The organism is Listeria immobilis (assembly GCF_014322765.1).
GTDB lineage: Bacteria > Bacillota > Bacilli > Lactobacillales > Listeriaceae > Listeria > Listeria immobilis.
On the sequence record NZ_JAASTZ010000003.1, the window covers coordinates 115,343 to 173,013 of the forward strand.

57 protein-coding genes, 1 pseudogene and 1 riboswitch (2 of these 59 running past the window's edge) are annotated in these 57,671 nt (G+C 36.8%); of the genes and pseudogenes, 11 read left to right on the forward strand and 47 right to left on the reverse strand.

From position 1 onward, the window contains the following. Positions 1-831, forward strand: the 3' portion of a protein-coding gene (locus HCJ50_RS02975; RefSeq protein ID WP_185345461.1) for a YitT family protein. Its footprint begins 36 nt before the window's first position; 831 of the gene's 867 nt are visible here — the last part of the coding sequence; its start codon lies beyond the left edge, outside the window; it ends in the stop codon at positions 829-831. On the opposite strand, the gene HCJ50_RS02980 is transcribed toward HCJ50_RS02975, so the two are convergent. Further along, positions 821-1,927, reverse strand: coding sequence for an NAD(P)/FAD-dependent oxidoreductase (locus tag HCJ50_RS02980; RefSeq protein WP_185345249.1), 1,107 nt, complete (start codon positions 1,925-1,927; stop codon positions 821-823). The genes HCJ50_RS02975 and HCJ50_RS02980 overlap by 11 nt on opposite strands. Before the next feature lie 316 nt (positions 1,928-2,243). Here HCJ50_RS02980 and HCJ50_RS02985 point away from each other — a divergent pair. From HCJ50_RS02985 to pflB, 5 genes and pseudogenes are all read left to right on the forward strand, one after another. Then, positions 2,244-2,488: pseudogene (locus HCJ50_RS02985) on the forward strand (GGDEF domain-containing protein); the annotation flags it as partial. Continuing rightward, positions 2,471-3,118 (forward strand): EAL domain-containing protein, encoded by a 648-nt coding sequence (locus HCJ50_RS02990; protein WP_185345464.1) that lies wholly within the window; start codon positions 2,471-2,473, stop codon positions 3,116-3,118. The pseudogene HCJ50_RS02985 and the gene HCJ50_RS02990, both read left to right, overlap by 18 nt. Before the next feature lie 111 nt (positions 3,119-3,229). Beyond that, positions 3,230-4,873: an NAD-dependent malic enzyme gene (locus HCJ50_RS02995; protein ID WP_185345251.1), complete on the forward strand. Its 1,644-nt coding sequence runs from the start codon at positions 3,230-3,232 to the stop codon at positions 4,871-4,873. Positions 4,874-4,875: 2 nt separating this feature from the next. Further along, positions 4,876-5,877, forward strand: a complete 1,002-nt coding sequence (locus HCJ50_RS03000) for a serine hydrolase domain-containing protein (protein ID WP_185345253.1) — start codon at positions 4,876-4,878, stop codon at positions 5,875-5,877. A gap of 322 nt (positions 5,878-6,199) precedes the next feature. Further along, positions 6,200-8,479 (forward strand): formate C-acetyltransferase, encoded by a 2,280-nt coding sequence (gene pflB / locus HCJ50_RS03005; protein ID WP_185345255.1) that lies wholly within the window; start codon positions 6,200-6,202, stop codon positions 8,477-8,479. 159 nt (positions 8,480-8,638) lie between these two features. Here pflB and HCJ50_RS03010 read toward each other — a convergent pair whose 3' ends face one another. The 26 genes from HCJ50_RS03010 to HCJ50_RS03135 form a co-directional block, all read right to left on the reverse strand. After that, positions 8,639-9,895 carry a BaiN/RdsA family NAD(P)/FAD-dependent oxidoreductase gene (locus tag HCJ50_RS03010; protein ID WP_185345257.1) on the reverse strand — a complete coding sequence of 419 codons (1,257 nt, stop codon included), beginning with the start codon at positions 9,893-9,895 and terminating at the stop codon, positions 8,639-8,641. Positions 9,896-10,008: 113 nt separating this feature from the next. Further along, positions 10,009-10,692: a zinc metallopeptidase gene (locus HCJ50_RS03015; RefSeq protein ID WP_185345259.1), complete on the reverse strand. Its 684-nt coding sequence runs from the start codon at positions 10,690-10,692 to the stop codon at positions 10,009-10,011. A gap of 79 nt (positions 10,693-10,771) precedes the next feature. Continuing rightward, entirely contained in the window at positions 10,772-11,368 is a 597-nt protein-coding gene (locus HCJ50_RS03020) for a lipoprotein heptaprenylglyceryl N-acetyltransferase LhaT (RefSeq protein ID WP_185345261.1), read from the reverse strand. 80 nt (positions 11,369-11,448) lie between these two features. Continuing rightward, positions 11,449-11,994: a ReoY family proteolytic degradation factor gene (locus HCJ50_RS03025; RefSeq protein ID WP_185345263.1), complete on the reverse strand. Its 546-nt coding sequence runs from the start codon at positions 11,992-11,994 to the stop codon at positions 11,449-11,451. Between the two features lie 34 nt (positions 11,995-12,028). Next, on the reverse strand, positions 12,029-13,282 hold the full coding sequence (locus tag HCJ50_RS03030; RefSeq protein WP_185345265.1) for a tetratricopeptide repeat protein: 1,254 nt from the start codon (positions 13,280-13,282) through the stop codon (positions 12,029-12,031). Between the two features lie 128 nt (positions 13,283-13,410). Further along, entirely contained in the window at positions 13,411-14,697 is a 1,287-nt protein-coding gene (aroA, locus tag HCJ50_RS03035; RefSeq protein WP_185345267.1) for a 3-phosphoshikimate 1-carboxyvinyltransferase, read from the reverse strand. Positions 14,698-14,710: 13 nt separating this feature from the next. Continuing rightward, positions 14,711-15,814, reverse strand: a complete 1,104-nt coding sequence (locus HCJ50_RS03040) for a prephenate dehydrogenase (protein ID WP_185380806.1) — start codon at positions 15,812-15,814, stop codon at positions 14,711-14,713. Between the two features lie 20 nt (positions 15,815-15,834). After that, positions 15,835-16,917 carry a histidinol-phosphate transaminase gene (gene hisC, locus HCJ50_RS03045; RefSeq protein WP_185345271.1) on the reverse strand — a complete coding sequence of 361 codons (1,083 nt, stop codon included), beginning with the start codon at positions 16,915-16,917 and terminating at the stop codon, positions 15,835-15,837. Continuing rightward, on the reverse strand, positions 16,917-17,291 hold the full coding sequence (gene aroH, locus HCJ50_RS03050) for a chorismate mutase (protein WP_185345273.1): 375 nt from the start codon (positions 17,289-17,291) through the stop codon (positions 16,917-16,919). The genes hisC and aroH overlap by 1 nt, the downstream gene beginning before the upstream one ends. Further along, entirely contained in the window at positions 17,288-18,385 is a 1,098-nt protein-coding gene (gene aroB / locus HCJ50_RS03055) for a 3-dehydroquinate synthase (protein ID WP_185345275.1), read from the reverse strand. Before aroB ends, aroH begins: the two co-directional genes overlap by 4 nt. 2 nt (positions 18,386-18,387) lie before the next feature. Then, positions 18,388-19,554, reverse strand: a complete 1,167-nt coding sequence (aroC, locus tag HCJ50_RS03060; protein WP_185345277.1) for a chorismate synthase — start codon at positions 19,552-19,554, stop codon at positions 18,388-18,390. A gap of 203 nt (positions 19,555-19,757) precedes the next feature. Further along, positions 19,758-20,201, reverse strand: coding sequence for a nucleoside-diphosphate kinase (gene ndk / locus HCJ50_RS03065; protein WP_185345279.1), 444 nt, complete (start codon positions 20,199-20,201; stop codon positions 19,758-19,760). A gap of 19 nt (positions 20,202-20,220) precedes the next feature. Further along, positions 20,221-21,186: a heptaprenyl diphosphate synthase component II gene (gene hepT, locus HCJ50_RS03070; protein WP_185345281.1), complete on the reverse strand. Its 966-nt coding sequence runs from the start codon at positions 21,184-21,186 to the stop codon at positions 20,221-20,223. Positions 21,187-21,196: 10 nt separating this feature from the next. Then, a complete protein-coding gene (gene menG / locus HCJ50_RS03075) occupies positions 21,197-21,910 on the reverse strand; it encodes a demethylmenaquinone methyltransferase (protein WP_185345283.1) in 714 nt (237 codons plus the stop codon). A gap of 22 nt (positions 21,911-21,932) precedes the next feature. Next, entirely contained in the window at positions 21,933-22,700 is a 768-nt protein-coding gene (locus tag HCJ50_RS03080) for a heptaprenyl diphosphate synthase component 1 (RefSeq protein WP_185345285.1), read from the reverse strand. A 57-nt stretch (positions 22,701-22,757) separates the two neighbouring features. Then, positions 22,758-23,327 (reverse strand): GTP cyclohydrolase I FolE, encoded by a 570-nt coding sequence (folE, locus tag HCJ50_RS03085; protein WP_185345287.1) that lies wholly within the window; start codon positions 23,325-23,327, stop codon positions 22,758-22,760. Between the two features lie 227 nt (positions 23,328-23,554). Further along, complete coding sequence (locus HCJ50_RS03090) at positions 23,555-23,830, reverse strand: HU family DNA-binding protein (protein WP_003720260.1); 276 nt, start codon at positions 23,828-23,830, stop codon at positions 23,555-23,557. Between the two features lie 414 nt (positions 23,831-24,244). Continuing rightward, positions 24,245-25,225, reverse strand: a complete 981-nt coding sequence (locus HCJ50_RS03095) for a tyrosine-protein phosphatase (protein WP_185345289.1) — start codon at positions 25,223-25,225, stop codon at positions 24,245-24,247. A gap of 103 nt (positions 25,226-25,328) precedes the next feature. Next, positions 25,329-26,345 (reverse strand): NAD(P)H-dependent glycerol-3-phosphate dehydrogenase, encoded by a 1,017-nt coding sequence (locus HCJ50_RS03100; RefSeq protein WP_185345291.1) that lies wholly within the window; start codon positions 26,343-26,345, stop codon positions 25,329-25,331. A 21-nt stretch (positions 26,346-26,366) separates the two neighbouring features. Then, positions 26,367-27,677 carry a ribosome biogenesis GTPase Der gene (gene der, locus HCJ50_RS03105; RefSeq protein WP_185345293.1) on the reverse strand — a complete coding sequence of 437 codons (1,311 nt, stop codon included), beginning with the start codon at positions 27,675-27,677 and terminating at the stop codon, positions 26,367-26,369. A gap of 143 nt (positions 27,678-27,820) precedes the next feature. Then, entirely contained in the window at positions 27,821-28,966 is a 1,146-nt protein-coding gene (gene rpsA, locus HCJ50_RS03110; RefSeq protein ID WP_185345294.1) for a 30S ribosomal protein S1, read from the reverse strand. 361 nt (positions 28,967-29,327) lie between these two features. Then, positions 29,328-30,002 (reverse strand): (d)CMP kinase, encoded by a 675-nt coding sequence (gene cmk, locus HCJ50_RS03115; RefSeq protein ID WP_185345296.1) that lies wholly within the window; start codon positions 30,000-30,002, stop codon positions 29,328-29,330. Between the two features lie 15 nt (positions 30,003-30,017). Further along, positions 30,018-30,980: an asparaginase gene (locus HCJ50_RS03120; protein ID WP_185345298.1), complete on the reverse strand. Its 963-nt coding sequence runs from the start codon at positions 30,978-30,980 to the stop codon at positions 30,018-30,020. An 82-nt stretch (positions 30,981-31,062) separates the two neighbouring features. Then, entirely contained in the window at positions 31,063-31,782 is a 720-nt protein-coding gene (locus tag HCJ50_RS03125; protein WP_185345300.1) for a LysM peptidoglycan-binding domain-containing protein, read from the reverse strand. 320 nt (positions 31,783-32,102) lie between these two features. Then, positions 32,103-33,509, reverse strand: a complete 1,407-nt coding sequence (locus HCJ50_RS03130; RefSeq protein ID WP_185345302.1) for a RecQ family ATP-dependent DNA helicase — start codon at positions 33,507-33,509, stop codon at positions 32,103-32,105. Then, positions 33,506-34,513, reverse strand: coding sequence for a helix-turn-helix domain-containing protein (locus tag HCJ50_RS03135; protein WP_185345304.1), 1,008 nt, complete (start codon positions 34,511-34,513; stop codon positions 33,506-33,508). The genes HCJ50_RS03130 and HCJ50_RS03135 overlap by 4 nt, the downstream gene beginning before the upstream one ends. Positions 34,514-34,664: 151 nt before the next feature. Here HCJ50_RS03135 and HCJ50_RS03140 point away from each other — a divergent pair, with 151 nt between their 5' ends. After that, positions 34,665-34,889, forward strand: a complete 225-nt coding sequence (locus HCJ50_RS03140; protein WP_185345306.1) for a ferredoxin — start codon at positions 34,665-34,667, stop codon at positions 34,887-34,889. A 40-nt stretch (positions 34,890-34,929) separates the two neighbouring features. Here the strand turns inward: HCJ50_RS03140 and HCJ50_RS03145 are convergent, their stop codons facing one another. From HCJ50_RS03145 to HCJ50_RS03215, 15 genes are all read right to left on the reverse strand, one after another. Further along, complete coding sequence (locus HCJ50_RS03145; protein WP_185345308.1) at positions 34,930-35,541, reverse strand: ECF transporter S component; 612 nt, start codon at positions 35,539-35,541, stop codon at positions 34,930-34,932. A gap of 190 nt (positions 35,542-35,731) precedes the next feature. Further along, a riboswitch (FMN riboswitch) is annotated at positions 35,732-35,854 on the reverse strand. A gap of 91 nt (positions 35,855-35,945) precedes the next feature. Beyond that, a complete protein-coding gene (locus HCJ50_RS03150) occupies positions 35,946-36,464 on the reverse strand; it encodes an acyl-CoA thioesterase (RefSeq protein WP_185345310.1) in 519 nt (172 codons plus the stop codon). A 19-nt stretch (positions 36,465-36,483) separates the two neighbouring features. Then, complete coding sequence (locus tag HCJ50_RS03155; RefSeq protein ID WP_185345312.1) at positions 36,484-38,271, reverse strand: ATP-binding protein; 1,788 nt, start codon at positions 38,269-38,271, stop codon at positions 36,484-36,486. 93 nt (positions 38,272-38,364) lie between these two features. Then, positions 38,365-39,081 carry a response regulator transcription factor gene (locus HCJ50_RS03160; protein WP_185345321.1) on the reverse strand — a complete coding sequence of 239 codons (717 nt, stop codon included), beginning with the start codon at positions 39,079-39,081 and terminating at the stop codon, positions 38,365-38,367. 201 nt (positions 39,082-39,282) lie between these two features. Next, positions 39,283-40,014, reverse strand: coding sequence for a pseudouridine synthase (locus tag HCJ50_RS03165; protein WP_185345323.1), 732 nt, complete (start codon positions 40,012-40,014; stop codon positions 39,283-39,285). 2 nt (positions 40,015-40,016) lie between these two features. Next, entirely contained in the window at positions 40,017-40,613 is a 597-nt protein-coding gene (gene scpB, locus HCJ50_RS03170) for an SMC-Scp complex subunit ScpB (RefSeq protein WP_185345325.1), read from the reverse strand. Further along, positions 40,610-41,359, reverse strand: a complete 750-nt coding sequence (locus HCJ50_RS03175; RefSeq protein WP_185395468.1) for a segregation/condensation protein A — start codon at positions 41,357-41,359, stop codon at positions 40,610-40,612. The genes scpB and HCJ50_RS03175 overlap by 4 nt, the downstream gene beginning before the upstream one ends. A gap of 15 nt (positions 41,360-41,374) precedes the next feature. After that, entirely contained in the window at positions 41,375-42,685 is a 1,311-nt protein-coding gene (gene lysA / locus HCJ50_RS03180) for a diaminopimelate decarboxylase (RefSeq protein WP_185345328.1), read from the reverse strand. 181 nt (positions 42,686-42,866) lie between these two features. Further along, entirely contained in the window at positions 42,867-43,685 is an 819-nt protein-coding gene (locus HCJ50_RS03185; protein WP_185345330.1) for a purine-nucleoside phosphorylase, read from the reverse strand. An 18-nt stretch (positions 43,686-43,703) separates the two neighbouring features. Beyond that, positions 43,704-44,888, reverse strand: coding sequence for a phosphopentomutase (deoB, locus tag HCJ50_RS03190; protein WP_185345332.1), 1,185 nt, complete (start codon positions 44,886-44,888; stop codon positions 43,704-43,706). 27 nt (positions 44,889-44,915) lie between these two features. Next, positions 44,916-45,809 carry a site-specific tyrosine recombinase XerD gene (gene xerD / locus HCJ50_RS03195; RefSeq protein WP_185345334.1) on the reverse strand — a complete coding sequence of 298 codons (894 nt, stop codon included), beginning with the start codon at positions 45,807-45,809 and terminating at the stop codon, positions 44,916-44,918. A gap of 146 nt (positions 45,810-45,955) precedes the next feature. Continuing rightward, a complete protein-coding gene (gene fur, locus HCJ50_RS03200; protein ID WP_185345336.1) occupies positions 45,956-46,414 on the reverse strand; it encodes a ferric iron uptake transcriptional regulator in 459 nt (152 codons plus the stop codon). 242 nt (positions 46,415-46,656) lie between these two features. Next, entirely contained in the window at positions 46,657-47,679 is a 1,023-nt protein-coding gene (locus HCJ50_RS03205; protein ID WP_185345338.1) for a FecCD family ABC transporter permease, read from the reverse strand. Continuing rightward, positions 47,679-48,704, reverse strand: a complete 1,026-nt coding sequence (locus tag HCJ50_RS03210) for a FecCD family ABC transporter permease (RefSeq protein WP_185345341.1) — start codon at positions 48,702-48,704, stop codon at positions 47,679-47,681. Before HCJ50_RS03210 ends, HCJ50_RS03205 begins: the two co-directional genes overlap by 1 nt. A 101-nt stretch (positions 48,705-48,805) precedes the next feature. Continuing rightward, positions 48,806-49,747 carry an iron-hydroxamate ABC transporter substrate-binding protein gene (locus HCJ50_RS03215; protein WP_185345344.1) on the reverse strand — a complete coding sequence of 314 codons (942 nt, stop codon included), beginning with the start codon at positions 49,745-49,747 and terminating at the stop codon, positions 48,806-48,808. A gap of 163 nt (positions 49,748-49,910) precedes the next feature. Between HCJ50_RS03215 and HCJ50_RS03220 the strand changes: the two genes are divergently transcribed. From HCJ50_RS03220 to HCJ50_RS03235, 4 genes are all read left to right on the forward strand, one after another. Continuing rightward, a complete protein-coding gene (locus tag HCJ50_RS03220; RefSeq protein ID WP_185345347.1) occupies positions 49,911-50,735 on the forward strand; it encodes an ABC transporter ATP-binding protein in 825 nt (274 codons plus the stop codon). Next, entirely contained in the window at positions 50,725-51,723 is a 999-nt protein-coding gene (locus HCJ50_RS03225) for an NAD(P)/FAD-dependent oxidoreductase (RefSeq protein WP_185345350.1), read from the forward strand. The genes HCJ50_RS03220 and HCJ50_RS03225 overlap by 11 nt, the downstream gene beginning before the upstream one ends. Before the next feature lie 356 nt (positions 51,724-52,079). Then, complete coding sequence (locus HCJ50_RS03230) at positions 52,080-52,739, forward strand: 5-bromo-4-chloroindolyl phosphate hydrolysis family protein (RefSeq protein WP_185345352.1); 660 nt, start codon at positions 52,080-52,082, stop codon at positions 52,737-52,739. Continuing rightward, on the forward strand, positions 52,717-53,916 hold the full coding sequence (locus HCJ50_RS03235) for a toxic anion resistance protein (protein WP_185345355.1): 1,200 nt from the start codon (positions 52,717-52,719) through the stop codon (positions 53,914-53,916). Before HCJ50_RS03230 ends, HCJ50_RS03235 begins: the two co-directional genes overlap by 23 nt. Before the next feature lie 51 nt (positions 53,917-53,967). Here HCJ50_RS03235 and HCJ50_RS03240 read toward each other — a convergent pair whose 3' ends face one another. The 5 genes in view from HCJ50_RS03240 to HCJ50_RS03260 are tightly spaced (at most 23 nt apart) and all read right to left on the reverse strand, a layout consistent with a single transcriptional unit that may run on beyond the window. Further along, the gene (locus HCJ50_RS03240) at positions 53,968-54,711 is read right to left on the reverse strand and encodes a creatininase family protein (RefSeq protein ID WP_185345358.1); all 744 of its coding nucleotides are present in this window, start codon (positions 54,709-54,711) and stop codon (positions 53,968-53,970) included. A gap of 12 nt (positions 54,712-54,723) precedes the next feature. Further along, positions 54,724-55,323, reverse strand: coding sequence for a bifunctional 4-hydroxy-2-oxoglutarate aldolase/2-dehydro-3-deoxy-phosphogluconate aldolase (locus HCJ50_RS03245; RefSeq protein WP_311769000.1), 600 nt, complete (start codon positions 55,321-55,323; stop codon positions 54,724-54,726). Between the two features lie 23 nt (positions 55,324-55,346). After that, entirely contained in the window at positions 55,347-56,264 is a 918-nt protein-coding gene (locus tag HCJ50_RS03250; protein ID WP_185345364.1) for a phosphotriesterase family protein, read from the reverse strand. A 23-nt stretch (positions 56,265-56,287) separates the two neighbouring features. Continuing rightward, positions 56,288-57,556: a PTS ascorbate transporter subunit IIC gene (locus tag HCJ50_RS03255; protein ID WP_185345367.1), complete on the reverse strand. Its 1,269-nt coding sequence runs from the start codon at positions 57,554-57,556 to the stop codon at positions 56,288-56,290. Between the two features lie 15 nt (positions 57,557-57,571). Next, on the reverse strand, positions 57,572-57,671 hold the end of the coding sequence (locus tag HCJ50_RS03260; protein WP_185345370.1) for a PTS sugar transporter subunit IIB. Its footprint extends 182 nt past the window's final position; only the last 100 of its 282 coding nucleotides appear in the window; its start codon lies off the right edge, out of view; its stop codon occupies positions 57,572-57,574.

Genomic DNA, 57,671 nt, shown 5'->3' on the forward strand with positions numbered 1-57,671 from the left:
ATTATGCTTGGAACAGCGATTTATGCATTTGGTCTTGTAAACTTTAATATCGCCAACGATTTAGGTGAAGGTGGCCTTGCTGGTGTGACACTTTTCTTACTACATTTTTTTCAAATTGATCCAGCATACTCAAATTTAGTTCTAAATATTCCATTATTCATTTTAGGGTGGCGCGTATTAGGAAATCGCTCCCTTATCTATACTGGTATTGGAACGGTCAGCTTATCGCTATTTTTATGGATTTTCCAGCGCATCCCTTATACATTAGATTTACATAATGATTTACTTTTAGTGGCACTTTTTGCTGGTGGTTTCAGTGGTGTTGGATTAGGTTTAGTGTTTCGATATGGTGGCACAACTGGTGGCAGTGATATTATCGCCAAATTACTAAATCATACAAAGGGCATTAGCATGGGACGAACACTGTTTGCAATTGATGCGATTGTTTTGCTTGCCTCTCTTTCTTATTTGGATATTCGTCAAGTAATGTATACGCTCGTTGCTGTTTTTATCGGTTCACGTGTCATTGATTTTGTTCAAGAAGGCGCCTACGCTGCTCGCGGTGTATTAATTATTTCTAAAAATAATGACCTAATTGCTTCTCATGTGCTGCTTTCAATGAATCGTGGTGTGACTATTTTAGAAGGGCGAGGTGCTTTTTCTAAAAATGAACAAGATGTCCTCTATATCGTTGTCGCTAAAAATGAAATAATCCAGTTAAAAAATATCGTTCAAGCAGTTGATCCTCATGCATTTGTGTCCGTTAGTGTTGTTCATGATGTTATGGGAGAAGGATTTACATTAGATGAAAATAAAAATCCTATTTACTAATATATTTGCTTGGTAAATAATTTTCTAATGGTAACTCACTTGGTCGACCAAGCGCTAGATCCGCCAGAATTTCCCCAACATATGGACCGGTTGTTAACCCTGAAGCTCCAAGTCCATTTGCAAGAAATATGGAATCAAAACCCGGAAGCGAACCGATTAATGGTGCAAAATCTGGCGTATAAGCTCTTGTTCCAACTGTTATATTGGTTATCTTATCAGAAGAAAGCTGCTTCATAAATTTTGTTCCTTCTTCTAAAATTTCTGCTTGTCCTTCTGCTGTTGGCTCGATATTATAGCCAGCAGTTTTTTCGTGGGTAGCACCAATAATAATTCGACCATTTTCAAAAGGAACAATTGATTTAGCACTGGGGGGTAAGATAACTGGCCAATCAGCTGTTTCTGTGTTCTCAAATTTTAATTCAAGCAACTGTCCTTTTTGTGCTAACACTTCTGTTTTATATCCAGCTTCTTCTAGAAAACTCGCTAACCATGCTCCTGTGGCGATAATTAATTGGTCATAATGTATCTTTTGTTCTGCAACAGATACTTCACCGGTTGAAGAAAAAGCAGCTTTTCCCGCGATGACTTTCACACCATTTTCTTTTGCTGCTTCTAATAACGTTTGGCAAAAACGACCGCCATTCACTCTAGCCGCTCCACTTACATATATTGAATGAAAACCTTCTTTAACTAAAGGGAATTTCTTTTCTGTTTCACTTTCTGTTAATTTATCAATTGTCCCCATCGCTGGCGCTTCTAATCGTCTGCTTTTTGCTAGTTCAAAAAGCTGCTCGACTTTTTCCTCTGTTGACCTAAGTGCAAGAACACCTACTTGCTTATAACCTGTTTCTTTTCCTGTATCATCACTAAGCATCTGAGCTATCTTTGGGTAAAATGCAGCACTATTTTTTGCTAATTCATACCAATATTTATTTCGTCTTTTCGAAAGCCACGGACAAATAATTCCAGCAGCAGCTCTACTTGCTTGTCCCTTCTCATTGGAATCAATTAATGTTACTTCTACATCCTCTTTCGATAACAAATAAGCGGCACTTGCCCCAACAATTCCTGCACCAATAACTAAAATTTTTTGCATCTTGACACCTCTCCCTATCTAATTGTGACACAAGTTGACTTTTTCCATACTCTTTGTAATAATATGTGAAAATAGTTAAGTTTACAAACAACTTATAATCCTCGACTTCAATCAATCCATTGTACTAAAAATCCGACTTTAATTACACAAGGCAGATTTTGGCTTACCTCACTGTCATTACCTTTTCTCCTCCTAGAGTGCAATTCATCTTAACAATGGGTATTTGCACTGCATTTCAGCTAAAAACCCATTTTTATATTCTGCCTACATTAACTTTTCAGCCGAATTATTTCGCTGAGATATGGGAGATATTTTTGTGCTAAATATTCTTGAATCATTATGGAGTAGCATGGGCCTTTTTTTATCAGCGCTTTTTTTCACGTAATGGCACTGCGAACGCTTCGAGAGAAAAAGCCTGCTTGGTTTCAAAATAAATTTGCCTATGAAATTATTAATTACTCATTAGGTATTTATTATGGCCTTTTTGGGATATACTTTATTTTTCGTGGACTACCAGGAACTGACTCCGGTATTTACACAGATATGTTACTCAATATTTTATATGAACCAATTGTCATTGTGGAAAATACACAAATTTTCGGCTATGAATCACTCACCCGCCTACAAACAAATCATTGGAATGCTATAAGTGACTTTATCCAAGAAGCGGAACAGGAAGGTTTGCAAAAAGCATTTGAATTACTAACACTTCAAAATGCCGTTAAATGCTTTCACAAACACGACGATACCCCATTATTTATCAATATTTCCTACGATACTTTTTTAGATAACCAACAAAAACTTCAAGATACACTTCTTGATAACGGGAAAATAGTTTTTGAATTTTTGGAAACATCCAAGCTACCACAACAGCGAATGAGTGACTTAGATAAACAACTTCTTTTATTCCAAAAAAATCATGATACTAAATTTGCTATTGATGACTTTGGTTCGGGATACGCCGATTTACATCGTGTATTTGCCCACCATTCTGATTTTGTAAAAACCGACCACTTATTATTACGAGATTTATTTCAAAGTGATGGTAAAAAAATCTTCTTTGGGCAGCTAAAAAAGTATGTTAAAAAACATCATAAAGCTTTAATAGTGGAAGGTGTCGAAACAAAAGAGCAACTAACCTTTTTGCAAGATATTGGAATACCCTATGCGCAAGGTTATTATTTCCACTAAGCTAATATAAAGAAAATCTGAACTTTTTCAGATTTTCTTTTATTTTGAATAAGTTGTTATTCTTGTTTTCCCCATGTAAAATAGAATTGAAAACGAAAGGAGCACTTAAAAATGACTTTGAAAACAGGTTTGGATTGTTTAAATGATCCGCTTTTGAATAAAGGTACCGCTTTTTCAACAGAAGAACGAATTCAATATCAATTAGAAGGCCTTATACCACCAATTATCGAAACAATAGAACAACAAGCTGCGCGCATAGAGCACCAAATAAGCAGCTTACCATCAGCAATACATAAGCACCAATTATTAACCAATCTGTATAATGAAAACCGAACACTTTATTATTATATGGTAACTAAAAACGTGACGGAATATTTACCCATTATCTATACACCAACAATTGGCGATGCGGTAATGAGCTATCACACAGACTATACAGCGCCTGATGATGCATTATTTATTGATGCGTTTGCTCCTGAACAACTGACTACTACTTTGCAAAACTATGCTAATAATCACACCAATATTGATATGATTATAGTTACAGATGGAGAAGGTGTACTCGGCATTGGAGATTGGGGAGTTAATGGAGTGAAAATCGCCATTGGGAAGCTTGCTGTTTATACAGTTGCTGCTGGTCTTGCTCCTGAACGAGTATTACCGATTATTATTGATGCCGGTACTAATAATGAGGTGCTCCTAAATGATCCTCGTTATTTAGGCCACAAACGTCCACGCTTATCCGAAACAGCATATGATAACTTTATCGCTTCATTTGTGGATGCAATAAAAACCACTTTCCCAAATGCTATTCTTCACTGGGAAGATTTTGGTAGAGCAAATGCTAGTCGAATTTTGCAAAATTATCGTCATAAAATTTGTACTTTTAATGATGATATTCAGGGTACTGGCGCAATGGTTGTTGCTGCTGCTCTTGCTACGATAAATGTTTCCAAAATCCCTTTAAGTAAACAAAAAATAATTATTTTTGGAGCTGGAACTGCTGGAATTGGCATTGCCGATCAACTAAGTGGAGAGTTAATGCGTGAAACTGGACTTTCTTTTGAAGAAGCCAAAAAGCAGTTTTATCTTGTTGATCGTGCTGGGTTAGTTTTGGATAATATGAGTGATTTAACAATTGGGCAAACAAAATATGCGCATTCTCCTGCTGACTGGGAAGGCACATCAACAAAAACGTTAGAACAGTTAGTAGAGCTTATTCAACCAACCATGCTGATTGGCTGTTCAGGTGTTGCTGGGGCTTTTACAGAGCATCTCATTCGAAAAATGGCTGCACATACTGAACGACCGGCGATTTTGCCGCTCTCTAACCCTACAAAATTAGCAGAAGCCACCGCAGAAGATTTAATTAATTGGACTGATGGGAAAGCGCTTATTGTTACAGGAAGTCCCTCAAAACCTGTTGTATTTCAAGATACGACTTACGAAATTGGTCAAGCGAACAATGCGTTACTTTATCCAGGGTTAGGTCTTGGAGCAGTTGTTACCCGCTCTAAATATATTACAGATGGAATGTTAGCCGCTGCCTCAAAAGCTGTTGCCAACCAAATTTCTGCTGTTAAACCTGGTGCTGCTCTTTTGCCTCACGTTAGTACGCTTAGAGAAACATCCCGCCAAGTAGCCATCGCCGTTGCTAACCAAGCTATTTCTGAAAAGCTACATCAAGTGGAAATGGATAATGTGACAACCGCTGTTGAACTTGAAATGTGGCAACCAACTTACAAAGGAGTTTAGTTATGTTCTATAAAACAAAGCAATTACTAGATCAACTAGTCCAAAATGGCTCTACTCCTGGAATCAGCTACCAGATTAAAACAACAGATTTTGAAGAAACTAACATACTCGGGTTAAAAGCTGTTTTTCCAGAAGCAGAGTTATTACCAAGAACAAAAGATAATATTTATGATATTGCCTCTTTGACAAAAGTAATTGCAACTACTACTCGTGTCTTACAACTCATTGAACAGCAAAAATTCCAACTACATGACAAAATCCAAACCTATTTACCTGATTTTCAATATTCTAATGTAACTATTCTACATTTACTGACTCATAGCTCTGGTCTCGCAAAAAATATTCCTAATTTCGAAATGCGCTCAGCAACAGATGTTATGCGTTATGTATATGCCACACCACAAGAATACTTACCGGGAACAAATGTCACCTATGCAGATGCAAACTTTCTTTTATTGGGATATTTAATTACTATGTTCGATGGAAATTATGAAGAAGCCATTCAGAAAAATATTCTTGAACCGCTCCAAATGAGACACTCAAGCTTCCATCCAGCGCATAAAAAACAAGTTATTCCGACAGAACTTGATCAAGTGCGAGGGTTAATTCAAGGAGACGTACATGATTTTAAAGCATGGACAGCAAAATCTGGAACTGGACATGCTGGACTTTTTAGCACGCTAGATGATTTAGCCAAATTTCGTGATGCTCTTTTATTTCATCATGGAGCACCTATATTATCTGAACATATGCTCCAGCAAATGAGAATTAATCACACAACAGGACTTAATCGGTCACGAGGACTTGGTTGGGATTTACTTGGAGATTCTGTTTTATATCATACTGGATTTACCGGAACATTTATGATACTTGATTTAAAACAACAAGCTAGTCTAATTGTTTTATCAAACCGAGTGCACCCTAGTCGAGCCAATCCAAATTTTGTATTAAAAAGAGACGATATTGCTGCTAAGTTTTTAGAAGAAGTTACTACCCAAAAATAACCCTAGTCACTTATTAAGATTAATTCATACTTTAGAAAACCGGAAATTCTCCACATTAAATATTGGAGAATTTCCGGTTTTCTATCTCTATGTAGCTTACAAAAAAGCATCCATCCAACTCCCTACCCTATTTCCCCCAAAAAAACTGTATTAACACAGTGTATGAAAGCCTTTTCTAGTTATATAAAAGAAATTTATTTTCTTTGCTATTTTATATTGTTTTCGTTTTCACAAAGGAGTATGCTTTTTAAGTAAAGAAAGATTCGTGAGTTAGGAATCTGCTTTTAAGTGAAAGATAGCACAATTAAAGGAGGAAATTATAATGACAAAAGCATGGGATGGTTTTAAAGGAACCACTTGGCAAGAAAACATCAGTGTAGGTGATTTCGTTCAAAACAACTACACTCCTTATGATGGCGATGAAAGTTTCTTAGAAAAGAGCACACCAAGAACAACAAAACTAAATGAAAAAATTAATAAATTAGTAGAAGAAATGGATGCAAAAGGTGGCGTTCTTGATATGGATAACGCCATTGTATCGAATGTCGCTTCTCATAAAGCTGGCTATGTTGATCAAGAAAATGAAGTTGTTGTTGGTTTACAAACAGATAAACCTTTCAAATTAGCTTTCATGCCAAACGGTGGTCTTAGAACTGCGGAACAATGTTTAACAGACAATGGCTATTCTATCGACCAAGAATTACATGACTTTTACGTAAAAAATCGTTCTACAGCAAATGACGGTATTTTTAGAGCTTATACAGATGATATTAAACGTGCGCGTCACTCTCATATCGTTAGTGGTCTTCCAGATGCATACTCACGCGGAAGAATTATCGGCTTATATCAAAAACCTGCACTATATGGTGTAGATCGTTTAATCGCTGAAAAACAACAAGACTTGAAAAAAATTGCAATTTCATCTGATGAAAATATCCGTTTACGTGAAGAAATCTGGTTGCAAATCAAAGCGCTTAAAGACTTAATCGTTTTAGGTAACGAATATGGTCTAGAACTTGGCCGTCCAGCAGAAAACGCAACAGAGGCTGTACAATGGACTTACATGGGGTACCTTGCTTCTATTAAACAAGCAAACGGTGCTGCAAGCTCATTTGGTCGTATTCCTATTTTCCTTGATATCTACATCCAACGTGATTTAGAAAGAGGAATTATCACTGAATTCGATGCTCAAGAATTAATCGAACAACTAACTTTAAAATTAAGAATGGTACGTTTTGCAAGAACAGATGGCTATAATGAACTTTACGCTTCCAACCCAACTTTTGTAACAACTTCTATGGCTGGTATGGGTGCAGATGGTCGTCATCGTGTTACTAAAACAGACTATCGTTTCTTACATTGCTTAGATAATCTTGGAAACTCTGCTGAACCAAACTTAACTGTCCTTTGGGATGCTCGTTTGCCTGAAAGCTTTAAAGAATATTGCATGAAAATGAGTGTAAAACATTCTTCTATTCAATATGAAAATGATAAATTAATGCAAGATGAAGGCTACGGCGATATGCAATGTATTAGCTGTTGTGTTAGCCCGCTTAATCCAGAAGCAGACAAAGATAAAGGCGAAACACATAACCTGCAATATTTTGGTGCTCGTGTTAACGTGCTTAAATGTCTCCTTGGTGCAATCAATGGTGGTAAAGATGATCTTCATAAAAACCAAGTATTCGACGTTGTAGAACCAATTACAACTGAATACCTTGAATACGACGAAGTACTAGATAAATTTGATAAATCAATGGACTGGTTAACTGACACTTATGTGGATGCAATGAACATCATTCACTTTATGACAGATAAATACAACTATGAAAGTATGCAAATGGCATTCTTACCTTCTAAAGTAACAGCTAACATGGGCTTCGGAATTTGCGGATTCGCGAATGTAGTCGATAGCTTAAGTGCCATTAAACATGCGAAAGTAAAAACCATTCGTGATGAAGATGGATTTGTTTATGACTATGAAGTAGAAGGCGACTTCCCTCGTTACGGTGAAAACGATGATCGTGCTGACGATATTGCCGTTATGGTTCTAAAAATGTTTAAAGACAAATTAGACTCTCACAAACTTTACAAAGATAGTGAAGCAACTGTTTCTGTTTTAACAATCACTTCTAACGTTGCTTATTCTAAACAATGTGGTAACTCCCCAGTGCATAAAGGACCTGTATTCGATGAAAATGGAAAAATCATCAAAGAACCAGAATTCTTCAGCCCAGGAGCTAACCCATCTAATAAAGCAAAAGGTGGTTTCTTAGATAACTTAGCTAGTCTTTCTAAACTACCTTTCCACTATGCTAATGATGGAATTTCCTTAACCATCCAAGGCGCACCAAAAATGTTTGGTAAAACAACCGAAGAACAACATCATAACCTAGTTGGTATTTTAGATGGTTACTTCACAAAAGGTGGTCAACACATTAACTTAAATGTCTTAAATCACGAAGAAGTTATTGAAAAAATCAAAGCTGGTATCCCTGTTATCTTACGTATTAGTGGTTACTGCTTGAATACTAAAGACTTAAACGAAGAACAAAAAATGGAACTTTGCCAAAGAATGTTCCACGAAAAATTAATTGGTTAATAAAGCATTAGTGATTTAAACACTTAAAAACAGAAAATGGATTTGGTTATTCTCCTAAGGGAAAATGACCAAATCCATTTTTTATATGTTGCTTACACTACCATGTAACTATGTTAGTCCGCTAGCCTTCTTAATTAAAGAATGATGGGTACACTTTGCTTAAACATCTGCTGCATAAGCTCCTGCTGTATGTCCGGTTACCAAAGCACAGGTAATATTATACCCACCAGTGTAACCATTAATATCCAATATTTCACCGCAGAAAAATAATCCTTCCATTAGCTTAGATTCCATCTCTTTTGGTTTAATTTCCTTTACAGAAACACCCCCACCAGTGACAAATGCTTTTTCAAAATCAAGTGTGCCATTCACTTCAAAAGTAAAATCTTTTAATAGATGAATAAACTGCTCCATTTTTTTCGGACTTACTTGTTTATATTCTGCTGTTTCGTCCAATTGGGCTTTATCTAGCAAGAATAGTAGCATTTTTTCTTGTAAGAGCGAGCTAAGAGCATTTTTAAGCGCTTTTTTCGGATTGGCTTCTAATAACTTATTAACATCTTTTGCAAGTTCTCCTGCTGATATATTGGGAAATAAATCAAGACGCATTTTTACAGTCTCTGCTCCAGTTTTCTTTAGCTCTCGAAGTACAAACATGCTACATCTAAGGGCAGCTGGACCTGATACACCAAAATGCGTGAAAATCATATCCATTTGATGGGTAATAATTGGCTTTCCTTTTGCATTTAAAACAGATAACGATACATCCCGTAGCGACGTTCCTTGCAACACTTTTTGTTTAATAAAAGGTTCTGCCGATGTGATAGGAACTTCTGTAGGATAAAGCTCTGTAATTGTATGTCCTGCTTTTTTTGCCCAAGCATAGCCATCGCCTGTTGAGCCTGTCCGAGGAACAGATTTACCGCCAACTGCAACAATTACTGCACTCGCTGAAATTTCTTGACCATCTTTTAACGTAACACCTTTTACATGTCCGTCCTCATAATCAACTTGCTTCACAGCCGTTTGCATATAAATTTTCACACCTAGTTTTTCCATACGCTGAATCATTGCCTCAGCAACAGAACGTGCGCTATTGGAAACAGGAAACATTCTACCATGATCTTCCTCTTTTAGCGCCACGCCTAGTCTTTCAAAAAAGCGAATAATGTCCTCGTTATCAAATGCATGAAACGCGCTATATAAAAAGCGACCATTGCCTGGAATATGTTTAATAATTTCGTCTGCTGGTCGTCTGTTTGTTACATTACAACGTCCACCACCAGACATAATTAATTTACGACCTAATTTTGGTCCTTTTTCGATTAATAATACTCGTTTATTCTTTTCTGCTGCACTAATGGCCGCCATTAATCCAGACGGTCCACCGCCAATTACTATTACATCAAAATCCATTGTCCCGCTCCTTTATTTTATCCGAACTTAAGTATAGCAAGCATTCCTTTCACTGCCAAGCCTTTTTAACCAAACAAAAACCTGAGAAAAGACTCAGGTTTATTGAAAGTATTCTAATTTCGATTCATATTTGTAAAAATTAGTAGTAATCTTAGAAGTTCAAGTACTGCGACGGCCATTGCTGCAACATAAGTCATTGCGGCTGCACTAAGTACTTTCTTCGCTTGTGGAAGTTCAGATGATGATACAAGTCCGCCGCCTTCTAATTGAACGAGTGCACGCTTACTTGCGTCAAATTCGACAGGTAAGGTAATTAGTTGGAACAATACACCAATTCCCATCAAAACAATTCCAAGTAGCATAAAACCAGGTGCACTAGCTAGCATCCCGATAATTAAGAACACCCATGAAATATTGGAGCTAAACATTGTAACTGGTACAAGTGCTGAACGAAAACGCATAAAGGAGTAATCCTGTTGATCTTGTATTGCGTGCCCTACTTCATGAGCCGCAACCGCTGCCCCTGCAATAGAACGTCCACGGAAATTAGCTTCTGAAAGGAACACTGCTTTCTTTCTAGGATCATAGTGGTCACTTAACACTCCCTTTGTTTCATGTACAGGAACGTTCGTTAATCCATTTGTATCCAAAATTTGACGAGCAACTTCAGCACCAGTCAAACCATTAGCTACAGCAACTTTGGAATATTGGGCATAGGTTGTTTTAACACGAAATTGTGCCCAAAGCGGAATTGCTGCAACGATAATAAAATAAATAATATATTGACTAAATGTCATTTAATCATCTTCCTCCTACTACTTTTTATCAATTGATTACTTTAAGTATAAATTAACCAAGGCCAAGACTCAACCTCTTTCACTCATCATGAGGAAATTCTAATGTACGATGCCCTTTTTTTATGGTTTTATCATATACCATCCATAAAACGATAATAGTTAACCAAAAAGTAGCATAACCAATTTCAGGTAAAAAACTTTCCAGTCCCATATAAATTGGCATTTGTCCAAATAAATAGTCAATCACATCATTATGTAAAACCCAAACAGCTGCTATCATGAAATGGCCTATTCGAAAGCGAAAAAAAGGAGCATATAGAATACCTTCTACTGCCATAAATCCATGTGTGAAAATTAACATCACAGCAGTCCATATTATCATTCCCTGATCCAACATATAAAAAATATTCATGCCAACTGCCCATAAACCATATTTTACTAAACAAACAAAAGCTAGTGCCTCCATTAATGGCCAATGCTTCTTCCCAAGAAAAGCCACAAGTACTAATGTGAAAAATAATATGGCAGTTGGGCTGTCTGGTACAAAAGCCCAAAAACGAGGTTCTGTAATTTGTAATTGTGGTATATACCATATGTATCCGTAAATTGCCCCTAGTAAATTCCCAAAAAACAATAATCGAATAAAAGCTCGATTTGCGAGTAAACTATTTAACAATCCATCCCACTCCCTAAAAAATCCTAGCATAGCGACTAATGAAACCCCACTTCATTAATTCACTAACTAGGATTCATTCCTTATTCTTTTCCATTATCCATTTGCTGTAAAATTTGAACTAATTGCTGAAAAGTAGCTTCATCACGTTCATCAAGTGCTATATCAATTTTCTCAAGCAACTTTGCTCTTGAAAATTGATGAACAGATTGATAGATAAGTGCATCTGCCATTTCTTTTTCTGCATCTGCTAATTTCACTTTGGTAAACGGATTATCTTCTCGAACGAGCGCATACTCTGGTGAAACAATCGCATCTTCAAAATGAAGTTCGATATACAACTCTTCGTCCCAGTTTAACCGAATATCATGAAATGCTTTTTCTGGGTCAGTTGTCATAATGTTTCCTTTAAAAAATAGGAATGGCTCAGATTCGACACCATGAGCACTAAGCGAAAGCCCTCGTGCACATCCTTCCAAATTATCAACAAAATGAACATATTTTACAATTTGATCATGACCAGCAATATAATTTAAAACCCACATTGCTTCTCTAGTTTTCATCTGGTGTTTATTTAAAAGCCAACGAATAAAATCTTTCTTCTCATCTATTGAAATGGATGCTTTCACCTTTCCTCAGTCCTTTCCCAGTCTTTTTTATTTATTAATCTACTAGTGATAAAATTTCTGTGTCTTCTGGTTCAAGTTCTAAATAATTACGCAATATTTGTTGTGATTTCTCGTGTTCGCCTTCTTCTCTTAAAAACAAACCATATTCCTTTAAGAATGTTGGGTTATTTGTAAAATGCGGATAAGCTACTTCATAATTTGCTTTTGCTTTATTATATTGTTCTGTTTCCTGATATGCAACACTTACGTCCCAGAAAATTTGTGGTTCAGAAATGACTTCTTCTCCGAGACCTTCCACTAGTTCAATAACACCCTCATAGTTTTCACGAGCAAGTAGTAATTTATTAAGTTGAATAATTGCTTCTGAATACTCTTCATCAAGAACAATTGCTTGCCTAAAAAATTCCTCTGCTTCTTCTGGCAAGCGAAGTGTTACTGCAAGTTTCCCTGCCTCTAAAAACAGCTCTTTATTAAATTCATCCTGACTTAAGCCATCTTTTAAAACCTCGATTGCTTTTTCAGGCTCGCCGTTTTCCTCATAGCTTTTTGCCAAATAAGAATAAAGAGTTGAATATGCCGGATCATGCTCTCGTAAATGTTCAAGGGCATGGATAGCTTTTGTATAATCCTTCGCTTGAAATGCCGTTAGCCCCATACCAAACAAGGTATCAACGGATTCTTTATCTTCCAAAGCGCGTTCATAATAAGGTAGTGCTTCTTCAAAAGCTCCACTTGCAGCAAAAGCTTCTGCAATTCGTTCATATACAGAAACCACTCCATTAGCAATAATTGTTAAACCTGCTTCCACCGCTGTTTGATACGACTGAACAGCAGAGGCAAATCTTGCTTGAGATAAATAATACTCACCTAAAGCAAAATCAATAATCGGCTCATTAGCAGCAATTTGTTTTGCTTCGATTAGTTTTTGCTCACTTACCTCAAATAAACCTTGCATTTGATAAAGATCTGCTAGTACCAATAAACTTTCCACATATGCTTCATCTTTTTTATTCACTTTTTCTAAATAATCTTGTGCAGAATCCAGATCATCTTTTTCGAGTGCTACTTCTGCTGCACGAACAAGTAACTCTCCTTCATCCTTATATTTAGCTAAAAGTAATTCATATAAATCTTCCGTTTCATCTAAAAATCCTAATGCAAATAATTCTTCTGCTAAAAAAAACTGTTCTTCATCTGTTCCCGCTTGTACTACTTCATCAAAATACTTCTTCGCAAGCGCCATATCTTCATGCTCTAACGCATGTAGCATTTTATTAGCTAATTCCATTTCTGCACCTTCTTTAATAATAAGTCGTTTTTCTATTATACCATTACTTTCTCAATAAGAAAAAGTGATTGCCTCACCTAAAAAATACCAGTACTGATATATCTAGCGATCAGCACTGGTAGTCATTATTATTTTAAAAGTGAACGAATATCTTCAAAAAAGGTCGGATACGAAACAGAAACTGCTTCTGCACGCTCTAATTCCACATCTCCCTCTTCAACAAGAAGTGCAGCGATTTGAAGCATCATTCCGATACGATGATCGCCGTAACTTGTCACATTGGCTGCATGAAGTGGCGTTTTTCCGCGAATAATTAAGCCATCTTCAGTTGGAGTAATATCTGCTCCCATTTTGTTTAGTTCATTGGCCACTGCGTCAATTCGATTAGTTTCTTTTACTTTCAATTCAGCAGCATCTTTTATGATAGTTGTTCCTTCTGCTTGTGTTGCTAAAAGAGCGATAACAGGAATTTCGTCAATTAGACGAGGAATAATATCGCCACCAATTTCTGTTCCTTTTAGCTTGCTAGATTTCACCACAACAGTGCCTGCTAACTTCCCAGTACTTCTGCTGGAATCTTTTACAATTAAACTCCCGCCCATTTGTTCTACCACATCAAAAATCCCTGTTCTAGTCGGATTTAAACCAACATGAGTTAGTTCAATTTCACTGTTTGGTGCAATTAAGCCTGCCACAATAAAGAAAGCGGCAGAAGAAACATCTCCTGGGACAGTCATTTCCTGCCCAATAAATCGTTGACCGCCTTTAACACGAATGGTTAGACCATCCATTTCAATTTCACCGCCAAATTGACGAATCATGTGTTCTGTATGATCACGTGTTTTTTCTTTTTCATGGATAATCGTTTCACCTTCTGCTTGCAATGCTGCAAAAATAATTGCACTTTTTACTTGTGCACTAGCAACTGGCATATGATATTCCATTCGTTTCAATGATTGGTTACCTGTAATTGTTATTGGAGCAAATTCAGAACCATCTTTACCATGCATTTTTGCACCCATTTGTTGTAGTGGTAACATAACACGGTTCATCGGACGTTTTGCAATGGACTCGTCGCCCAAAATAACAGTATCAAAAGCTCGTCCAGCTAAAATCCCCATCATCAAACGAATGGTTGTTCCGGAGTTACCAATATCAAGAGCGCCATCTGCTTGTTTTAAACCATCAAATCCAGCACCATGAACAATAATTTCTTCCTCGGTTTCTTCAATTTTCACACCTAATGATTTAAAAGCCTTAATAGTTCCAAGGCAATCATCGGCACGTAAGAAATGACGAATGACCGTTTTTCCTTCTGCAATTGCCCCAAACATAATGCTGCGATGGGACATTGATTTATCTCCAGGAACTGTAATTTCACCAACCAGCCCTTGTTTATTTGTAATTAATTTCATCGTCATTTCTCTCCTATTCGTAATGGCATGTATAGTTACTTCTAGTTTCAATACAACGCTTCGCTCGGTCTCTGTCTTCGTCTGATTGGAAAGTAATTTGTAACACACCAAAAATATCTTCCCGAGTTTCCAAAATCTTGATATTGGTTAAACTAATTTCTTCTTCGCCTAAATATCTTGTCACCTCAGAGATAACCCCTGGATAATCTGGTACATCGACAAATAAATCGTAAAAAGATGGTATCGCGCCACCTTGATGAACGGGAAGCGAATCTCGAAATTCTTTTGCTCCATCAAAAAAAGCATAAATCGAATGACTATCTTCACTTTCGAGCATTTCCAGGGCTTGATTCATGCTATCTCGCCAAATCGTCAGCTGTTTTATTAATGTTTTTTGGTTACTGATAGAAATATCTGTCCACATTCTTGGATCTGAAGAAGCGACCCGGGTAATATCACGAAACCCACCTGCTGCTAGTCGGAATGCAGCAGGATGTTCTTCAGTAAAACGTTGCGTTTGATTAACTAAAGCTGCCGCAACAATATGGGGTAAATGACTTAGCATTCCTGTAATTTCATCATGTTCGTTTGGCGATAATACTAAAAATTTAGCATTCGTTCCTGAAAGCCAATTTTTTAGATTAATCACTTTATCCTCTGGCACGTCATTCGTTGGTGTTAACAAATAATAAGCATTTTCAAATAAAAGTTCTTTTGCCGCTCGGACACCGCTTTTATGTGAACCTGCCATTGGATGCCCACCGATAAATGTTATTCCACTTTCCCTAAGTACGGCTGATGCTTCCATTATGGTTCCTTTTGTACTTCCTGTATCCGTTACAATAACATTTTTCTTTAAACGAAGCCCTGGTAATCGTGTTAATAATTGTTCCGTTTCTTTTACCGGGCAACAAAAAATAAGTAAATCTGCTTTTGGTCCATCTATTAAAATACTTTCGCCAATTTCATCTATGACTCCTAGAGACTTTCCAACTTCTAACGTATGATAGGAAACGTCTATTCCAATGATATGCGCTTCTGGATGTTTGGCTTTAATCGCAAGGGCAATAGAACCGCCAATTAACCCAAGACCAACAATAACTACCGTCCCCTTCATTCAAAAACGCCTCCAAATACTTACAATAATTTTTCTAAAAGGGCAATAACTGCACTATTTTCTTCTTCTGTTCCAATCGTAATTCGAACAGCTTCTTTGAAACCAAGCGCTGCACCAGAACGTGTAATATAGCCATTTTTTTCTAAATAGCTAAAAATAGCTCCTGCATCAATTCCTAAATCTATTAAAACAAAATTCCCATTTGCCGGATATAATTTCACCTTTTCAAAACGTTTAGCAAAGGCTTCGTATTGTTTAATTCCTTTTGCATTAGAAATTCGACATGCTTCAATAAAAGCTTGATCCTTTATTGCTTCGATTGCTAATTTTTGTCCCATACTTGTTGTATTAAATGGTGGGCGGACAATGTTCAGTTGGTTGATGATTTCTTTATCTGCAATACCATAACCAACACGTGCACTTGCCAAACCATAAATTTTACTAAAAGTTCGAGTAATGATTAAATTTTTATAAGTACGAATCCATTGTTCATGTTTTTCAGGTTGAGGAGTTACGTATTCAATATACGCTTCATCCAAAACAACCAGCACATCGCTAGGTACTTTAGCTAAAAATGCTTGTAAATCCGTTAATTCAATATAATTGCCTGTGGGATTATTGGGATTACAAACCCAGACAATGGTTGTTTTTTCATCAATTGCAGCTAGCATACCTTCTAAATTATGTGCGCCATCCGCAAGAAGGGGAATTTCCCTTACTTCGGCTCCTTCAATGAAAGCATTTTGGCGATACTGCACAAAGGTTGGTGCTGCCATAACTGTATTGGTTGTATTATCAAGCAAAACCCGCGTTAACAATTCAATTAATTCATCTACCCCAGCTGTAAAAATTAATTCCTCTTCTTCTAATTGATAAAAATCTGCTACTTCTTTTCGTAAGTTAGCAGCCCAACCATCTGGATAAATTTCTGTTTCCACATTGGAATTTGCTTGCAAAGCTGCCACTTTTGGCGAAGTACCTAGTGGATTTTCATTGGAAGATAGTTTGGTTATTTTTGTTAAACCAAGTTCTGCCATCACTTCTTCTTCACGTTTCCCAGGTTTATAAGAAGATAGACCTGTAAGTGATTTTTTCCATTTCATTACGCATCCTCCTCTTTCACTAAATCTGGGCGCAATACTTTTGCTCCACGTAAATACACATGATTGATTGCTTCAAGTGGCTTATGTAAATCTGTAAATACCATAAAGCGAATACACATTGGAAGCGAACCCGGCACTGGAATTTCTTGCATCCCCATAACTGGAACAAATTCAAAACCAGGTGTTTCACGTACTGCCTTCGCTGGAAAAGCCGTAAAAATATCTTCAGTTACTGTAATAATAACCGAAGTAAGTTGCTCACTATCCACTATTCCATTTTGAGTTAAAATTTCTGCAAATAATTGTTTTGTTGCTGTATAAATTTCTTCCGGCGTATTGTTTTCTATTGTTGTTGCACCACGAATCGCTCTCAAAATTTATCCCCTCCATTTCGCATCACGTTTTTGTATGTTTTAAAAATCAACTCATCTTCTGCTTTATAAATAACTGGTTTTCCAATTTCTGCTAGTAAAACCATGCTTATTTCATTAAAAGTAGTTTTCTTATCATGACGCATATTTTCCAATATTTTACTAAAAGGGACCGTTGCATCAAAAACAGTATCATAACCCAAATTTGCTAACCAGCTTTTAAATTCTGCTAAATCAAAATCCAGTCCGTAAACTGTCTCACTCATCGTTAATGCATAAATCATCCCATAAGTAATCGCCTCACCGTGAAGCCATTTGCCAAAGTTACCATAAGCTTCTAAGGCATGACCAAACGTGTGACCAAAATTCAAATAAGCGCGTACTCCTTGCTCCGTCTCATCTTGAGCAACAATATTCGCTTTAATTTCAATTCCGCGCTGTAAAAATGGCGTTAAATCTTTCGTATAAAAGTCTTTTGGTTCTGTAAAAGTATCCATTAATGTGCGAAGTAATGTATGGTCGCTAATAAGGGCATGTTTTATCATTTCAGCAAAACCAGATCGCATTTCTCGTTCAGGTAAAGTAGCAAAAAACTGCGTATCATAAATAACAGCTTCTGGTTGGTAAAAGTTGCCAATCATATTTTTGCCCAATGGATGATTAATCGCAACTTTGCCACCAACCGCACTATCATGAGCAAGAACCGTTGTAGGAACTTGATAAAATGGAATGCCTCTCATATATGTAGCAGCAACAAAACCACCTAAATCACCAATTACTCCCCCTCCAAAAGCAATTAAAACCGCCTTACGATCAAGGCCAGTTTCAATCATTTTTGTCATGACGTCTTCATAAACAGCAAATGTCTTCGCTTCTTCCCCATTTGGCGTCACATAATACGTCACTTCCGGCAAATCAGCAAGCACTTTGTCAAGTTTCGCTTTATGAAGTTTTGACACGTGTTCATCTGTTAAGACAAACACGTGAGAATACTTCGCTAGACTTTGTGACCATTTTTCTTGCACATCAAGTAAGGCAGATTCATTAATATATACTGGGTATGTTTTACTTTTAGCACGGACTGTAATTTCTGGCATGATTAAAACTCCTTCGTTAAGTTTCGATGTTCCTCCACATGTTTTTTAAGTGTGTCAAAACGGTCACCATCAAATTTTTCTAACACAGCCACTGCTACTTCCCAAGCAACAACAGCCTCGGCTACTACGCTTGCTGCAGGTACTGCACAACTATCCGAACGCTCCACACTTGCATTAAAGGTTTCTTTTGAATCGATATCCACACTTTGAAGTGGTTTATATAAAGTTGGAATTGGCTTCATTACGCCGCGAACAACGATTGGCATACCGTTTGTCATTCCGCCTTCAAAACCTCCCAGATTATTTGTCCGTCTTGTATAACCCTCTTCTTTACTCCATAAAATTTCATCCATTACTTCGCTTCCGGGTTTTCTCGCAGCTTCAAAACCAACACCGAATTCAGCGCCTTTAAAAGCATTTATACTTACAATCGCACGGGCAATTTTCGCATCTAATTTTTTATCCCATTGTACATAGCTACCAAGGCCAGCAGGTACGCCGCCAACAACTACTTCGACAATTCCGCCAATGGTATCGCCATTTTTCTTTGCATCATCAATTTTTTGCATCATTTCTGCTGCTGCTTCCTCGTCTAAACAACGAACGGGTGACGCCTCTGAAGTGTCTTGAATTTCTGTAACGGAATAGTCACGAGTCAAATTCGCTCTAGTTCCACCAATTTCAAGAACATGACCTGCAACTTCAATTCCAAGTTCATGTAATAGTTTTTTAGCAACTGCTCCTGCTGCAACGCGGACAGTTGTTTCTCGTGCACTAGAACGTTCCAACACATTACGCATATCATTATGACCATATTTCATGCCACCAACTAAATCCGCATGTCCAGGACGAGGACGAGATACGCGACGAGATTTTTCATTTTTTTCTGGAACTGGTTCAATGCTCATAACTGTTTCCCAATGTTTCCAGTCTTTATTTTCAACAAACATTGCTACAGGAGCGCCTAGCGTTTTACCATGACGAATGCCCGCTGTAATTTGTACTTGGTCTTTTTCAATACGCATACGAGCCCCGCGACCATGACCACCTTGCCGTCTTTTTAGTTCTTTATTTATATCTTCTGCAAGTAGGGGCATCCCTGCTGGCAATCCTTCAATAATAGTTGTAAGCCCTGGTCCATGTGATTCTCCTGCCGTTAAGTATCTCATTTCAACAACTCTCCTTTTTCTATTTAAGCTAGGTATTCTAGCGTTAATATTTTAGCGCTTTAAAGTATATGTGTAATATCTTAACATATGCCTAGCAAGAACACAATACTTTAATCTCATTCTATTATCATATCAAAAAAACGCGCCAAATGGTAATTTCTCTATAAAAAAAGAGCCTAGGTTTCCCTAAACTCTTGTTAATTTTAAATCCAAGTATCTACTGCCTTTTCATAGCTTAAAATTTCATTTGGTGCAAAAAACAGCTGAATTTCTCGTTTTGCACTTTCTGGGCTATCAGAACCGTGAATTACATTTCTATTCGTATGTATCGCATAATCCGCGCGAATCGTTCCAGGGTCTGCTTCTGATGGATTGGTTTTCCCCATCATTCGTCGCGCTATTTTAATGACATCATCCCCTTCTAAAACCATCGCAAATACTGGTCCAGAAGTGATAAATCCAATTAAATCTTCAAAAAAAGGCTTTCCAATATGTTCAGCATAATGCTGTTCTGCTAAATTTCGGTCGATTTGAATTAATTTTGCAGCTACTAATTTTATTCCTTTTTTTTCTATCTTTGCTACAATTTCTCCAATAAGTCCTCGTTCCACACCATCCGGTTTAACCATTACATAAGTTTGTTCCATTATAGAATCCTCCCTCACGTTAATAATTTCTTTTATCTAAAACACGAACGATTTGCTTCAGTGGTTTTAACTCAGGAACTTGTGGTAAAGAATCCAGTGTTGCGACAGCTTTTTTTAAGTAGGCTGTAGCGACATCTTCTGCTTTTTTTGCTCCTGATTTTTTTACTTCTTCTACTAAAGCGGCAATTTCTTCTGCTGGTGTTTCCTCGGTTACTTGGCTAATTCGTTTTTTAAGAAAAGGATCTTCCATTGCAAAAAATACAGGTAACGTCACATTTCCTTGTCTCAAATCTTCTCCAGCTGGTTTACCAAGTTCTTTTTCTGTGCCAACAAAATCAAGTACATCATCCGTAATTTGAAACGCCATTCCAACATAGTAACCAAACTGATATAGTTTTTGGTAGTCGGTTTTGGATTGCCCTGAAACAATACCGCCAAGACCGCAACTAGCTGCTATCAAAAGCGCTGTCTTCCGTTTAATACGCCGTAAATAATTTCGCACACTTTGATCAAAATTATATTTATCTTTTAGTTGTTCAATCTCACCAGTGGATAGCTCTACAGTAACATGTGATAACATTTTATGAGCAGCCACATCTTTAATTTCCGTCATATATTCTAATGATTTAGCAAAAAGAAAATCACCAGTATACATTGCGATATGGTTTCCCCACTTAGATTTAATTGTTTCACGTCCACGTCTTAAGTCCGCATCATCCACGACATCATCATGAACAATCGAAGCCATATGAATCAATTCAATCGCTACACTAGCATCTCTAACCAATTCAAAATCTGCATTTGTCGCAAGTCGTGCGGATAGGCAGACAAACATCGGTCTAATCCGTTTGCCTCCAGCTTCTAACAAATGTAGTGCTGCATCAGAAGTCGTTTCAGCAGCTGCACCAGAAAGAGCTTTTTTTAGTTCCTTTTCCACTATATCAATGTCTTTTTGCATATTTGTGTATAAAAAGTTAAGTTTCATGCTTGCCACCTTATTGTTCCTTCTTTTTAAATCCAAAGTGAGTTGCACTTGCTCCGCCACTATGTGAAATATACCTTACATAAGAAAATCCAGCTTCTTGAAACATTTCTGCAAGCTTTGCCATTCCTGGAAATTCTCGTGTTGACTCTTGTAACCAGCTATATTCTTTATAACTTTTCGCAAAAAACTTTCCAAAAACAGGCATTACATAGCGAAAATATGCATTAAATACTTGTTTCCAGCCTGGGATATTCGGCTGTGATGTATCAATACACGCCAGCTGTCCGCCAGGTTTTAAAACTCGGTACATCTCACGGAGAACCTGCATATAATCTGGTACATTTCGTAGCCCAAATCCGATAGTTACATAATCAAAACTATTATCTGGAAATGGTAAACTCATTGCATTTCCATGAATTAGTTCGACATTATACAAATCTGCTTCTTGCACTTTTTCACGTCCAACAGCGAGCATATTCTCACTAAAATCAAGGCCAGTAACATGACCTTCTGAACCGATTTCCTCTGCCATCATAATCGACCAGTCTGCTGTCCCACAACAAACATCCAAGACATTTGCCCCTTTTTGAACGCGCATTAGTTTCATTGTTTCTTTGCGCCATTTCACATGAAGTTTAAAACTAATGACACTATTCATTCGGTCATAACTTGGAGAAATTTTCTCAAATACTTTATGTACTTTTTCTTCTTTCGTTTCCGTCATATCCCGAATCTCCTTTTATTTATCAGTCGTTTAAAACCTCGACAATTCGTTTTTCTAATATATTCGAAAGTGGTTCAGCGCGTTCTTTCAAGCTTTCCACTTCTTGTTTCACATCATTAATAATTTCCTCTAACCAGCTTTCAAAATTACTAACTGCTTTTTTGGCAAAATAACCATGTTCAAATGCCCGTTTAAGTCTAGATACTCCAGTTTCTTTATATAAATTAAGTTCCATTTGTAATCTTTTAAGTAAGAAAAACTGACAACCGAGTGAAATAAACGTTTGCTCTTTCATAAAGTATTTCGCAAATTTAGAAAAAATAGCTGCGTTTGTTAAAGCTAGCTGAGTAAGATATTCTTCATCTGTCGCAACATGCAATTGATAAATATTCGTTTTAGCTGTATTGGTTTCTTGCACTCCACTTTGCAATGCGCGTAGCAAAGGAATCATTTCAAGTTCAGCAAGTGTTCGGTAGTAAAGCGCGCTATAAAAATCACCGGCAAGAACCGTTAACTCTTGCTCTTTACGCGTCATCTGAACTACATCATCTGGTTCATCAATTTTTTCATGGGTGTCATGTGCTAAAATCATGTAAAGCGTTGCACTAACTACCCGATATGCAGAAACATCAGTCAAATCGGAGCCGGAAATTGCTTCATGAAGAAAAAGCATTTGATCTTTATCCATTTGTCCGCCTTCATTATTCTCTTGTAAATACTGATAGACTGCCTGTTCATGCACCAATTGTTCCACTTCCTTTAGCCCAGCCTTCTTTGCCTGATAAGTCATCTAAAAATCCCCTTTAAATCTCCTTATTAGTAAAATAAATTATACCATAAAGGATGCTTAATTATGCTTAATTAAAGCCAAAACTTCACTTCTAAGCTTATCGTCATTTCTAAAAGCACCTCGTACTGCGCTTGTTATCGTTTTTGTTCCTGGTTTATTTACACCACGAATTGTCATACACATATGTTCTGCTTCCATAATCACCATGACTCCTAGTGGTTTTAATTTGTCCATCATAATTTCTGCTACAGTAGTTGTAATACGCTCTTGAAGTTGCGGACGTTTACTAACATCATCTACAACACGAGCTAACTTACTTAATCCAGCAACTCGTCCTTTTTGCGGTAAATAAGCTACATGAGCTACGCCAAAAAAAGGAACAAGATGATGCTCACACATAGAGGAAAAACGAATATCTTTTACAAGTACTAATTCTTCATGTTGCTCTTCAAAAATAGTATTAAAATGAACAGATGGATCTTTTTTTAGTCCAGCAAAAACTTCTTCATACATCCGCGCAACTCGCATTGGTGTATCTTTTAAGCCTTCACGTTCAGGATTCTCTCCCACTGCTTCTAAAATAACTTTCACTGCATCTGCAATCTTTTGTTTGTCTATTTGCTCCATCCTTAATTCCCCTATCTTTTTAGCATTTATATACCTTGTATATCTTAACACAGCCGAACTTCAAGGTAAATTTAATTTGCTTAAATTTGTGATTTTCATAGGGGTTTTATTCGTTTTGTTAACTATATTCCCTATTTTACAAGCAGAAAAACGCATAAAAAAAACTAGCCTAGCTTAATTATAAAATTAAGGCCAGACTAGAGTTATGCTTAAAAAGTCTATGTAACTTATTTAACAGCTTCTTTAAGCGCTTTACCAGGTTTGAACGCTGGTACTTTACTTGCAGGGATGTCGATTTCTTCTTTAGTACGAGGGTTACGGCCTTTACGGGCAGCACGTTCACGTACTTCAAAGTTACCAAATCCGATTAATTGAACTTTTTCACCTTTAGATAAAGAAGTTTGAATAGTTTCGAATACAGCTTCAACTGCTTTCGCTGCGTCTTTTTTAGAAAGATCAGCTAATTCAGCAACACTGTTTACTAAATCAGTTTTATTTGCCATTGTGTTTTTCACCTCCTTCACAGAATTCTACAAAATAAGCAGGTCCATATGGATGCCTGTATTTCTCTTTTTTTTCCGAAAACAAAATGTGATTTTGGAATTTCAGGAGAATAATGACTGAAATGGCTTAAATACAAGCCTTAACAGTAATTCTGATAAAAGATTATCACATAATCCCAGTAACTGCAAGGGATAATGCCAAACTGACACTGTTTCTTAACATTTCCAGCTAGTTATCTTTTCTCTCATAGCTTGAAAACGTGATAGTATCAACCTGTTATCCATTATACTAACTGGGAAATCACAGAATAGCAAGCGATACCACCATAAAATACTAAAATAGTTCTTTTTTCATAAAATTATGCGTAAATTAGTTGCTATTACCTGACAACTATGGGTTTCTACGCCTAGTTTTCACTCTAATAATATTTGTTGAAGCTTTGCCTTTTCTTCTGCGGTAATTCCAATTCCAATCTCTAAATAATTTTCCACAGAGCCAAACTGCTTTTTCATTTCATCAAAAGCAATTTCTAAGTATGCTGGACGAGCTTCTGCCATAGGTCGAAATGTTTCTAAATCAATTTTTTCTGTAGAATTAGAAAATAGCGACACTATACCTCCCATTTCTTCTAAAATAGCATCTTGATAGCGATTAGTGATAGCATAGTCTGCGAAAATTGTTTTTTCAGGCACATCTAGCAATGTTAACAATAATGCCCCTAAAACGCCTGTACGGTCCTTTCCTGCTGTACAATGAAAGACAAACGGCAAACCAGCTTTGGTGTCATTTAAAATTTCATTAAAAATCTCTTTAAAACCATCAACTGACTGAACAAAAACACGATAACTCTCTCCCATTAAAGGTTCATAGATAGTTTTATCTGCCAATTCCGGTATTTCCGTCTGTTCGTTTTTGGCAGTTCCAATTGGAATATGTTTGTTTAGCACACCGGCAATTTCAGGAGTTGGCTGTGCTGCTACTTCCGAACTGCTCCGTAAATCACAAATCCATTTAATATGTAATTTTTGAATTAAGTCTATATCCGTCTTATTAATATTTACTAAATTGGCAGAGCGATATAGCTGCCCCCAGCGAACATGTTTACCATTTTTGGATTGATAGCCACCCATATCACGAAAGTTAAAAACACTTTCAGTCGGTAAAATTCGCTCTGAAATTACTTTTTTCAGCCCATTTGGTTGCTGTAAAAAGAAATAAACTGGCACATTTTTTGTTGTATATGTATAATGGTTTATACTATCTGTTACTTTCAAAACAGGCTTTGCATCATCGTTTAAGATAGGACTATCGCTAACAAAAATCAATGTGTCTTTGCTTATTTCTTCTTGCTTCCAATTCAGTGTAATAGAATTATTCCCACGATTAATTTCCATATTTCCACCCCTATTTTTGTACTAATTCTTTCTTCTTGTTCATTTTAGCACAACTAATAAAAAAAGAACTAAAATAAGCAAATACCTATTTTAGCTCTCTCGTTTAAAACGATTCTTTTTCGATTTTCTTTTTGCGACCCATTAATAAATCTACTGCTTCACGCGCATCTTTATTTTCAAATAATATCGCATAAATGGATTCTGTAATCGGCATATCAATCTCTAGTTTCCCAGCCCAGCCATGTACTGCTTTGGCGGTTCGAACACCTTCAACGACCATACCCATTTTTTCTAATACTTCCTCTAAGTTCTCACCTTTACCAAGCATATTACCAGCACGCCAGTTACGTGAATGCACACTCGTACAAGTAACGATTAAATCACCAATTCCAGTTAATCCATAAAAAGTTTGGGGATTAGAGCCCACAGCAACGCCGAGACGAGTGATTTCTGCCATCCCTCTTGTCATTAGGGCTGCCTTCGCATTATCGCCGTAGCCAAGCCCATCAGAGATCCCAGCGCCCAGTGCGATAATGTTTTTAAGTGCGCCACCAATTTCTGCACCGATAACATCATCATTTGTATAAATTCGTAAATTATTATTAATAAAACGATCCTGTACAATTTCTGCTGCTGTTAAATCTTTACAACTTGCACAGAGCGTTGTTGGATGACGTAGCGCAACTTCTTCCGCGTGACTTGGCCCCGAAAGAACAACTAGTGCTTTTCGCTTAGCTGCATCTACTTCTTCTTCAATTACTTCAGACATCCGTAAATTAGTATCTGGTTCAATACCTTTACTTACATGTACTAAAATAGTTGGTTCTTTAAGCGCTTCGTTTAGTTGCTTACAAACCACACGCATTGCATTTGTTGGAATAGCGATAACGACTATTTCAGCACCGTCTATTGCTTCATCTAGTGATAAAGTCGCTTTAACTTCTGTTGGTAAAATAATATCTGGTAAATAGTGACTATTCGTGTGCGATTCATTAATTTCATTCACAATTTTATCTAAGTTTCCCCAAATAACAGGTTGATGATGATTATCAGCAAGGACAAGCGCAAGGCCAGTTCCCCAGCTTCCAGCGCCGAGAATAGCTACTTTTTTAGGTGTCATTTATTTTTCCTCCCGAAAACTTTACTTACGCTTACGAGCAATTACTCGTATTGGCGTACCATCAAATGGAAATGCGTCTCTTATTCGATTTTCTAAGAATCGTTCATAAGAGAAATGCATTAATTCTGGGTCATTAACAAATACAACAAAGGTTGGTGGTTTCACAGCCACTTGTGTCGTATAGAAAATCTTAAGTCGTTTCCCTTTATCCATTGGTGACGGGTTCATAGCAACCGCATCGCTAATAACATCATTTAGCATACTTGATTGTACACGTAACGAATGATTATCACTTACTTGGTTGATAAGTGGGAATAAGTTATTTAAGCGTTGTTTTGTTTTAGCAGATACAAAGACAATTGGTGCATAGCTTAAGAATTGGAACTGCTCCCGAATATCTTCTGTCCACACATTAATTGTTTTTTCATCCTTATTAATTGCATCCCATTTATTCACGACGATAATGATCGCACGTCCAGCATCATGTGCATATCCAGCAATTCGCTTATCTTGCTCACGAATACCTTCTTCCGCGTTGATAACGACAAGAACAACATCAGAACGTTCAATTGCTCTCATTGCACGTAAAACACTATATTTTTCTGTGCTTTCATACACTTTCCCGCGTTTTCTCATTCCGGCTGTATCAATCATTACATAATCTTGTCCATCAAATGTGTAAGTGGTATCAATTGCATCGCGTGTTGTTCCTGCAATGTCCGAAACAATAACACGATCCTCCCCAAGAAGTGCATTTAGGATAGATGATTTACCAACATTTGGTCGACCAATCAAGCTAAATTTCACTGTATCATCAGGATATTCTTCCTCTTCTTCTTTTGGAAAATGAGCGCGAACAGCATCTAGCATATCGCCAAGCCCAAGTCCATGAGAACCGGAAATTGGATACGGTTCTCCAAATCCAAGAGAATAAAAGTCATAGATTTGGTCACGCATTTCTGGATTATCTACTTTATTAATCGCTAAAACAATTGGTTTATTAGACCGGTAAAGAATTTTTGCTACTTGTTCGTCCGCATCAGTTACACCTTCACGACCATTAGTAATAAAAATAATTACGTCTGCTTCATCAATTGCAATTTCTGCTTGAGCGCGAATTTGTTCTAAAAATGGTTCATCGGAAAGATCAATTCCACCTGTATCAATAATGTTAAATTCTTTGCCGAGCCATTCCGCAGAGTTATATATGCGGTCACGTGTCACACCAGGAACATCTTCCACAATGGAAACACGTTCACCAACGATTCTGTTAAAAATAGTCGATTTGCCGACGTTTGGACGTCCGACAATCGCTACAACTGGTTTTGCCATTATTTCACCTTCTTTTTTCTCGAATCCTATTTATCAAACTTTCTTTAGTTTATCAGTAAAACACCATACTGGCAATGAAAAGTTCCATTTCAAAAAGAAAAAGAGCCTATGGGAACATTCTCCCTAGGCTCTGTTAGCTTTGATTATTTATCGTCGTTTTTTAGACCTTTTAATTTGTCACCAATTAAATCGCTCATTTGGAATCCAGTACTTTCTTCTGGAAGTTCATAATCAGCTTCTTCTACAGGTGCATCTTGTAAGTCTTTAATGCTTAGAGATAAACGCTTATCTGCTTCGTTTACTTCTAGTACTTTTACTTCGATAGTTTGCCCTTCAGAAAGTACTTCTTGTGGAGTCCCAATATGTTGATGAGAGATTTGCGAAATATGAACCAAACCTTCTACTCCTGGGAAAATTTCCACAAACGCACCAAAAGTGACTAAACGAACCACTTTACCTTCTAAAACAGAACCAACTGGTGCTTTTTCAGCAATACCATCCCAAGGTCCCGGTAGATTGGCTTTAATAGAAAGTGAGATACGCTCATTTTCAGGATCAATACCAATTACTTTCACAGTAACTTTTTGCCCTTCTTCTAACACTTCTTGTGGGGTTGCAATATGTTGATAAGAAATTTGCGAAATATGAACTAAACCATCTACACCGCCAATATCAACAAATGCACCAAAGTTAGCCAATCGTTGAACAGTGCCCTCGATTACATCGCCTTCTTTGATTTCATGTAATAAAGCTTGTTTTTGGCTTGCTTTTTCATTTTCGACAACAGCACGGTGACTTAAAATCACGCGGTTATTTTCTGGTTCGAATTCTACCACTTTGAAAGTTAAAGTGGTTCCTTTATAATCTGCAAAGTCTTCTACAAAATGGTCTTCTACTAATGAAGCTGGAACAAATGCACGAACACCTAAGTCCACTACTAAGCCACCTTTTACAACGTCGCTTACTACTGCTTCAAATACTTCACCAGACTCAAATTTCGCTTTAATATCATCAGATGCTTTTTCTGCATCCACTTTTCTTTTGGATAATACTAGAACGTCATCTTCTACTTTTGTAACAATTAAATCTAGTGTGTCGCCTACGCTTACAACGTCAGAAGCTGTCTCCACATGTATATTGGAAAGTTCACTTATTGGAACGACACCATCAAGTTTACTATCAGGAATCCCGACATAAACTTGTTTATCTTCCACACTCGTAACCGTGCCAGTGACTTTGTCTCCTTCTTCAAAATTTCTAACTTCCACATCAAATAAATCTTCAGACATGAGTAGCCCTCCATTCGTTAGTCGAATTTTTAGAACTTCCTAGTTTAAAAGCAACCTATTTTGCTCACTCCATCTGCTTGACTAGTTTCCCAGATAGGTAAATTTTCCGATTAAAAAAAGAAAAATAGCAAATACACCTTTAGTCAAACTGATTTTCCAGCTAGAAAATCCTTGCAAGATACTTTTCACAAAGTAAAAAATCTCTCTTATAACATCCTACAAATCCAGACATTTGTCAAGCTCTTTTCAAATGCGAAATTCACCATAATAGCTTACAAACGCTTATTTTGTTTAGACTTTCACGGTTAAATTAAAAAACTGCTACATTTCCATTTTGTTAGGAAAATGTAGCAGTTTTTATTTAATCATTGATTTTTTGTTCTGCTAAAAAGAGGATTTTGTTAGCTACGTCATCAATAGACATGGAAGTTGTATCCACTTCCACTGCATCTTCTGCTTTTTTTAGTGGCGAATGTTCTCTTGTATAATCTAAATGATCGCGTTCTTCTATTTCTTTTTTTAGTTGATTTAAATCTCCTGCAAAGCCTTTTGCTGCATTTTCTTTAAAGCGGCGTTCAGCTCTTTCTTCTACACTTGCTAATAGGAAGATTTTTAGTTCTGCATTTGGAAGTACCGCAGTTCCAATATCACGTCCGTCCATTACAATGCCGCCTTCTTTTGCAAATCCTTGTTGCCTTTCCTGCAAAGCTTCTCGAACAGTAGGGTGAGCTGCAACGATAGATACATGATTAGTCACTTCTAAAGAACGAATCACTTCTGTTACGTTTTCTTCATTTATAAATACTTGCTGCACTTCTCCAGGTTCGAACCTAATAACGGTTTTCGCTAGTAGTTCTGCAATAGCTTTTTCGTTTTTATAATCCATTTTGTTTTTATACGCCATATAAGTAACAGCACGATACATAGCTCCCGTATCAATATAGACAAAACGTAATTTTTTTGCGACTATTTTTGCTACTGTACTTTTCCCTGCTGCTGCTGGTCCGTCAATTGCAATACAAATTTTCTTTGTCATAAAATATAACTCCCTTTATCTGAAATTAGTTTGATTTATCTCTTCTTGAGATGCTAAAAGTACCATTAACTTCATACGAGCTTTTTTGCTATCGTAATCTTTACCAAGAATGACACCACGATTATATAAATCAAATGTGCTTCCTTCATAATCATAAGTAGTGTATACATTCCCTTCTTCAGCACTTGTTGTGATGACAACTGGAATCCCTTTGTCTAGCGCCCGAATAATTGCTGGCATCATTTTTGGAGCTACTTGTCCACGTCCAACTCCTTCTAAAACAATACCTGCTACCCCACTATCTATTGCTGCATCCACAAACAAACCATCTGCTCCCATGTAACACTTAATTACAACGACTTCGGGAAGATCTAAGCGAATATCAAAACATTCATGTTCTAAAGGTTTTTGATATAAGAAAACTTGATCATTATCAATAATTCCTAAATATCCAAAACCAAATGCGCTAAAACCTTGAATATTTGATGCATGCACTTTCTTTACATATCTTGCAGCAAAAATCCGTTCATTAAAAACAACGACTGTACCAGCTTGCCGCAAATTCGCTTCACATGCTGTATAAATGGCATGGCGAATATTAATATAAGCATCCGTACCCGGCTCTTCTGGCGCTCTTTGCGAACCAGTAACAACTACTGGTCTTGTATCCGTTACAGCAAGGTCAAGAAAATATGCAGTTTCTTCTAATGAGTCTGTCCCATGAGTAACAACAATTCCATCATATGTTTCGTCCATAAAAATAGATTCGATTAGCTGTTTTAAACTAATTAAATCTGAAAGCGAAATATGCATGGATGGTAATTGAAAAGTAGAGTAAATATCTATTTGAATTTCTGTAGGCAATTTACATAATGCGGCTAGTTCTTCTCCAGATAATTCTCCAGATGCTAGTTTGCCCGATTCCGTTTTCTTACTCGCAATTGTACCACCTGTAGTAATTAGTGCAACTCTTGCCATTATTTATTCCCCCTACATTTTTCCACTTAGACAAACAAATGAGTCTCGGAAGCGTTTCCCAGACCCATTCAGTGTTGTCTTATTATTGCGGAATTGTTAGAACTGTCCCAACTGGAACATCATTACTTCCAAGTCCATTAGCTTGTTTGATTTTATCTACACCCGCGGCAGCTCCTGCACTACCATATGCAGAACGAGCGATACCATATAGTGTTTCTCCTGCTTGAACGGTGTGTGATTCACTGGCAGCTTTTTGTTTTGCTTCTTCATCTGCTTTTTTCTTAGCGGCTTCTGCAGCAGCTTTTTCTTCTGCGGCTTTTTCCTCAGCTGCTTTTTGATCGGCAGCTTCTTGTGCTTTTTTTGCCTCTTCTGCCTTTTTAGCTGCCTCTGCTTCTTCAGCTTTTTTTGCTTCAGCAGCTTTTTCTTCTGCAGCTTTCTTTTTTTCCGCGGCTTTTTCGGCTGCAGCTTTTTCTTCTGCAGCTTTTTTCGCTTTTGCTTTTTCTTCTTTTGCTTCGGTATTGTTAGATACATTAACAGTTGATTCTGTTTCGGTTTTTACTTCATTTGATCCCATATTTTGAACAGTAACAAATACAATCACGATTACGATTGGTATAAGTAGAAAAAATACAATTAATAAATTCAATAGTGGATATCTAAAAATCGTTTTCTTTTTACCTCGTCTGCTATCAGAACGGGATAACATTGGCGGTTCATTATTAAATTCATCTTGCCCTTCTGAACTCATATCGTAATCAGCCGGTTCTTCAAATTCCCGCTTATCTTTTCGTTTTTTTGCCACTCAAAGTTCCTCCTTTAGTGCTATCTAAAATTATCCTATGCACTATTATTGGCACAGAGAAGTGTTACATATGCTATTAAAAATGAAATGCCTTTGAAATAATTATACCCATAAATGTAACATACAACAACACTTAAACCGCTTTTTTACTAAAAAAAGCTATTTTAATTTTAAATTCAGGCCTAAAATGCACAGTCTCTATCTATTTCATATAGATTACTGAACAAAATAATAACAATTTTTTTGCTATTAAACAAGCCCTTTTTTAGCAAAAAATCTAAATTTGGATTCTTATTTGTCAAATTTCGTAACTTTTAAGATTATTGTAGTAAGTATGTTAGATAACTTTCCCATGTGGGTAGTTCTTTTCGCTGTATATTTTCGTTTTTTTCATAGTCAATTATCCCGGCACCATCGATATCACAGCAGTTTAGCGGTCTTTCTTCCAGCAAAGGTTCCTCATCAAAATAGCGCATTATATAATTCCGACGACATTCCTCTGTATGCACATAACCAATGAAATGTTGTAAATTAGCTCGTTTCCATTTTTTTCGATAATCAATTTTGGCTGTTAACTCTTTTGTGGTTAAGCCACTTTTTTGATAGTATTCAATAAACCGCTGCTCTGAATCTGGTAATGTTTTAAGTTGCTCTTTGGATAAATGAATAAAACTGGCATCTGGTAAGTCTTGATCTGCCAACTGCATTTGAATAAATTCATCTCCAATTGCATAAAGTAAAATACCGATGCTGTTGTTTGAATCACGACCGGCTCGGCCAATTTCTTGTAAATATGCTTCCAAATCAGCAGGCATATGGTAGTGAATAACGAAGCGAATATCTGCTTTATCTATCCCCATTCCAAAGGCACTAGTCGCACAAATAATATCTAACTGACCATTAACGAATTGTTGCTGAATCACTATTCTATCTTCCGTTTCCATATCACCATGATAATATGCAACTTGTAAACCAGTTAATTCATTTAATTCGCGAGCAGTACTTTCTGCTAATTTTTTACTTGAAAAATAAATAATACCCGGTGTTTGGAGTTTTGAAACTAGTTCATACAAGCGTTCTTTCTTTAATTTTTGGTTAGCGAATTTTTCTACTTGTAAAGAAATATTAGGTCGATTTACTGAATATATAATTTGTTCACAGTCTGTTAAATGCAGTTGTTCCAATATATCTGCTCGAACTTTTTTGGTAGCCGTTGCAGTAAGCACCATAGAAACAGGAAAATTAGCTTCTTGAATAAATTGACCAAGCATTAAATAATCCGGGCGAAAATCATGTCCCCATTGAGAAATACAATGTGCTTCATCAATGACAAAAAGACTCATTTTTTGTTGTAAAAGAACTTTTTTCACTTCACTGCTATTTAGCATTTCTGGTGATAAAAACAAAAATTTGTACAAATGAATATTAGCAAGAATTTGATTTTTATCCGCTCGTTTTAAAAAACTATTTAGTGCAGCAACTCGCTTTTCACCGTGAGCACGCATTCGCTCCATTTGATCTTGCATTAACGAAAGAAGTGGTGACACAATTAGCACGAGTCCTTCCATTAAGTGTCCTGCCAATTGGTAACAAACGGTTTTCCCAGTTCCAGTCGGCAGCATGGCAAAACTATTTTTTCCAGCTAAGGCCGTTTCAATTACTTCTTTTTGACCTGGACGGAATTGTTCAAACCCAAGATATGCTTTTAATTCTTTTTCTAGGTTCATTCTATTCCACCCCTACTTACCACAGCTAGCCGAATTTGATAATAATCTAATTCTGGAAATGCTGCTTTTATTTCACGCAATAAATGCCAATCACTGCTGTTAATTGCTTTTATTAACTCCTCATTTGGCAAACATGGTACATTGGCATTTTTTTGTGTAGCTCTAATTTCGACAAAGTGGTCTTGGATGGTGCTTGTTTTTAAGTTGCGAATTTTTTCGATAGTTTCTATATCCGCTCCATTTTCCCACAAAGATAAGGTTTGTACTGCTGAAGTGGTTAAAGCTGTTAATTCTGATGGTATTAAACTGCGCAAAATAGTCCATTCATCTGCTTGTTGTTTTATTACAGCGAATAAACGATGAAGCTCGTGCAACATTTCAAAATAGACATTCCACTTCGGTTGATTATAGTTCGTAGCTATTTGTTCTGTTGTATAACCCATAAGTTCTCTTCCCGAAAAACGCTCAACTAAAAATTCCGGTCTTGTTACTTCTAATTCTTTAAACCATCTAATAAGTTCCCTATATAAACTATCCGCTAACGTAGCTTGATTTTGTTTGGAAAGCCAGTTTTTTATGAATTGTTGAATTTTTTTATCTCGAATAACTGGTAAATAGTAGTTTAGTTTATGTTGTTTATTACTAACTACTTGAACCGCCAGTCGTAAATTTGCAAAGAAATCAAATACTAGCCTTTGAAAAGCAAAACCTTGAAACCTTGGATACACTGTTTCAAACGTTGAAGTTATTTCTTCTTGAACTATATAGCCGTTTTCCGTAGCTAAAATAGTACCTTCTTTAGTTAATTTTGTTAATCGTGCTTCTAAAAAGGTTGCTTTTAGATTGGGGACTAGTCCAAATAAATGTTGCATTTGAAAAAGATGCGTATCTTGAACTGCTTGGCCAGTTCTTCGCCCCACCAAAATTGTATGTAAAAACGGCATTTTTCTTGGTGTAACAGATTTTTTTAAAATAGTTATAATGTATAAGTCAAGCATATCCAAGCTTTCCACCACCTTTTTTGTATGCTTATCATACCACAGAAACACTTGTTCGGCACTGGTTTTCACTAAAAAAACTTTATAAAAATATGATACAATAGAAAAAGAAAAAATCTAGCTTCAAATAGTCGTTTTAGAAAGGAAGCGGAAAATATTGAAATATTGTCGTGTTGAAAAAGACACTTGTATTGCTTGTGGAGCTTGCTCGATTCATGCACCTGACGTATTTGATTATGATACGGAAGGACTGGCTTTTAATATGCTTGATGATAATTCTGGTACTAAACAAATTCCCGAAGATTTAATCGAAATGGTTATTGATGCCGAATTTGCTTGTCCTTCACTTTCCATTAAACTTTCAGATAAACCTTTTCACTAAAAAACCGTGAGCCCCCCAGGACTCACGGTTTTTATTTATTTTAATGGCTAGCTTCTTGTTGTCTCTTTTCGAATTTGCGCCGCTCTTTTGCAGTTTGGTTTTTAGCAATCCATTTTTTCATTCGTGAATAAAGCAATAAGAATACCGCACTAACAATAACCCCTTTAAGTAGGTTGAATGGCACGATAGCATAAGTAATTAACCATGCAATATCTGTATTCGCCGGAAGACCTCCGAGTTTTATATAAAATGGTAGTAATACAAAATAATTAAATACAGTCATAGCAAGCGTCATTAGCACTGTCCCTACAGCGGTTGAAAGAACCATTCCTTTCGTTGTGCGGAACCAGTGAAATAGATAATAAATTGGCAATACATAAAATATCCCTGAAATAAAATTAGCTAACTCTCCAACTGGAACACCTACTGGGCTACCAGAAACGATGTATAGCAGCACATTTTTTATTAATTCTACTAAAATTACAGCTAATGGACCAAATAAAAGGCCGCCAAGTAATGCTGGAATATCACTAAAATCAAGCTTTAAAAATGGTGCGCTTGGTAGTAACGGAAATTGGAGCATCATTAGTATAAATGCTAATGTTCCAAGTACCGCCACACTTACAAAAACCTTCATTGAATAATTCTTCATTGTCATTTCTCCTTGATGTTCATCAAAAGAAGCGAGTGACATCGCTTAACGAACGCAACCCAAGCAAATAAAAAAACCCAACTAAAAAAAGTTGAGGGAGAGTTTGTGAATTAATATACAAGTGGTAGATACTTAAATAAGCATCACAGCTTGCTAACACATGCTCGTGAAGACAAACGAAAAGGTCTGCCAACATCTTCTCCCATCCAGACTATACTGTCGGTCCTGGAATTACACCAGAGTCAACTGCTATAAAAGCAGATCGTGGACTTTTACCACCGGTCGGGAATTACACCCTGCCCCGAAGATGAACGAATATTTTCTTACAAATTTTATTTTACCATGAATATAATTTTTCGCAAGTTTTTTTGTAACTTTTTTCACGTAAACGCTTTCTCAGTTTTTTACCATGGAATATTGGTCGATAAAGACTCTGCTAGTGATTTATTTTCTTTTAAGCGGATTTTACGTGCAATACTTCTTGCTTCGGCTCCAGCATGAATTCTCTTTTGCTCATCAGTTTCTGGTTCAACAAGGGGAACTTGAACTGTTTTACCATCTTCCCCAAGCGCAACAAAAGTTAAAAAAGAAGTTGCTGCTAAGTAGCGCTCTCCGGTTTTTAAATTTTCAGCGATGATTTTCACAAAAATTTCCATTGAACTTCTACCAGTAGAGGCAACATAAGATTCTAAACAAACAGAATGGTCATTTTTAATTGGTTTTAAAAAGTCCACTGAGTCTGTTGATGCTGTCACTATTTCCGTCCGACAATGACGTGATGCACTAATCGATGCAGTATCATCAATATAAGTCATTAACCGTCCACCAAATAAAGTATTATGATTATTTGTGTCCGAGGGAAATACTCGACTTGTTTTAATTACTAGAGATTCTTTACAAAATTTTGTTTGTCTTTTGTCCATTTTTTTCGCTCCATTCTATTTATCCAAGTGGTAAAGTAATAATAAAATCAGAACCTTTACCTAGCTGACTTTTAACAGAAATTTTTCCGCCATGTGCTTCCACAATGTTTTTAACAATCGCAAGTCCAATACCTGTACCAACAGCTTTTCCTCGTTTTCTTGCTTTATCCGCTTTATAGAAACGTTCAAACAAGTATGGGATGTCCTCTTCGGCAATTCCGCTACCATTATCGGAGACTGTTAAAATTAATTTATTTTGAGTTGCATCAATGGATTGTTTTAAAATAACTCTACCAGCATATCCTTCTTTTCCAGTATGGCGAATGGCGTTCATAATTAAATTTATTAACACTTGCTCCATTCGGTCTGGATCAAAGGAATATTCTAACTCTGGTGTTTCTAATTCCAAGCCTAATTCGACAAAGTTCTCTTTTGCTAAAACGTCGAAATTAGCCATAACTTTTTCTAAAAGTGGCGCAAGTGGTAGCTTTTGATTATCCATTTGGTTAAATCCTGCTTCCATTCGTGCTAAGTCTAGCATATCATTGACTAAACGACCAATACGAAGCGATTCATCATAAATAATCTGCGCAAACTCTCGCACTTCTTCATCTGATTGAGCAACTCCGTCAATAATCGCTTCACTGTATCCTTGCAACATGGAAATCGGCGTTCGTAATTCATGAGAGACATTATTAACAAAATCACTCTTCATTTTTTCTAGTTGTTTTTCTTCTGTCATATCACGAATAACAGCTACAACACTTCGAACATGTTCGCCAGTATAAAGTAGCGTTAAAATGGCTACATACGTCCGATCGGCAAATGTGATTTCACCAACTTGGGATTCCTTCGCTTCAAGTGTATCGTCCAATAAATTATCTAGCGCAACCGGTATCAGTACTTTTCCAGAGTTTTCTGGTGAAAAAAACCAATTATGCAGAAATTCTTCTGCTGGCGGATTGCTTAAAACAATTGTTTTATCAATACTGAATTTAATAACTCCATCTGCCATCCCAACTAAAATATTCGATAGCTGTTCTTTTTCTTGCCGAAGGGCGCTAACATTGTATTTTAGCTGCTTAGCCATATCATTAAAAGCTACACCAAGTTCGCCTATTTCATCATGAGTGTATGTCGGTACACGATTATCAAAGTTACCCTTGGAAACAGCAATAGCAATTTTTTTCATTTCTCGAAGCGGGAAAGCCATTCTTGATGAGAATACAAACGATAAGATGGATGTAATAAATACTGCAATAATCCCTGATACTATCAGTGTGGTCATCGTTTTTTTATTTACTTGCAAAATAGTACTGTACGATTGGTAAACATAAACAACCCCAGAATCTCCATTATCTAAAACAAATTTTTGCGCAGAAATTTCCACTGGCATTGCATGACTATCCGCTTTAAAATTATACTTCATTGTAACAATATTTTCTTTTTCTAATGCCTTATCTAATGTTTTATCATGTATTAATTTATCTGCCGAGGTGGAGGAAACATAATCTGGTGATTGTAGTTGATAGACATTTTTACCATCCTGCTCAATAATGACACCTAATGTATTATCTAATAAAGTAAGCGGTGAATCATTTTTATTTTGAGTCGAAATTACTGCATCATGTTCTTTCATTACTTTAATAATACTCGTAGTCGTATCTTCCAACACTTTGGTAATTTGGGTAATATTATTTTTTTCATAAATCATCGCAACTAAAAAACCAGAAATAACTAAAATACCAATTAAAAGCAAAATAATGGTACTCCAAATTTTACCAACAATACTATTCCATATTTTCATCCATCTCACCTCGCTTCCCACAAAAAAACAACGGAACAAAGCACGTGCGGCATAACACTTGCCGATTTAACGTCTTTGTCCGCTATCATAAGTTTATTCTTCTGGAACCTCGAATTTATATCCTAAACCCCAAACAGTGACTATCATTCTTGCTGCGTCTTCAGATACATCATGTAATTTTTCTCGAAGTCTTTTCACATGGGTATCAATCGTACGCAAATCGCCAAAGAATTCATAACGCCATACCTCTTTTAAAAGTGATTCTCGGTCAAATACCTTGTCTGGTGATTTAGCTAAATAATAAAGTAAATCATATTCTTTTGGCGTTAAACCGATTTCTTTTCCATCAACAATAACACGATGGGCTTCATTATCAATTTTCAAATGAGGGAAGGTAATAATATCTCCTGGAGTTCCGCCTGCGCCTTCTTCAGAGTTTTGTTTTGCACGACGAAGAACTGCTTTTACCCGTAGTACTACTTCTCTTGGGCTAAAAGGTTTGACAATATAATCATCTGCACCAACTTCAAAACCCTGTACTCGGTTCGCCTCTTCTCCTTTAGCTGTTAACATAACAACTGGTGTCGCTTTATATTCTCTTAATTCACGACATACTTCAATTCCATCTTTACCTGGCATCATTAAATCAAGTAGGATTACTTCATAATTATTGTTCAGTGCCATGTCAAGTGCCTGATCCCCATCACTAGCCTCTTCAATACGATAGTTCTCTCGTTCGAGATACATCTTAAGAAGTCGGCGAATCCGATCCTCATCATCCACAACGAGCACTCTAACTTGTTCACTCATAAGTATTCATCCCCTAACTCTCATTTACATACAGAATTAATTAATATAACTAATTGGAAGTTCCCGTACCCACATACGAAAACACGTATCATTTCCTATACCAAATTTCCTACGAATTAAATTATACATGTTTTTCACAAAACGCGCTATTAGAAAGTTTATTTAATAGAGAAAATTAGTTTATCTGTAGTATTATCATCGTTATTTTTTCTTACCAAACCTTGCTTCTGTCTTTAATTGTTTTACTTCATGATGAGATAACTCTCTTCGCTCACCAGCATTTAAGCCACGCAAGTTTAAAAAAGAATATTCTTCTCTTGAAAGTTTTTGCACTTCAAATCCTACTGCTTCAAACATTTTACGTACTTGACGATTCCGACCTTCATGAATAGTAATTTCTACAATTGCTTTATCTTTAGCTTTATCTGATGAACGTACTTTCACTTTCGCTGGAGCAGTTTTACGGCCATCAATTACTACGCCACGCTCTAACGTCCGAATCACTTCTCTTTCCGGAATACCTTTTATTCGGGCGATATAGGTTTTAGAAACTTCATTTTTAGGGTGCATTAATAGATTAGCAAAATCCCCATCATTTGTCATTAACAATAAGCCCGATGTGTCATAATCAAGTCTTCCAACTGGGTAAAGTCGTTCTGGAATATCTGCAAAATAATCCGCTACAGTCGTCCGTCCTTTATCATCTGTAACAGCCGATACAGTTCCTCTAGGCTTGTAAAATAAGAAATAGCGATGTTCTTCTTTTGTTAACTGAATTCCCTCCACTTCAATGCGTTCCGTTCCACTAACTTTAACACCTAATTCTGTTACTACTTTGCCATTTACTGTTACTTTTCCTTCTTTAATCAGTGTTTCTGCTTTTCTTCTAGAAGTAATACCTGCATTTGCAATTACTTTTTGTAAACGTTCCATCTTTATTTCCCCTCCTGTTCTTTATTTTGGTTAAACCGGTCAAAAAACAGGTCCATTTCGTTTTGGTCTGGTTCTTCTGTTTCTGAATCAGCAAGTTTTGGTAAATCATCTAAAGAATTAAGCCCAAATGCATCTAAAAACTCACTTGTAGTTATATATAATTTTGCTCGTCCAGCACCATCCACTCGTCCTTTATCTGTTACTAAACCTTTGGCAACTAATGTACGGATTGGTCCATCTGTTTGAACTCCACGCACTTCGTCTACTTCCATTCTTGTTACAGGTTGTCTATAAGCAATAATCGCCAATGTTTCTAGGGATGCTTGTGATAAGACAGTATTGCTTGGAACTTCCACTAATTTTCGCAAATATTCTGCATGCCCTTTTTTTGTGGCAAGTTGGAATGTTCCTGCTAGTTCTAGTAAAATAAGTCCTCGATCAGCATTTTCATTGTATCGCTCACTTAACAACTCTAATAAATTGAGTGCTTCAATATGCGTAATCTCCATAACTCCGGTTAATTGTTCTGTTGAAAGTCCTGCATCTCCTGCAGCAAAAAGTAAGCTCTCTAATATACCTATTTGTTCTTCTCTAGTCACGATAGTTCTTCCCCTTTACCTAACACATATAAATCGGCAAAACTTTCCACTTGTTCCACTTCAACTAATTTTCGTTTCATTAATTCTAAAAGTGCTAAAAATGTAACAACTAACTGTTCCTTCGTCCGTTCTTCAAATAACTCGTCAAAACGCAAGCGGTGGTTTGGTTGTTGTTGCAATCTCCCGATAACAGCGTCCATTCGGTCATCTATCGAAATTTCTTGGGTTGTAATTCTTGTATGCAGTGGTTTGTTTAATTTTTTGCGTCGTAACATTTTATTAAAAGCACTTAGCATATCATTCAGCGATACATCTAGTTCAGCCACATGGGAACCATCCTCATATTCAGCAAGATCCATTGGTGGCTTGCTGAAATAAAAGCTCCGTTCTGCTTCTTTTTCTTTTAATTCTTTTGCAGCCTCTTTAAAACGTTTATATTCCATTAATTTCTCCACTAGAGCATCTCGTGGATCTTCTTCTTCTACTAGTGTATCATAATCAATTTCTAATTCCTGTTTTGGAAGAAGCATTTTACTTTTTATCTCAAGCAAAGTGGCTGCCATTACTAAATATTCACTAGCTACATCTAGTTCCATTTCTTGCATAGTGTGAACAAATTCCATATATTGGTCTGTAATCTCAGCCATTGGAATATCATATATATCCACTTCTAACTGCCCGATTAGATGCAGAAGTAAATCAAGCGGTCCTTCAAATGCATCTACCTTAAAATTCATTTCTACCATATTTGTCCCGCCCTACTATAATGAAAGATCATTTTGCACTAAATTCTCGTATGTTTCGCGAGCCACTACTAATTTATCTACGCCATTCTCTACAAAAACTACAGGAGGTCTAGGGATACGATTATAATTACTAGCCATTGCATAACCATATGCTCCGGTGCAAAAAACTGCTAAAACTTCTCCAGCATTCGATTTTGGTAGTGGTAAATCCCAAATCAGCATATCGCCAGACTCACAACATTTCCCTGCAATAGCAACAGTTTCTTCCGCTTCTTTCTCTGGACTAGCCGCAAGTACTGCATCATAATGCGCGTCATATAAAGCTGGACGAATATTATCAGACATACCGCCATCAACGGCTACATAATTCCTAATACCCGGTACTTCCTTTTTAGAACCAACTTTATAAAGTGTTGTTCCAGCTTCCCCAACTAAAGAACGACCAGGTTCAATCCATATTTCTGGAATAGCAATATCATTTGTATTTGCAACATCCCTTACTTCTTCCATGATTTGGCGGACATATTCGCTTGGTTCTAATGGTTCGTCTTCTGCAGTATAACGAACTCCAAAGCCGCCTCCAAGGTTAAGTACTTTGGAATCAAAGCCGAGTGTTTGATGCCATTCAACTAATTTATCCATAATTCGACGGGCTGCTAATTTAAACCCAGTTGTTTCAAAAATTTGTGAACCAATATGGCAATGTAAACCAATTAAGTCAAAAGCCTCACTTGCTCCAAGAACTTGCTTAATAGCTAGTTCCGCTTGCCCATTTGTTAATCCAAACCCAAATTTCGAGTCATCTTGCCCCGTTAAAATATAGTCATGCGTATGTGCTTCAATACCTGGTGTAACTCGAATTAACACAGATGCTTTCTCATTTCTTTCTATTAATATATCTTCTAATAAACTAATTTCATAATAATTATCCAAAACAAAGCAACCAATGCCATAATCAAGCGCCATATGGATTTCTTCAGCACTTTTGTTATTACCATGAAAATGAATACGTTCTGCTGGAAATCCAGCTTTAATGGCTGTATATAGTTCTCCGCCAGATACTACATCCAGTGATAACCCTTCTTCTGCCATCAACTGATATATCGCAACAGCAGAAAAAGCCTTGCTGGCATATGCAACTTGTGCCTTCACACCAAGATTTTCAAATGTTTTTTTAAATCCTCTTGCACGGTCTCGGATTAGCGCCACATCATAAACATAAAGCGGTGTGCCATATTTTTCGGCCAACTTTAAAGTGTCCACCCCTCCAATTTCGAGATGTCCTTCTGCATTTACATTCATTGTTCCTAGCCGTTCAAACGTCACGCCAATCCCACCTTTACATTACAGATTTTTAAAAGTTCTTTTATATAGTAGCACACTAAGAAGCCGAGCGACAATAACTATCTAAAAATAATATCAAATCCATGAAAAAAGTTCAGCTGATTTCAATATCTTCCTGTCTCAGAAAATAACGAAATCAGCTGAACTTGTACAACCAATTACTTTAAGAAATTTTAGCAACAATCGCTTTTACATATTGTAAAAATGTGCTACGAACTCGTTCTGTTGTTTCGATAACTTCCTCATGTGAAAGTGGTTGGTCTAAAATCCCAGCTGCCATATTAGTAATGCAAGAAATGCCTAGAACGCGTAGTCCAGCATGGTTCGCAATAATTACTTCTGGTACTGTTGACATTCCAACTGCATCTGCTCCAAGTGTGCGCATCATTTGGATTTCTGCAGGTGTTTCATAGGTTGGACCGCTAAATCCAGCATAAACGCCTTCACAAATGGTTAAATCAAGCTCTTGCGCAATTAATCTAGCTTCGACACGTAAATCTAAGTTATACGCTTCCGACATATCTGGGAAGCGAGGTCCAAAATGACTATCATTTGGCCCAATAAGCGGACTTGTTCCAGTAAAGTTAATGTGGTCTGAAATTAGCATCAAGTCTCCCGCAGAAAACAGTTCGTTCACACCGCCAGCCGCATTAGTTACAATCAGCACTTCAACACCTAACTCTTTCATTACTCGAACTGGAAAAGTAACTTCTTGCATCGAATACCCTTCATAAAAATGGAAGCGCCCTTGCATCGCAACTACTTCTTTATGTTCTAATTCACCAAAAACAAATTGTCCAGCATGTCCTTCTACTGTGGAAACTGGAAAATGAGGAATTTCACTATAAGAAAGTTTTGTTGGTTGTGTAATTTCATCCGCTAACACTCCTAATCCAGATCCTAAAATTAATCCGATTTTTGGTGTTCCAGTGTAACTTTCTCTAATTTTTGCAACTGCTTCATTTACCTTTTCTAAACTCATGCTTGTTCCTCCTTTTTCCTATTTCAAGTCTGCTAAGAAACTTTTTCCGTATTCAGGCATTTTTACATCAAAATTGTCTGCAACTGTTGCACCAAGATCGGCAAAAGTTTTTCGTAATTCTAGTTCTGAACCACCATTTTTAAAGCGAGGTGAGTACACTAGTAATGGAACAAATTCGCGTGTATGATCTGTACCAGTATAGGTTGGGTCATTTCCGTGATCAGCAGTAATAATCAACAAATCATCCGCTGTTAGTTTTTCCATTACTTCTTCTAAACGACCATCAAAGTCTACTAATGCATCCGCATAACCTTGTGGATCACGACGATGACCAAATAGCGCATCAAAGTCTACTAAGTTAAGGAAACTCATTCCGGTAAAGTCTTTGTCAAGAATAGAAATAAATTGATCCATTCCGTCCATATTAGATTTCGTACGAATAGATTCCGTCACACCTTCACCATCGAAAATATCAGAAATTTTCCCAATCGCAATGACTTCTTTACCACCGTCTTTAAGTGCATCCATCACAGTTGGTTTAAATGGTTTTAGCGCATAGTCATGACGATTTGGTGTTCTTACAAATGCTCCAGGTTCTCCAACAAAAGGTCGCGCAATAATCCGGCCAAGCATATATGGGTCATCTAAAGTAATCTCACGACAGAATTCGCAAATTTCGTATAGTTCTTCAAGTGGAACCACCTCTTCATGAGCCGCAATTTGCAGCACTGAATCAGCGGATGTATAAACGATTAAAGCTCCTGTTTTCACATGTTCTTCGCCAAGTTCAGCCATAATTTCTGTGCCGCTAGCAGGTTTATTACCAATTACTTTGCGACCAGTTTTTGCTTCGATTTGGTTAATTAATTCAGCTGGAAAGCCATCAGGAAAAACGCGGAATGGCGTATCAATATATAGTCCCATAATTTCCCAGTGACCTGTCATCGTATCTTTCCCATTAGAAGCCTCTTGCATTTTTGTATAGTATGCAAGTGGTTTTTCTGCTTTTTTAATTCCTTCTATTTCACGAATATTTGATAAGCCAAGTTTGCCCATTTCTGGCATTTTTAATCCGCCAACAAATTTCGCAATATGGCCAAATGTATCTACATCAAAATCACCGAATTCTGCTGCATCTGGGGCTTCCCCGATACCAACTGAATCCATTACAACTACATGTACTCGTTTAAATTTATCTGGCATATTTACTCATCCTTTTCCATTATATTTTTAAGCACGCGGGTGAAATTGTTTGTATACATCTTTTAACCGCAGCTTGGTTACATGGGTATAAATTTGTGTAGTGGAGATATCCGCATGGCCAAGAAGTTCTTGTACTGAACGGAGATCCGCCCCATTTTCAAGTAAGTGTGTGGCAAATGAATGGCGCAAAGTATGCGGTGTAATCGGCTTTTCAATTCCCGACGCTTTCGCAATACCTTTTAATATTTTCCAAAATCCTTGTCTCGTAAGTCCTTGACCATGATGGTTTAAAAATACAAAATCATTGCGGTATTTCGGCTTTCTAAGTTTCGGTCTTGCTTCCTCTAAATACTTTTCTAACACATTGGTTGCGGTTTTTCCAAGTGGAATGATTCTTTCTTTATCCCCTTTACCAATGGTTTGAATAAAGCCCATTTGTAAATGTAAATCATCCATTTTAAGCTGCACGAGTTCGGTCACACGAAGCCCCGTTGCATATAAAATTTCCATCATCGCTTGGTCTCTAAGCCCGAGCGGTGTACTTATATCTGAGGAACGAAGCAATAATTCTACATCATCTAAATTTAATACTTTTGGCAACCCTTGCGCTTGTTTTGGCGTTTCAATTTGAATCATTGGGTCGTGGGACATTTTCCCATCGTGCATTAAGTAATGAAAAAAAGACCGCAACGAAGCAATATATCTTGCAACGCTTCTTGCTGATTTTCCTTCATTTCGCGCAAACGCCATAAATCCAACGATATCGCTTCTTTTAAGAGTGTTTGGATCAGTAAAATTACTCGCTGTATTCATATAAGAAACAAAATAATGTATATCCCGTTCGTAAGCTTTTATCGTATTCTGTGATAAGCCCTTCTCTACAATTAAAAAATGTAAAAAATCATCTATTAAATCATTCATAAGCGTTTCCTCCACAAGTCCTATTCTAACACGTTCCGCTTCAAGTGAAAACGTTTAAGCGATGAAAAAAACATGTAATACTTTTCGCACAATTCAGTTCACGTTTTTTCACAAAAAAAGTTTGAGACAGATTATCTCAAACTCACTTAACCATTATTCTTTTTTGATTTTTGTCTGCACTCGGCACATACACCTTGAAAAGTTAGACGATGATCTTTTACAAGAAAATGCCATTTTGATTCAATTATTTTTTCTACATCTTCTAATAAATCTTCTTGGATTTCCTCTACGGAACCACATTCTAAACAAACAAGATGATGATGGAAATGCTTGGCGCCTTCTTGTCGTAAATCATAACGAGATACACCATCACCAAAGTTAATTTTATCTACTACACGAAGCTCTGTTAATAGCTCTAATGTTCTATAAACCGTTGCAAGTCCAGTATCAGGCGCAATATCTTTTACACGCAAGAAAACTTCCTCTGCACTTAAATGATCTTTTTCATTTTCAAGTAAAACGCGAACAGTTGCCTCTCGTTGTGGAGTTAATTTATAACTAGCATCATGAAGTTGTGCTTTAATGCGTCCAATACGCCCTTCCATTCTGGTTCCTCCCTTAGTTGCAATAACAAGTTGTCTTTCTAAATTATCATCATTATCATTTAACAATAAATACAGTTTATAATAATTATAAATAAAATGCAAGCTTGGAAATCCTTTTCCAACCTATTAAATTCCTCGTATTCAATTCCTATTGCTTATGTTTACTAACATATCACAAAAGCAATAGGCTGTCTACAATCATTATCAATTACTATAAAATTTCTCGTTATTTATAATAATTCTTATTTAGCTTTAGCAAGAAGAAATAAGAAATACGGGGCACCAATAACCGCCACGACAATACCAGCAAATATTTCGGAAGGTTGAATAATTAAACGTCCAATTGTATCCGCTAAAAGTAATAATAAGCCGCCAGCAAGTGCAGAAGTCACCATTACAAAACGATGCGCTGAACCGACTAATCTCCTAGCAATATGCGGTCCAATTAGTCCAATAAACGCTATCCCGCCACTAACAGAGACACAAGCTGCGGCAAGACCAACTGCGACAATTAATAGAAGAAATTTTTCTCGTTCAACACGAACACCAAGTCCAGTCGCTACTTGATCACCGAAAGAAAGAACATCTAGTGTCTTCACTTTCATAAAAGCAATCGCACCTAAAACGATCAACCAGGGTAAAAGCGCATAAACATATTGCCAACTAGATGCCCAGATATTTCCCGCCATCCATTCTGCATACCGTTGATAATTTTGTGGATCCAGTCGAATACTTAAAAGTGTAATCAGTGCTGCAATTGCCGCCGCAACAGCAATCCCAGTTAAAAGTAAGCGATTAGGCAACAAACCTTCTTTTCGACTATAAGAAAGACCATACACGACAAACGCAGTCAAAATCGCACCAATAAATCCGATAAATGGCATAAATAAAACAGGCACTTCCATGGTTGAAGGGAAGAAAGAAATATAAAGCATAACAGCTAAACCAGCACCATTATTTATCCCTAAAATTCCTGGATCAGCAAGTCCATTTCCAGAAATGCCTTGTAAAATTGTTCCCGAAACAGCTAAACCAGCGCCAACCAAAAGTGCGATAACAATTCTTGGCAATCGAAACTCTGTCACGATAAGTTGAGTGCCTGGGTCCGCCATCCCAAAGAATGACTTTATTACTTCTAAAAATGGTAATTTAGAATAACCTGCATTGACACTATATGTAAATATAATAAAAATAAATAAACTTAAAATAATAATAGTCCATATCCGCTGTGATTTTTTCCTTTTTTCTGCTGCAGTCATATACATTATAAGTTCCTCCTTTCTTTACGAGCAATATAAAGGAAGAAAGGAACTCCAATTAAAGCGAAAACCACGCTAATTGGCGTTTCATATGGCGGGTTAATCGTTCTTGCTACAATATCAGCAACCAGTGTTAAAAACGCCCCAACAACTGCTGAGCAAGGAATAATCCACCGATAGTCTACCCCTACTAAATAGCGGACCAAATGAGGCACAATTAAACCAATAAATCCAACCGGACCAACTACAGATACAGCTAAGCCCGCTAAAACAAGCACGACGAGCATGGAAGCAATTTTAACTAAGGTAGTATTTTCGCCAAGACCAATTGCAATATCATCGCCTAAACTTAAAATGGTAATAGACTTACTTAAAAGTAGTGCTACAATTAATGCGCCCAGTAACCATGGCCAAATTGCCGCAAGTTGACCCCATTTCACACCAGCAACTCCACCAGCATACCAAAATGCCAAATCCTGACTTAATTTAAAGTAAATCGCAATCCCCTCACTCAACGCAGTCAAAAGTGAACTAACCGCTGCCCCAGCAAGTACTAATCGTGTTGGTGACATGGCACTACCTGCAATGGAACTAACACCAAACACCATAAACGCCCCAATTGCCGCTCCAACAAAAGAAAAAATTATTAACGAATTATAACTAAGACCTGGCATAAAAGCAAAACAAATTGCTACCATAAAAGTAGAACCAGCATTTAGTCCTAAAAGTCCAGAGTCAGCAAGCGGATTCCTTGTAATCCCTTGCATAATGGCCCCTGCCACGGCAAATGCGGCACCAATCGCCATATCAGCAATTACCCTTGGAACACGCAAACTCCGTATAATCTGGTGGTCTGTTTCTGAGCTGTTATAATGAAAGAGCGCATCCCAGACAGTACTTAATTGAATATCTGCCGCTCCAACTGCAATGCCAAATAGCGCCATAATAAGGAGCGCTACAAGCCCAGCTGTAAGTATAAAAATAGCAACAGCTGGTCTTGTGTTCATTTTTAACTGTTTTGACTTATCCATCTGCACAAATTCCTTCCATTTGATATCTCTGCTCGTTTTAGGTGATAATAATTATCAATCGCAAAGAAAATTATATCAATTTACCTCGCTAATCGCAATATTTAGTTGGAATCAAGTAATTTATCTACTATAATATCTAGCTGACCTTCAACGGCTAAAGGATCATAATAAAACATTGTATCAAAATCCATTTGGTAAACATTTCCTGCTTTATAGGTAGGTAAGTTTTTCCAAATTGGCGAATTCGTTAATTCTTGTAGTGTTTTTTCACCATCTTTCGCATCACTAGAGGAATTCTTTGTTATAAACATTCGATCTGCTGCATATTCAGGTAGAACTTCTAATGAAATCTTCTGCCAATCTTGACCGTCTAATACATCTTTTTTAATTTTTGCTGGTGCATTTAGTTCTAGGGCGTTATAAATTGCTTGACCACCACGTCCCATATTTTGACCCATAACGTAAAAATCTTTATCTTGGACCTCATAAATACCAATAGTTTCATCCGCATCAAGTTTTCCAGCTAATTTTGCTTTTGCCGCTTTAGCCTTTTGATGAAAACTATCAATCCATGCCTCTCCAGCTTTTTTTTCACCAACCAAATCAGCAATCTGGCGTACATCTTCTTCTACTGTTTTAGAAGTTGCATATGGAATTAAAACAGTTGGCGCAATTTTAGACATTTGTTCGAACTCATCTTCTTTTGAAACAACAATTAAATCCGGTTTTAATTCTGCTACTTTTTCCGCAGAAACAGGATCACCGATGTCTTCTATCCCAGCTATCTTTCCATTAAGAAATGGGTTTTCCAATTGTTTTTCTCTGGCACCAACTGGTTTTAAACCCAGTAAGACAATATTTCCTAAGTATTCTGAAGCAACTATCCGTTTTGGATGCGCTGGTATTTCGACTTTTTCACCATTCGTCATTGTATAAGTACGCATTTCGACTTTTTCATTATCGGCCGATTTATTATTTCCACAAGCACCCATAACTCCTACAGTTAAAAGCACCATTAGTAACAAACTAATTCTTTTTTTCAATATACTTCCCCCTTACAATTGATAATGTTTCTCAATTAGTATAGCGAAATATTTCATTTGATGCAACTTGTTTTATTGACTAAGACTTGCATTTTTGTTAGAAAAACTCTATACTTAAGCATTGAGAATGATTATCATTTTAATTGAAATTGGAGCGATAAAAATGAAAGACTTGCATACCGATAATCTACAAATTTCCTACGATAAACGAATCATTGTGGATAGTTTAGATATAGCCATTCCATCAAATAAAATAACTGCTCTAGTTGGAGCAAATGGTTCTGGGAAGTCCACTATATTAAAAACAATGTCCCGATTAATGAAACCAAGCCAAGGTGCGGTGTATTTAGACGGTAAAAGCATTCATAGTCAGCCAACCAAAGAAATCGCCAAGCAGTTAGCAATTTTACCTCAAAACCCTTCTGCTCCAGATGGTTTAACGGTTTTCGAATTAATTTCTTATGGCCGTTCTCCTCATCAAAGCAGTTTTAAATCCATTACTGCAAAAGATCGAGAAATTATTTTCTGGTCGCTAAGAGTAACCAATTTAACCGAGTTTGCGGATCGTCCGATTGATAGTTTGTCAGGTGGACAGCGCCAAAGAGCTTGGATTGCAATGGCCCTTGCTCAAGAGACAGATGTTTTATTTTTAGATGAACCAACGACATTCTTAGATATGACGCACCAATTAGATGTATTAAATTTACTCAAACAATTAAACCAATCAGAAAACCGCACGATTGTTATGGTTGTACATGACTTAAATCATGCATCGCGATACGCCCATCACATGATTGCAATTAAAGCGGGACAAGTAGTAGCTGAAGGAACGCCGGTTAGTGTAATGACCGAAGAAACATTGGAAGATGTCTTTAATATCAAAGCCGATATTTTAATTGATCCACGAAGCGGTGTCCCTCTTTGCCTGCCTTATGAAACTTGCAATGGTTGTGAAATTGTAAAGGAGCTTGATTCAATTGCCAAATGATCTCTATGATGTGACCATTATCGGTGCAGGGCCTATTGGTCTTTTTGCTGCTTTTTATAGCGGTCTTCGGTCCATGAAGACGAAAATTATCGATGCCGAACCAGCTGTTGGTGGCAAAGTACGTTATTTTTTTCCTGGAAAAATTATTCGTGATATTGGTGGAATCCCTGCTATTACTGGTGCGGATCTAATAGCTAATTTAAAAGAACAAGCAGAGACTTTCCATCCAACCATTGTCTGTAATGAGCGTGTAGTAGACGTCACTAAGTTATCTAATGGCACTTTTCAATTAACTACTCAAAATGGGACAATCCATTTTTCTAAAACGATTGTTATCGCGACAGGTAGTGGTACTTTTGAAGTTAATCGCTTAGACGCTTTACATGCTGAAAATTTTCCTGACGCTATTTTCTATGATGTAAAAAATCTGGAACAGTTTCGTGACAAAGTTGTCGCTGTTTCTGGTGGCGGAAATTCTGCAATTGATTGGGCGCATACATTAGAGCCTATTGCAAAAGAAGTTCATTTAATATATCGTGGGGAAGATTTTAAAGCACATGAGGAGCGTGTAAAAGCCTTAAAAAGTTCCCGTGTTCAAATTCATATCCATCATGAAATGAGCGCTTTATTTGGAATTAACGACCGATTAACTGCTACGACACTTTACTGCAATCAAACAAACAGCACTAAAACTATTTCAACAGATGCCCTTTTTATCAATCATGGTGTTAAAGTAGATTTAGGAACAATGGCTGAATGGGGCTTTACATTAACAGATTTTGGCATTCTTGTTGATGATGAAATGAAAACAACGATTCCAGGAATTTTTGCTTGCGGAGATAGTGCTGCTTACCCGAGAAAAATTCGTATTATCGCAGCTGGTTTACATGAGGGTCCGATAGCAATTAATAGCGCAAAAAAATATTTAGAACCAAATGCTGCTGATGAAGCAATGATTAGTACGCATCACGAGAAATTTATTCATTAGTATTTTCATGATAGTTAGCATCATTTGAAATCAAAAAAGCATTCCATTATTTAAAACGGAATGCTTTTTGCTTCATTCTACACCGATTAAGCGATTTACTTCTTATTTTTTCACTATAAGATAACTAAGTCCGAGTTTAATTTACATCGCACGACTGATAACATCTATTTTCTAAATATGGTATGATAAGGACAAATAAAGTACACTTTCTAAAACATAAAAATCCTTCAACTTGCCTAGTTACGAGATACTAAATATACTTAACTAGTAGATTGCTTGCAGTATCATTTGTTTTTAGAAAAATATACCTAGAAAAGCGGACCTTTCAAACAGGTACTTAAAGGAGAAGATGTATAATGACCGTTTTAAAAAAAATATTAGCATTCACTGGTTCCATTTTACTTGTCATTATTTTGGGTGGTATTCTTACTTCCATTATCCAAAGTGGCTTGATAATTGCAGCAATCACAATAGCTGTTGCAGCTGTCCTATTTTTCTTTTCATCCAAAGCTGGGGATCGCGCACAAATGATTGCCACTGGGTTAACTAAAAAAGAATATAAATATATTCGCACCAACTTAGAAGAAGCTCGTGTGAAAATAATCCGCCTTCAAAAAATCATGACACAAAATAAGGCTCTCTATTCATTCCAAGAGCGCAATAAAACACTTTTACTTACAAAACGGATTTACGGTATCGTAAAAGAAGATCCAAAGCGTTTTTATGAAGCAGAAGATTTCTTTTTCTCCCACCTTGATTCTTTGGTAGAACTTACGGAAAAATATGCTTTCTTAGAAAAACAACCTGTCAAAGACAAAAAAATCTACCAAACACTTTCTGATACGCGCACACTTTTAAATGATTTAAGTCGTGTTATTGAAAAGGATTTATTTACGCTCTTAAATCAAGATGTAAACAACCTTGATTTCGAATTAGAAGTAGCAAAAAACTCCATTTCCAAACAGAAAAAGAAACTCGAAAGGGGTACAAAAGATGACCGAGAAAAAGCCAAGTGAAGAAACGAATGAATTAAAAGACTTAGTAATTGAAAAAGAATTTAACCAGACGTTAGATGATCTTCTTGCTAACCCTTTTGGAACGGATGGTGCATCTGCAGCAAGTATTGTTAATAACGAAACAGATGCAGCTCCTCGTTTAGTAGATATGCTAACGGAAACAAACAAAAAACAAGCACTCGAATTATCGAAACAAATAGAACCAGGTAACCAAGCTGCAATTCTTGGATACGGTGCGCCTGCTCAAGCTAAACTGCATGACTTTTCGCATTCAATGCTTGCTCATGTGCAAAAACAAGATGTTGGTCCAATTGGAGATATTATTAGTGATTTAATGTATCGCCTACAAGAAGCAGATCCCGACGAATTAGCTGCTCGCAACAAAAATGTTTTCACAAAAATGTTCCACCGAGTAAAACAATCCATCAATGAAATTACTTCTAAATATCAAAAAATTGGTACCCAAATAGACCGCATCGCGTTGAAACTGGAACACTCCAAAAAGCGTTTAATAGAAGATAATTCTTTCTTAGAACAGCTTTATGATAAAAATAAAGATTATTTCCAAGCACTTAATATTTATATTGCTGCTGGAGAATTGAAATTAGAAGAAATTAATACGAAAATGCTCCCAGAACTTCGCAAAAAAGCCGAGCAAACTGGCGACCAAATGGATTATCAAGAAGTAAATGACTTAACGCAATTTGCAGATCGACTTGATAAACGGGTGTATGATTTACGATTAAGTCGTCAAATCACCATCCAACAAGCTCCGCAAATCCGCTTAATTCAAAATACAAACCAAGCACTTGCAGAAAAAATCCAGTCATCCATTATGACTGCCATTCCATTATGGAAAAACCAAGTAGCCATAGCGCTTACCCTACTTCGTCAACAACAAGCTGTAGCAGCTCAACGTCAAGTTTCTGAAACAACTAATGAGCTGTTAAAACGAAATGCTGATATGTTAAAAACAAATGCTATCGAAACAGCGCGCGAAAATGAAAGGGGTATTGTCGACATCGAAACCCTGAAAGAAACACAATCTAGCTTAATTGAAACTTTACAAGAAACGCTTAAAATCCAACAAGAAGGCCGTGCTAAACGTGCCGTAGCAGAAAAAGAACTTGTAACTATGGAACAAGAACTAAAAGAACGTTTACTTGAAATGAAATAATGTCACATAAATAACGCAAAAACCACTCCTTTTTAAGAAGTGGTTTTTGTGTTATTTAGTGAAATATTCATAGCCTTCTAAAACAAGTTCTGCCATTTTATTAGCAAAAATCTGCTCCATTTTTTTACCTTTTTCTTCTGTAGCAAGACTTGCATCTCCGTACACCCCACTCTTACTCAAGTCTCCTAATGAAATAGTTGTTTTTCCATATAATACAGGTTTTTCTGGATACTCTTTTACTGCTTTATCCATTGTCACTAGTTCTTTTTTAGTTGCTAGCATAAGAGAAGTTTCAAACTCACACGCATGAATCATTCCATACCAAGGTTCTGACTCACAATTCGTTGCCATTACCTCTGAAAGTGACGGATAGAATAAATACAGGACAGGCATATCTAGTTCATCCGCTAATTCACGAACAGCATATTTCATAGAGCTATTATTCGAATCGTGTCCATTTATTAGTACAAGCATTTTTACGCCATATCTTGACACACTATGCGCTACATCTTTAATAATAGCTTCTACATGATGCTGCTGAATAGAGATTGTTCCTGGTATATCCCGCCATACCCATGAATACCCAAATGGCATAGTCGGAATAACTACTGCACCTGTTTTTTCAGAAACTATGTTAGCAAGGTTTTCTGCTAAAAAAATATCTACCCCGAGTGGCAAATGATGTCCATGTTGTTCAGTCGCTCCAAGTGGTAAAATGGCTACAGGAAAATCCGCTAATGCTTGTTGTACCTCATCTCGCGTCATATTAATTATTTTTTTGGCTGATTGCGTCATTACTCATCCATCCTATCTTTGAAAAGCTTTTGCATTTGCTCTTATTTTGTCCAGCATTTCTCTCGTTGCCCCGCGAGGAACTAGTTCACTCCCAATAGCATAAGAGTCACACCCTGCTGCTGCGTATTCTTCCTTATTTCTCGCATTTACTCCACCAACTGCCATTAAATGGATATCTGGAAATGGTCCTCTTAAACTTTTAACGTAGGTTGGTCCAAGCTCTCCAGCTGGAAACAATTTAAAAATTTCGACGCCTAATTGTAACCCTTCAATAATTTCTCCCGGTGAAAAAACTCCTGGAAAAATGGCTATTCCTTGTCGTTTGCTTTCTTTAATTATATTTTTCTCAAAACCTGGTGTAATAATAAATGTCGCGCCTGCTTGTTGCACTTTTTTTATTTGTTCTAGATAGACAACGGTACCTGCTCCAAGTGTTAATTGTTCTTTTGAATAGTGTTGGCTTAATGCTTCTAGACACCCTAACCCCTTTGCTTCATTACTAAGCGAAACCTCAAGCGTTGTAATCCCCTCATCTATTAAAACTTCCACAATGGGAATGATATCCACTGGGTCCACATCACGAATTATGGCCATGATTTCATTTTTTTCGATGGTTATCAAACGTATCCCCTCCTTTAAAATTTTGCTAACCAATTAGCTGGATTTTCATAAAAGATTGCGTTAATCTCTTTTTCACTAACACCCTCTTCTAATAATCTAGGAATAAATTTAGTTTTTATATAACGGAAACCTGGTCCTCCGCCATAAGCATGCAGATAACTTTTTCTCCCCATATCACCAGAAATAAGTAGTTTATCTCCAAAGCCATGTTCAAGCATATTTTTCACTAAATCAACCCGTGTGCTATCTGGATAATATTTTACTTTGCCACACCCATCAAATTGTACATAAGCACCTTTTTCAGCGAGTTTTAAATGATAGTATGGGTCGGCATTACGATCACTATGCCCAACTGCAACCAATTCTAAATTAACACCTTCTTCTTCTAAAATGGCTAACATCTCTTGTCCCATTGTTCCAGCTTCTGTATGCAACCAGATAGGCGCACCGGTTTCTTTTTGTGCCCAAGCAACCGCACGAGTTACTTTTTCTTCTAAAGGATGAATCAAATTGTACCAAGAACCAGATTTTAAGATTCCTGCTCTAGCATCTGACCCATCCATTCCTTTTTCAATATCATGAATTAATCGATCGGTAATTTGTTGGATGGATTCTTCTCGTACCCAATCTGGAAAATAAATATGCTTATTAAATCCGGTTACACCTAAAACATTGACCCCCGACTCTTCGGACATGGATTTTAATTTATTCCCATCGCGGCCGTAATCAAGCGTCGAAGCATCTACTAATGTTTTTCCACCAATAGAATGAAATGTTTTTAATTCCTCTAAAGATGCAGCATAATTTGTTAACTCAAAATCACGATCTTTTTGAACTGGGGGTGGGCAACACCATAAATGTTCATGTGAATACGTAAACCCCAAGCTTTCTTTAGAAATATCACCAAGTACTGTTCTGATTTTCTTTTCCATTCTAATCCATCTCCTTTATTATTTTAAAGCGCAATACCAAACAATACTCCGATTAGGCGAATAATTACTATAACGATAATTGCATCTGTTGAGGCAAACCATAGCCCTTGAATACCATAACCGTCTAATCCTAATATCGGGTAAGCAATTGCAACAATCATTTGGAAAACAAATCCAAGTAAAAAACCAGCAATAATCGCTCCACGTCTTCCTCCCATAGCATTACCAAATACTCCAGCTGCACCTCCCATAAAGAACAACCCAATTACTGAAGGTAGTACCACAACTGGCATCATTGTCGAAATCAGTGTTGCTCCAAGTCCACCAACTACTGCACATAAAAAGCCAATCGTTGTTGCTGTTGGTGCAAATGAGTAAAAAATGGGTACATCTAGTGCAGGAATTGCTCCAGGAACAATTTTTTCGCTAATCCCTTTAAATGCTGGAACGAGCTCACCTAAAAACATTCGTACGCCTTGAAGTAGTATTAATATTCCGACAACAAAAGTAAATGCTTGCAATATTGCGAATAATACATCGCTTTGTGTCCCTGCTAATTCTCTCATTACAGGCTCATCTACAAAGAAGGAAGTGAAGATGTAAATTACCGCCATCACAATTCCCATTAATACGGACATTTCCTTTAAAAAGTCTAATTTCTTTGGTACTTTTATATCTTCCGTAGATTTTGCTTTATTTCCAAATTTACCACCAATCCATCCTGTTGACCATACTAGTGAACTTCCCCAGAAACCAAAACCGACATTATCATTACCAGTTACTTTACGTACAAATGGTTGAGCTAAGGCAGGGAAGACAATGCTTGAAATCCCTTGAGCAATGGAACCGAATAGAATTATTTGCCAGCTGCTAAAGCCCATTTGATCAAATACGATTGCCATAGTAGCCGCAAATGAAAACATCATATGACCAGTTAAAAAGATATATTTCCATCTAGTCGTTCGAGCAAGAATAACATTAATAATAAAACCAAATACGAGAATTAAAGATGTTTCTGTTCCTAAAACTTGCTGTACTGCGGCAGCAATTGCATTATCTTCTGCAACCACCCCTTTTAATTGGAAGGCATTTTCAAACATTGTACTAAAAGGTATTAAACTTCCAACAATAATTGCTGATCCTTGTTGTAACATAATAAAGCCAAAAATAGTTTTAAGTGTTCCTTTGATAATATCCGAGCTTGTTTTTCGTAAAGCAATTAATCCAATGGCTGCGATGATTCCTAATATAAATGCTGGTGTAGATAAAATTTCTGTGATGAAAGTGAGCATCGTAATCCTCCTTTTTTATGAAGCAAAATATAGTTTTATAATAGGTAACACTTTTTCTTCAATTTCTTTTTTATCAAGAATGTTGATAATCGGGATAACTTTTGCTGATTCACCT

What these genes read in the sequence shown, in the direction of transcription:
- menG (WP_185345283.1), bottom strand. Translation starts at nt 21,910, where the DNA reads ATGACGGAAACGAAAGAAGAAAAAGTACATAAAGTATTTGAGAAAATT.
- HCJ50_RS03175 (WP_185395468.1), bottom strand. Translation starts at nt 41,359, where the DNA reads ATGGTAGAAATGAATTTTAAGGTAGATGCATTTGAAGGACCGCTTGAT.
- HCJ50_RS03000 (WP_185345253.1), top strand. Translation starts at nt 4,876, where the DNA reads ATGTTCTATAAAACAAAGCAATTACTAGATCAACTAGTCCAAAATGGC.
- HCJ50_RS03130 (WP_185345302.1), bottom strand. Translation starts at nt 33,509, where the DNA reads ATGAACCTAGAAAAAGAATTAAAAGCATATCTTGGGTTTGAACAATTC.
- aroB (WP_185345275.1), bottom strand. Translation starts at nt 18,385, where the DNA reads ATGCCAGAAATTACAGTCCGTGCTAAAAGTAAAACATACCCAGTATAT.
- HCJ50_RS02995 (WP_185345251.1), top strand. Translation starts at nt 3,230, where the DNA reads ATGACTTTGAAAACAGGTTTGGATTGTTTAAATGATCCGCTTTTGAAT.
- HCJ50_RS03030 (WP_185345265.1), bottom strand. Translation starts at nt 13,282, where the DNA reads ATGGAATTAGCTAATAAAATGCTACATGCGTTAGAGCATGAAGATATG.
- HCJ50_RS03120 (WP_185345298.1), bottom strand. Translation starts at nt 30,980, where the DNA reads ATGGCAAGAGTTGCACTAATTACTACAGGTGGTACAATTGCGAGTAAG.
- aroC (WP_185345277.1), bottom strand. Translation starts at nt 19,554, where the DNA reads ATGAGATACTTAACGGCAGGAGAATCACATGGACCAGGGCTTACAACT.
- HCJ50_RS02980 (WP_185345249.1), bottom strand. Translation starts at nt 1,927, where the DNA reads ATGCAAAAAATTTTAGTTATTGGTGCAGGAATTGTTGGGGCAAGTGCC.
- fur (WP_185345336.1), bottom strand. Translation starts at nt 46,414, where the DNA reads ATGGAAGGGCGTATTGGACGCATTAAAGCACAACTTCATGATGCTAGT.
- der (WP_185345293.1), bottom strand. Translation starts at nt 27,677, where the DNA reads ATGGCAAAACCAGTTGTAGCGATTGTCGGACGTCCAAACGTCGGCAAA.
- aroA (WP_185345267.1), bottom strand. Translation starts at nt 14,697, where the DNA reads ATGAAATTAATTACAAATAAACAAGGGCTGGTTGGTGAAATTACAGTT.
- HCJ50_RS03145 (WP_185345308.1), bottom strand. Translation starts at nt 35,541, where the DNA reads ATGAAGAATTATTCAATGAAGGTTTTTGTAAGTGTGGCGGTACTTGGA.
- HCJ50_RS03185 (WP_185345330.1), bottom strand. Translation starts at nt 43,685, where the DNA reads ATGAGTTTAGAAAAGGTAAATGAAGCAGTTGCAAAAATTAGAGAAAGT.
- HCJ50_RS03155 (WP_185345312.1), bottom strand. Translation starts at nt 38,271, where the DNA reads ATGAAAATATGGAATAGTATTGTTGGTAAAATTTGGAGTACCATTATT.
- folE (WP_185345287.1), bottom strand. Translation starts at nt 23,327, where the DNA reads ATGGAGCAAATAGACAAACAAAAGATTGCAGATGCAGTGAAAGTTATT.
- HCJ50_RS03160 (WP_185345321.1), bottom strand. Translation starts at nt 39,081, where the DNA reads ATGAGTGAACAAGTTAGAGTGCTCGTTGTGGATGATGAGGATCGGATT.
- hepT (WP_185345281.1), bottom strand. Translation starts at nt 21,186, where the DNA reads ATGAAACTTAACTTTTTATACACAAATATGCAAAAAGACATTGATATA.
- HCJ50_RS03250 (WP_185345364.1), bottom strand. Translation starts at nt 56,264, where the DNA reads ATGGAAAAGAAAATCAGAACAGTACTTGGTGATATTTCTAAAGAAAGC.
- HCJ50_RS03100 (WP_185345291.1), bottom strand. Translation starts at nt 26,345, where the DNA reads ATGACACCTAAAAAAGTAGCTATTCTCGGCGCTGGAAGCTGGGGAACT.
- ndk (WP_185345279.1), bottom strand. Translation starts at nt 20,201, where the DNA reads ATGGAACAAACTTATGTAATGGTTAAACCGGATGGTGTGGAACGAGGA.
- HCJ50_RS03165 (WP_185345323.1), bottom strand. Translation starts at nt 40,014, where the DNA reads ATGGAACGTTTACAAAAAGTAATTGCAAATGCAGGTATTACTTCTAGA.
- HCJ50_RS03095 (WP_185345289.1), bottom strand. Translation starts at nt 25,225, where the DNA reads ATGGAAATTAATCGTGGGAATAATTCTATTACACTGAATTGGAAGCAA.
- cmk (WP_185345296.1), bottom strand. Translation starts at nt 30,002, where the DNA reads ATGACAAAGAAAATTTGTATTGCAATTGACGGACCAGCAGCAGCAGGG.
- HCJ50_RS03150 (WP_185345310.1), bottom strand. Translation starts at nt 36,464, where the DNA reads ATGGACAAAAGACAAACAAAATTTTGTAAAGAATCTCTAGTAATTAAA.
- HCJ50_RS03220 (WP_185345347.1), top strand. Translation starts at nt 49,911, where the DNA reads ATGAAAGACTTGCATACCGATAATCTACAAATTTCCTACGATAAACGA.
- HCJ50_RS03010 (WP_185345257.1), bottom strand. Translation starts at nt 9,895, where the DNA reads ATGGATTTTGATGTAATAGTAATTGGCGGTGGACCGTCTGGATTAATG.
- HCJ50_RS03210 (WP_185345341.1), bottom strand. Translation starts at nt 48,704, where the DNA reads ATGGATAAGTCAAAACAGTTAAAAATGAACACAAGACCAGCTGTTGCT.
- xerD (WP_185345334.1), bottom strand. Translation starts at nt 45,809, where the DNA reads ATGAATGATTTAATAGATGATTTTTTACATTTTTTAATTGTAGAGAAG.
- HCJ50_RS03090 (WP_003720260.1), bottom strand. Translation starts at nt 23,830, where the DNA reads ATGGCAAATAAAACTGATTTAGTAAACAGTGTTGCTGAATTAGCTGAT.
- HCJ50_RS03230 (WP_185345352.1), top strand. Translation starts at nt 52,080, where the DNA reads ATGACCGTTTTAAAAAAAATATTAGCATTCACTGGTTCCATTTTACTT.
- HCJ50_RS03205 (WP_185345338.1), bottom strand. Translation starts at nt 47,679, where the DNA reads ATGTATATGACTGCAGCAGAAAAAAGGAAAAAATCACAGCGGATATGG.
- HCJ50_RS03015 (WP_185345259.1), bottom strand. Translation starts at nt 10,692, where the DNA reads ATGACATTTAGTCAATATATTATTTATTTTATTATCGTTGCAGCAATT.
- HCJ50_RS03240 (WP_185345358.1), bottom strand. Translation starts at nt 54,711, where the DNA reads ATGACGCAATCAGCCAAAAAAATAATTAATATGACGCGAGATGAGGTA.
- HCJ50_RS03040 (WP_185380806.1), bottom strand. Translation starts at nt 15,814, where the DNA reads ATGAAGGGGACGGTAGTTATTGTTGGTCTTGGGTTAATTGGCGGTTCT.
- pflB (WP_185345255.1), top strand. Translation starts at nt 6,200, where the DNA reads ATGACAAAAGCATGGGATGGTTTTAAAGGAACCACTTGGCAAGAAAAC.
- deoB (WP_185345332.1), bottom strand. Translation starts at nt 44,888, where the DNA reads ATGCCAGATAAATTTAAACGAGTACATGTAGTTGTAATGGATTCAGTT.
- HCJ50_RS03235 (WP_185345355.1), top strand. Translation starts at nt 52,717, where the DNA reads ATGACCGAGAAAAAGCCAAGTGAAGAAACGAATGAATTAAAAGACTTA.
- HCJ50_RS03080 (WP_185345285.1), bottom strand. Translation starts at nt 22,700, where the DNA reads ATGACTTATCAGGCAAAGAAGGCTGGGCTAAAGGAAGTGGAACAATTG.
- hisC (WP_185345271.1), bottom strand. Translation starts at nt 16,917, where the DNA reads ATGAAATGGAAAAAATCACTTACAGGTCTATCTTCTTATAAACCTGGG.
- rpsA (WP_185345294.1), bottom strand. Translation starts at nt 28,966, where the DNA reads ATGTCTGAAGATTTATTTGATGTGGAAGTTAGAAATTTTGAAGAAGGA.
- HCJ50_RS03255 (WP_185345367.1), bottom strand. Translation starts at nt 57,556, where the DNA reads ATGCTCACTTTCATCACAGAAATTTTATCTACACCAGCATTTATATTA.
- HCJ50_RS02990 (WP_185345464.1), top strand. Translation starts at nt 2,471, where the DNA reads ATGTTACTCAATATTTTATATGAACCAATTGTCATTGTGGAAAATACA.